Annotated in this window: 43 protein-coding genes; 29 read left to right on the top strand and 14 right to left on the bottom strand. The window is 40.5% G+C overall.

Annotated features, from left to right (window positions below; all coding sequences use genetic code 11):
* Window positions 1-90: 90 nt before the first annotated feature.
* Window positions 91-1,035, bottom strand: a complete 945-nt coding sequence (locus ACYVIL_RS05370; protein ID WP_460311829.1) for a CHASE domain-containing protein — start codon at window positions 1,033-1,035, stop codon at window positions 91-93.
* Between the two features lie 242 nt (window positions 1,036-1,277).
* Window positions 1,278-1,691 (bottom strand): hypothetical protein, encoded by a 414-nt coding sequence (locus ACYVIL_RS05365; protein ID WP_303472093.1) that lies wholly within the window; start codon window positions 1,689-1,691, stop codon window positions 1,278-1,280.
* Window positions 1,692-1,983: 292 nt separating this feature from the next.
* Here ACYVIL_RS05365 and ACYVIL_RS05360 point away from each other — a divergent pair, with 292 nt between their 5' ends.
* From ACYVIL_RS05360 to bfr (ACYVIL_RS05350), 3 genes are all read left to right on the top strand, one after another.
* Complete coding sequence (locus tag ACYVIL_RS05360; protein ID WP_303472095.1) at window positions 1,984-3,558, top strand: cation:proton antiporter family protein; 1,575 nt, start codon at window positions 1,984-1,986, stop codon at window positions 3,556-3,558.
* Window positions 3,559-3,695: 137 nt separating this feature from the next.
* A complete protein-coding gene (gene bfr / locus ACYVIL_RS05355) occupies window positions 3,696-4,172 on the top strand; it encodes a bacterioferritin (protein ID WP_303472097.1) in 477 nt (158 codons plus the stop codon).
* 3 nt (window positions 4,173-4,175) lie between these two features.
* On the top strand, window positions 4,176-4,643 hold the full coding sequence (gene bfr / locus ACYVIL_RS05350; RefSeq protein WP_460311828.1) for a bacterioferritin: 468 nt from the start codon (window positions 4,176-4,178) through the stop codon (window positions 4,641-4,643).
* Window positions 4,644-4,654: 11 nt separating this feature from the next.
* Here bfr (ACYVIL_RS05350) and ACYVIL_RS05345 read toward each other — a convergent pair whose 3' ends face one another.
* Window positions 4,655-4,921, bottom strand: coding sequence for a hypothetical protein (locus ACYVIL_RS05345; protein ID WP_303472101.1), 267 nt, complete (start codon window positions 4,919-4,921; stop codon window positions 4,655-4,657).
* 491 nt (window positions 4,922-5,412) lie between these two features.
* Here ACYVIL_RS05345 and ccoN point away from each other — a divergent pair, with 491 nt between their 5' ends.
* From ccoN to ACYVIL_RS05285, 12 genes are all read left to right on the top strand, one after another.
* Window positions 5,413-6,858, top strand: a complete 1,446-nt coding sequence (ccoN, locus tag ACYVIL_RS05340; protein WP_303472103.1) for a cytochrome-c oxidase, cbb3-type subunit I — start codon at window positions 5,413-5,415, stop codon at window positions 6,856-6,858.
* An 11-nt stretch (window positions 6,859-6,869) separates the two neighbouring features.
* On the top strand, window positions 6,870-7,475 hold the full coding sequence (ccoO, locus tag ACYVIL_RS05335) for a cytochrome-c oxidase, cbb3-type subunit II (protein WP_303472105.1): 606 nt from the start codon (window positions 6,870-6,872) through the stop codon (window positions 7,473-7,475).
* Between the two features lies 1 nt (window position 7,476).
* Window positions 7,477-7,662, top strand: a complete 186-nt coding sequence (locus tag ACYVIL_RS05330) for a cbb3-type cytochrome oxidase subunit 3 (RefSeq protein WP_303472107.1) — start codon at window positions 7,477-7,479, stop codon at window positions 7,660-7,662.
* Window positions 7,655-8,635 (top strand): cytochrome-c oxidase, cbb3-type subunit III, encoded by a 981-nt coding sequence (ccoP, locus tag ACYVIL_RS05325; RefSeq protein ID WP_303472109.1) that lies wholly within the window; start codon window positions 7,655-7,657, stop codon window positions 8,633-8,635. The genes ACYVIL_RS05330 and ccoP overlap by 8 nt, the downstream gene beginning before the upstream one ends.
* A gap of 70 nt (window positions 8,636-8,705) precedes the next feature.
* The gene (locus ACYVIL_RS05320; protein WP_303472111.1) at window positions 8,706-9,197 is read left to right on the top strand and encodes a FixH family protein; all 492 of its coding nucleotides are present in this window, start codon (window positions 8,706-8,708) and stop codon (window positions 9,195-9,197) included.
* Window positions 9,197-11,584, top strand: coding sequence for a heavy metal translocating P-type ATPase (locus ACYVIL_RS05315; protein ID WP_460311827.1), 2,388 nt, complete (start codon window positions 9,197-9,199; stop codon window positions 11,582-11,584). The genes ACYVIL_RS05320 and ACYVIL_RS05315 overlap by 1 nt, the downstream gene beginning before the upstream one ends.
* Window positions 11,585-11,596: 12 nt before the next feature.
* A complete protein-coding gene (gene ccoS, locus ACYVIL_RS05310) occupies window positions 11,597-11,782 on the top strand; it encodes a cbb3-type cytochrome oxidase assembly protein CcoS (RefSeq protein WP_303472114.1) in 186 nt (61 codons plus the stop codon).
* A complete protein-coding gene (locus ACYVIL_RS05305; RefSeq protein ID WP_303472116.1) occupies window positions 11,779-12,444 on the top strand; it encodes a sulfite exporter TauE/SafE family protein in 666 nt (221 codons plus the stop codon). Before ccoS ends, ACYVIL_RS05305 begins: the two co-directional genes overlap by 4 nt.
* A 25-nt stretch (window positions 12,445-12,469) precedes the next feature.
* Window positions 12,470-13,207, top strand: a complete 738-nt coding sequence (fnr, locus tag ACYVIL_RS05300; RefSeq protein WP_303472117.1) for a fumarate/nitrate reduction transcriptional regulator Fnr — start codon at window positions 12,470-12,472, stop codon at window positions 13,205-13,207.
* 113 nt (window positions 13,208-13,320) lie between these two features.
* Window positions 13,321-14,253 (top strand): universal stress protein UspE, encoded by a 933-nt coding sequence (gene uspE / locus ACYVIL_RS05295; protein WP_303472118.1) that lies wholly within the window; start codon window positions 13,321-13,323, stop codon window positions 14,251-14,253.
* A 117-nt stretch (window positions 14,254-14,370) separates the two neighbouring features.
* Window positions 14,371-15,276: a tRNA 2-thiocytidine(32) synthetase TtcA gene (ttcA, locus tag ACYVIL_RS05290; RefSeq protein ID WP_303472120.1), complete on the top strand. Its 906-nt coding sequence runs from the start codon at window positions 14,371-14,373 to the stop codon at window positions 15,274-15,276.
* 15 nt (window positions 15,277-15,291) lie between these two features.
* Window positions 15,292-16,356, top strand: a complete 1,065-nt coding sequence (locus ACYVIL_RS05285) for a patatin-like phospholipase family protein (protein WP_460311826.1) — start codon at window positions 15,292-15,294, stop codon at window positions 16,354-16,356.
* Between the two features lie 16 nt (window positions 16,357-16,372).
* On the opposite strand, the gene ACYVIL_RS05280 is transcribed toward ACYVIL_RS05285, so the two are convergent.
* From ACYVIL_RS05280 to cobB, 5 genes are read right to left on the bottom strand one after another with little or no spacing between them, the layout of a single operon-like run.
* Complete coding sequence (locus ACYVIL_RS05280) at window positions 16,373-17,002, bottom strand: DUF2987 domain-containing protein (protein WP_460311825.1); 630 nt, start codon at window positions 17,000-17,002, stop codon at window positions 16,373-16,375.
* On the bottom strand, window positions 16,999-17,805 hold the full coding sequence (locus tag ACYVIL_RS05275; RefSeq protein WP_460311824.1) for a glucosaminidase domain-containing protein: 807 nt from the start codon (window positions 17,803-17,805) through the stop codon (window positions 16,999-17,001). Before ACYVIL_RS05275 ends, ACYVIL_RS05280 begins: the two co-directional genes overlap by 4 nt.
* Complete coding sequence (locus ACYVIL_RS05270; protein WP_460311823.1) at window positions 17,798-18,556, bottom strand: hypothetical protein; 759 nt, start codon at window positions 18,554-18,556, stop codon at window positions 17,798-17,800. The genes ACYVIL_RS05275 and ACYVIL_RS05270 overlap by 8 nt, the downstream gene beginning before the upstream one ends.
* A 17-nt stretch (window positions 18,557-18,573) precedes the next feature.
* Window positions 18,574-19,230 carry a LysE family translocator gene (locus ACYVIL_RS05265; protein WP_303472130.1) on the bottom strand — a complete coding sequence of 219 codons (657 nt, stop codon included), beginning with the start codon at window positions 19,228-19,230 and terminating at the stop codon, window positions 18,574-18,576.
* A complete protein-coding gene (gene cobB, locus ACYVIL_RS05260; protein ID WP_460311822.1) occupies window positions 19,230-19,949 on the bottom strand; it encodes a Sir2 family NAD+-dependent deacetylase in 720 nt (239 codons plus the stop codon). Before cobB ends, ACYVIL_RS05265 begins: the two co-directional genes overlap by 1 nt.
* Before the next feature lie 101 nt (window positions 19,950-20,050).
* On the opposite strand from cobB, the gene ACYVIL_RS05255 reads away from it, so the two are divergent.
* The 6 genes from ACYVIL_RS05255 to ACYVIL_RS05230 all read left to right on the top strand — a co-directional run bounded on the left by ACYVIL_RS05255 (window position 20,051) and on the right by ACYVIL_RS05230 (window position 27,056).
* The gene (locus ACYVIL_RS05255) at window positions 20,051-20,863 is read left to right on the top strand and encodes a MurR/RpiR family transcriptional regulator (protein ID WP_460311821.1); all 813 of its coding nucleotides are present in this window, start codon (window positions 20,051-20,053) and stop codon (window positions 20,861-20,863) included.
* 84 nt (window positions 20,864-20,947) lie between these two features.
* Window positions 20,948-22,135 carry an amidase gene (locus tag ACYVIL_RS05250; RefSeq protein ID WP_460311820.1) on the top strand — a complete coding sequence of 396 codons (1,188 nt, stop codon included), beginning with the start codon at window positions 20,948-20,950 and terminating at the stop codon, window positions 22,133-22,135.
* Window positions 22,132-23,727 carry a gamma-glutamyltransferase family protein gene (locus ACYVIL_RS05245; RefSeq protein WP_460311819.1) on the top strand — a complete coding sequence of 532 codons (1,596 nt, stop codon included), beginning with the start codon at window positions 22,132-22,134 and terminating at the stop codon, window positions 23,725-23,727. The genes ACYVIL_RS05250 and ACYVIL_RS05245 overlap by 4 nt, the downstream gene beginning before the upstream one ends.
* Window positions 23,728-23,746: 19 nt before the next feature.
* The gene (locus ACYVIL_RS05240) at window positions 23,747-24,568 is read left to right on the top strand and encodes a sulfite exporter TauE/SafE family protein (RefSeq protein ID WP_460311818.1); all 822 of its coding nucleotides are present in this window, start codon (window positions 23,747-23,749) and stop codon (window positions 24,566-24,568) included.
* A gap of 8 nt (window positions 24,569-24,576) precedes the next feature.
* Window positions 24,577-25,800 (top strand): pyridoxal-phosphate-dependent aminotransferase family protein, encoded by a 1,224-nt coding sequence (locus tag ACYVIL_RS05235; protein ID WP_460311817.1) that lies wholly within the window; start codon window positions 24,577-24,579, stop codon window positions 25,798-25,800.
* Window positions 25,801-25,802: 2 nt separating this feature from the next.
* On the top strand, window positions 25,803-27,056 hold the full coding sequence (locus ACYVIL_RS05230) for an allantoate amidohydrolase (protein ID WP_460311816.1): 1,254 nt from the start codon (window positions 25,803-25,805) through the stop codon (window positions 27,054-27,056).
* 32 nt (window positions 27,057-27,088) lie between these two features.
* Here the strand turns inward: ACYVIL_RS05230 and ACYVIL_RS05225 are convergent, their stop codons facing one another.
* Window positions 27,089-27,940, bottom strand: coding sequence for a sulfurtransferase (locus ACYVIL_RS05225; RefSeq protein ID WP_460311815.1), 852 nt, complete (start codon window positions 27,938-27,940; stop codon window positions 27,089-27,091).
* Window positions 27,930-28,247, bottom strand: coding sequence for an antibiotic biosynthesis monooxygenase family protein (locus tag ACYVIL_RS05220; protein ID WP_303472148.1), 318 nt, complete (start codon window positions 28,245-28,247; stop codon window positions 27,930-27,932). The genes ACYVIL_RS05225 and ACYVIL_RS05220 overlap by 11 nt, the downstream gene beginning before the upstream one ends.
* 55 nt (window positions 28,248-28,302) lie before the next feature.
* Here ACYVIL_RS05220 and ACYVIL_RS05215 point away from each other — a divergent pair, with 55 nt between their 5' ends.
* Entirely contained in the window at window positions 28,303-28,899 is a 597-nt protein-coding gene (locus ACYVIL_RS05215; RefSeq protein ID WP_303472150.1) for a cupin domain-containing protein, read from the top strand.
* A gap of 58 nt (window positions 28,900-28,957) precedes the next feature.
* On the opposite strand, the gene ACYVIL_RS05210 is transcribed toward ACYVIL_RS05215, so the two are convergent.
* From ACYVIL_RS05210 to ACYVIL_RS05200, 3 genes are read right to left on the bottom strand one after another with little or no spacing between them, the layout of a single operon-like run.
* Window positions 28,958-29,953: an adenosine deaminase gene (locus tag ACYVIL_RS05210; protein WP_460311814.1), complete on the bottom strand. Its 996-nt coding sequence runs from the start codon at window positions 29,951-29,953 to the stop codon at window positions 28,958-28,960.
* A gap of 19 nt (window positions 29,954-29,972) precedes the next feature.
* Window positions 29,973-30,878 (bottom strand): allantoinase PuuE, encoded by a 906-nt coding sequence (gene puuE / locus ACYVIL_RS05205; RefSeq protein ID WP_303472154.1) that lies wholly within the window; start codon window positions 30,876-30,878, stop codon window positions 29,973-29,975.
* 15 nt (window positions 30,879-30,893) lie between these two features.
* The gene (locus ACYVIL_RS05200; RefSeq protein WP_303472155.1) at window positions 30,894-31,538 is read right to left on the bottom strand and encodes a TetR family transcriptional regulator C-terminal domain-containing protein; all 645 of its coding nucleotides are present in this window, start codon (window positions 31,536-31,538) and stop codon (window positions 30,894-30,896) included.
* Window positions 31,539-31,821: 283 nt separating this feature from the next.
* Here ACYVIL_RS05200 and xdhA point away from each other — a divergent pair, with 283 nt between their 5' ends.
* Genes xdhA through ACYVIL_RS05165 form a run of 7 tightly spaced genes read left to right on the top strand, consistent with a single transcriptional unit; the run spans window position 31,822 to window position 39,872 of the window.
* On the top strand, window positions 31,822-33,261 hold the full coding sequence (gene xdhA / locus ACYVIL_RS05195) for a xanthine dehydrogenase small subunit (RefSeq protein WP_460311813.1): 1,440 nt from the start codon (window positions 31,822-31,824) through the stop codon (window positions 33,259-33,261).
* The gene (xdhB, locus tag ACYVIL_RS05190; protein ID WP_460311812.1) at window positions 33,254-35,632 is read left to right on the top strand and encodes a xanthine dehydrogenase molybdopterin binding subunit; all 2,379 of its coding nucleotides are present in this window, start codon (window positions 33,254-33,256) and stop codon (window positions 35,630-35,632) included. The genes xdhA and xdhB overlap by 8 nt, the downstream gene beginning before the upstream one ends.
* Complete coding sequence (gene xdhC, locus ACYVIL_RS05185) at window positions 35,632-36,486, top strand: xanthine dehydrogenase accessory protein XdhC (protein ID WP_303472322.1); 855 nt, start codon at window positions 35,632-35,634, stop codon at window positions 36,484-36,486. The genes xdhB and xdhC overlap by 1 nt, the downstream gene beginning before the upstream one ends.
* On the top strand, window positions 36,483-36,989 hold the full coding sequence (uraD, locus tag ACYVIL_RS05180) for a 2-oxo-4-hydroxy-4-carboxy-5-ureidoimidazoline decarboxylase (protein WP_303472160.1): 507 nt from the start codon (window positions 36,483-36,485) through the stop codon (window positions 36,987-36,989). The genes xdhC and uraD overlap by 4 nt, the downstream gene beginning before the upstream one ends.
* A gap of 15 nt (window positions 36,990-37,004) precedes the next feature.
* Entirely contained in the window at window positions 37,005-37,328 is a 324-nt protein-coding gene (uraH, locus tag ACYVIL_RS05175; RefSeq protein WP_303472162.1) for a hydroxyisourate hydrolase, read from the top strand.
* Window positions 37,329-37,334: 6 nt separating this feature from the next.
* Window positions 37,335-38,663, top strand: coding sequence for a guanine deaminase (gene guaD, locus ACYVIL_RS05170; RefSeq protein ID WP_460311811.1), 1,329 nt, complete (start codon window positions 37,335-37,337; stop codon window positions 38,661-38,663).
* On the top strand, window positions 38,664-39,872 hold the full coding sequence (locus ACYVIL_RS05165) for a urate hydroxylase PuuD (protein WP_303472166.1): 1,209 nt from the start codon (window positions 38,664-38,666) through the stop codon (window positions 39,870-39,872).
* A 12-nt stretch (window positions 39,873-39,884) separates the two neighbouring features.
* Here ACYVIL_RS05165 and ACYVIL_RS05160 read toward each other — a convergent pair whose 3' ends face one another.
* Window positions 39,885-40,625: a formimidoylglutamase gene (locus tag ACYVIL_RS05160; protein ID WP_460311830.1), complete on the bottom strand. Its 741-nt coding sequence runs from the start codon at window positions 40,623-40,625 to the stop codon at window positions 39,885-39,887.
* Window positions 40,626-40,791 lie beyond the last annotated feature (166 nt).

The following is a 40,791-nucleotide window of genomic DNA, read 5'->3' as shown; positions in this document are numbered from 1 at the left end:
AGGAAATAACTAGGCCTATTGTTGAAAATGAAGTCTAAAATGAAAGGTAACCCAGCTCCACAAGCCATTAACTGCGAGGGTTGTGGCGATTTATGTTACTTTAGAGGGGAAAATCCCTAGAACCCCCTTTTCTTTTTTTCTTGAAAGTAAAACAGCATAAAATGCGATTGCAACAAACAAGCTCAACAACACGCCCAACACCGTTAATACTTTAATCATACGATAATGTTTCGTCGCTAAAAAACTGTTACTGGGAGCAATATAAACCTGCCAATCTTGGTTTTGTAATTTGAAGGTTGCCGTTTTACTCCAAGGGTTATCCTTCAAATTTGCTTCATATTTTTCAGGAAAAATATACTCTCCGTTCACGGATATCAAAATTTGATGCTCAAATAGCAAATAAGATGGCAAAACTTCTTCAAAATAATGTTTAAAAAGAATCACACTACCAATAAACCCCTCTAACTCTTTAGTCTCAGAGTCTGTGGCCTCATTTTTTTTATATACGGGAACGTATATGCCAAAGCCTGTTTTTCCATCTTCTGAGGTGATGGGGATAGTGATCATTGCAGTGCCATTATTCTTCGCCTCCATAGCGGCATGAAAGGAGTCTGGAATAGAATTTAAGTCAATATTTAATGCAGTTTCATTGCCTCTTAAAGGAATGATTTTTCTCACGTGAAATGAACTATCAATCCACCCAATACCGTGATAACCCCTTTGTGTGTCGTATAAGGTTTTACCAAGCAAGTTCCAATCCTGAACAGTGAGCTTGCTGGAAATGTTGGATAGCTGTGCAAACTCAGTCAAAGTTAACATTCGTTTGTGTAAATCGTCTTCGAGTAAAAGTTGTATTTTGTTTGAGGTATTTTGCGTGACGGTGTCGATATAATGTCGTTCTTCAGATTCAATATATAAAACTAATAACGCCATTAAAATTGATGTGATAACTCCAGCTACGACAGAATAGACTAAAATAGCGATTTGAGGAGGAAAGTTGAATCGCCACTTGTTGATGTCCAGTTTCTTTACCATTTAATTTCTAGCCTATAAATAGATAAGTAAAAAAGTGAATTTATCCATACAACACTATTCACACGTAGAACACTTTAAAGCAAGTTTGTAGATGGGCATTAAGGTTAAATTAACCACCAATAAAATGGAATTATTTTACCGACACTAGAAAACGGTATAAAGACTCAATTAAAATTTTTTAAGCAACCATCATTTTATTGTGTGGCTGACTGCTGTATACAATCGTAAGAATACGATTTTTTTTAAGAAATGTTTTTTATCGCGTTACTACTAGGTACTTTTAAACCTAATTCGTGTAAATAACTTAATGCATCATCCATGTTATCGAATCGTTGGGGTTTAAATGAAAAATCGGAGAAAAACGACATCAACTCTTCACCTTGAGTTGACGATTCTGTGATCCAACTTTCGCCAATTTGATTTCTGCGTTTTAACATTATTTTACTTTTGAACGGAGAGTCAAACACTTCCATTGGCATTATCCACTGTGTCATATCAACACAGACGCCCCAATGACGACTCCTCCTCTTTCCTATTAAAACCGACAATTCACTTATATAGGCGAGATCTGCTTGAATCGTCCAGACACCTTTCAAAACGATATATAAAATATCATCAATTGGAGTGATTTTAAAAAAGGCCGGAGTATCACTCATTCATTATCCCAAAATAGCAATCCATTATTTTCAGTTCTTTTCCAAAGTAGAAACATAGTTTAACTGAATATTAACCAAAATAAATGTAAGTAATTGAAGTTTTACTAAAACTCCTCCATAAACATAGGATTTCCCCCCTAACAAATTTGTGCTCTAATAATACAAATTGGACGTGTTGATAGCACTCCTCGGTACAATTCTAAATTAGAATAATAAATCTATTTATCCAGACACAATCTCTAAGTATATTACTGAATCAAATCAATTTTTATCAAAATGACATTGGAGTATTATGGAATTCGCTTTTATCCTAGTAGCATTTTTATGCGGTTTAACCATGAAAATCATAGGGTTACCTCCACTAATTGGTTTTTTGATTGCCGGGTTTAGTTTAAATTTCATGGGTTATGAGCCCAATGCATCTTTAGATACTCTTGCCAGTCTTGGCATTACGTTAATGCTGTTTACCATTGGCCTTAAACTCAACATTAGAGATTTAATTAAATCTGAAGTGTGGGCTGGGAGCAGCTTACATATGTTACTTTGGGTACTTATTGTTGCCTCTTGCTTTGTTTTTCTAACGGCTCTTGGTGTTGGTTATTTTGCAGATATTAATATTGTTACCGGGGCTTTAATTGCTTTTTCCTTAAGCTTTAGCAGTACGGTATGTATAGTGAAAATACTTGAGGAAAGCGGTGAAATTCGCACTAGACATGGAAAAGTTGCCATTGGTATCTTAGTCATGCAAGATATTTTCGCAGTAGTATTTTTAGTCATTGCTACCGGCAAAATTCCTTCTATATGGGCAGTATTGCTATTATTGCTGTTGCTGGCGAAACCAATTTGGTCGTTGTTGTTAGACAAAGCTGGCCATGGCGAGTTGCTTCCATTAATGGGATTTCTCATCGCTATTGGGGGCTATGAGTTATTTGAATTGGTCGGCCTTAAAGGAGACTTAGGCGCGCTTATCCTCGGTATGTTACTCGCTAATCAAAGCAAAGCCTCAGAATTATCTAAATCACTGATGAGTTTCAAAGATCTATTTCTTATTGGATTTTTTCTATCCATCGGATTCACCGCTCTTCCCACCTTTGAAATGCTAGCTACCGCATTATTGCTCTGTTGTCTTATCCCCCTTAAATTCGGTTTATTTTTCAGCATATTTACCCGACTGCGCTTGCGTGCCAGAACCTCATATTTAGCCAGTTTAGTGCTGGGGAATTATAGTGAATTTGGACTCATTGTGGTGGCTTTGTTAGTTAATGAAAACTTAGTAGAAAAACATTGGTTGGTGGTCCTGGCATTAGCGGTGTCCATATCATTTTTGTTTACCGGTTTTGGGTACCGTTCTTCCCATCAACAATATAATCGAATAAAACACAAACTAAAAAACTACGAACATCCCCAACGTCTAAAAGAGGATATCTATAATTTACCCAATAATGCGCGTGTGCTAATTATTGGTATGGGCCGAGTAGGTAAAGGCGCGTATAAAGCCCTCGAAAGTGTTATGAAAGAACAGGTTTGGGGTATGGATGCCGATCCGAACCGCATTCGCAAAATGCAAAAGCTAGATATGCAGGTGTTCGTTGGTGACGGTGAAGACGTCGACTTTTGGGAAAATTTCGATTTGCGACAAACAGATATCGTGATGCTCGCAGTCCCTTCTGTTGAAGATATTAGTAATATCACTCAACAATTAAGAAACGCGAATTACCAAGGTACCGTTGCCTCAATTGCCCGTTATGAAGATGAAATAGAACTACTGCAAAAAGCAGGGGCTGACAAAGTATTCAACTTTTTCACTGAGGCAGGAAGTGGCTTTGCTGAGGAAAGCCTGCAAATGTTATCCCTTTCAAATAAATAATGAGTATCGGCAAGTAATAACAGAATCAAAAATGATAACTATTACCATTGACTATCCGTTTGTTTTTAAAGGAAAAACTTACAAACCATCATTCAATAGTCTATACTTGCCCTATTGTGTTCTGGGAGAATTTTAAGATGAAAGGTCAAGCAAATATAATAGCTGCTTTAAATGAGGTATTAACCACAGAATTAACCTCTATAAATCAGTACTTTTTACACGCAAGAATGTATAAAAATTGGGGCTTAGAAAAACTCAATTCAGTTTGTTACAAAAAATCCATCAAAGATATGAAACAAGCAGATGAACTAATTGAGCGTATTTTGTTCCTTGAAGGTCTACCTAATCTTCAAATGCTTGGAAAATTGTACATTGGCGAAGAAACCGTTGAGATGTTGCAGTGTGATAGTAAATTCCAATTAGAGCAAATTCCAAAACTTAAAAGTGTCATTGCCCTTTGCGAGTCTGAACAAGATTACGTATCGCGTGATTTATTGGAAGAAATATTGGAATACGAAGAAGAACATTTGGATTGGTTAGAAACTCAAGAGTATCAAGTTTCAGCATTGGGATTAGAAAATTACTTGCAAACGCAAGTCGGTTCGGGAGACTAAAAAATGAAAGGTAGTCAAGTAATAATAGACGCCTTAAACGGCTTATTGGCGTATGAATTAGCGGCAATGGATCAGTATTTCATTCACTCTCAAATGTATGATGATTGGGGTTTGAGCAAGCTTCACGAACGAATCGCCCATGAATTCGATGATGAAAAAGGTCACGCGACTAAGTTAATCGAACGTATGCTTTTTTTAGAAGGCACGCCAGATATGACAGTTCGTTCTGGCTTCAAAGTCGGTGCTGATGTACTCGAAATGTTGGAAAGTGATCTACGGGTTGAATATACCGTAACGGAAGAGTTGAAAAAAACCATCGCTCTTTGTGAAACGGAAAAAGACTACGTCACTAGAGATATGTTAATGATCCTTCTCGAAGACACAGAAATGGATCACGCCCATTGGTTAGAGCAACAAATAGGGTTAATTAAACGTCTTGGCCTACCTAATTACTTACAATCTCAGATGTAGGTTGCATTAAACTAAACTTGAGTCTGGAAGAATACAAAAACAGAATGCAGTTTACCGCTTTGTATATCTTCCAACTCAATAGTTAATTTCCATCTCATATTAGGTTCACTGCAAGCACCAATAAATAATTCGGCATCAACTAATACTTGATTGTTTTGTTTATCTATTCTGCTCGCTCCTATGTACAAAGGTGTTTTGCCCATATACATATTCGTGCCTTCTAACCATCCGCTCCTAAGCACATATTGCGTATCGTAACTCAATTCAATATTGAGCATGGTTTCAATCTCTATTGGATATTCAGAAAAGTTTATCCGTATAACAGAATCATCTATTCCAATTACGCAGGATTCTGATTCTAAATAACAAAGATTTTTAGTTAAAATTGACTCATTTTCATTATTTAGGGAATAAACAACGGAAAGAATCAGAATTACAACTATAATAGGAAAGACACGTTTAATCAGAGTTTTATACCTATGAAATATATAATAGTAGTGAATATTTGAAAGTTAGTTTGAATGATCACCACTATAAAAACAAGAAATGCCGAAAATCTGTTGATTGAGATCAACCTTATTGCGTTTATGCTATCTTTTTGAATACAAAAACTTTATGATCCTGTCTTCAAAATCTAAGTTTTGAAAATGAATTCATACACTTAGGTTAATGAAATGTAAAAACCGTGACAATAGCGTCACATACACATAACAAATCAAAAATAATCCGTTATTTTTGTCATAAATAATGATGTGGAAGATCCATTGATATGAGCGTAGCCAGCCAAGTACATCCGGAATACAACTATAAGGTCGTTAGGCAGTTTGCCATAATGACTGTCGTATGGGGAATTATTGGAATGGCGGTAGGTGTGTTTATAGCAGCACAACTTTACTGGCCAGCCTTAAATTTTGACATTCCTTACCTTACCTTTTCACGATTGCGTCCTTTACATACCAATGCAGTTATTTTTGCATTCGGTGGATGTGCTCTGTTTGCAACCTCTTATTACGTTGTGCAGAGAACTTCTCAAGTTAGGATTTTTAGTGATAAGTTGGCCTCATTTACGTTTTGGGGATGGCAAGCGGTTATCGTTTCAGCTGCAATCACCCTACCTTTAGGCTTAACATCGACTAAAGAATACGCGGAATTAGAGTGGCCCATAGATATTTTGATCACTTTGGTATGGGTGGCATACATTATCAACTTCTTCGGCACTATTGTTGTGAGAAAAGTTTCTCACATATATGTTGCTAACTGGTTCTTCGGTGCATTCATGCTGACTGTTGCTGTATTGCATATTGGTAATAGTATGGCAATCCCTGTTTCTCTGTTTAAATCCTATTCGATTTATGCCGGTGCAGTAGATGCAATGATGCAGTGGTGGTATGGCCATAACGCTGTAGGATTCTTCTTAACCGCAGGCTTCTTAGGTATGATGTATTACTTCGTACCAAAACAAGCAGGCAGACCGGTTTATTCTTACCGTTTGTCAGTTGTTCACTTCTGGGCACTAACTTCTCTTTATATTTGGGCAGGTCCTCACCACTTGCATTACACAGCGTTGCCTGATTGGACCCAATCTCTCGGTATGGTCATGTCAATCATCTTATTCGTTCCTTCTTGGGGAGGCATGATTAACGGTATAATGACCTTGTCTGGCGCATGGCATAAATTGCGTACTGACCCTATTTTACGATTCCTAATTGTTTCCCTTTCGTTTTATGGCATGTCGACCTTCGAAGGCCCGATGATGGCAATTAAAACCGTTAATGCCCTATCTCACTATACAGATTGGACAATCGGACATGTTCACTCTGGTGCTTTAGGTTGGGTAGCCATGGTGTCTATTGGTTCTATTTATCACCTTATACCAGTGCTGTTCAATAAACCTGCTATGTATAGCATTAAATGGATTAATGTACATTTTTGGTTAGCCACAATTGGTGTGGTGTTGTACATAGTCGCAATGTGGATGTCAGGTGTATTACAAGGTTTAATGTGGCGTGCAGTTAACCCAGACGGCACTCTTACCTATAGTTTTGTAGAGTCTTTGCAAGCGTCTAAGCCTTTCTATTTTGTTCGCTTTATTGGTGGCGCATTCGTTGTTGCTGGTATGTTATTGATGGCATACAACGTTTATAAAACCGTTCGTACACCTAATGAAGAGTTTTCCAAAGATCCTGAAAACTCACCTCAACCTCAAGCAGCATAAGGAGATTTGAGATGAAAAACGTTCACGAGCTGGTTGAGAAGAATATTGGTTTGATGGCGATATTTATACTAATCGCCATTAGTTTCGGTGCCATGGTAGAAATCACACCGCTAATGTTCCAACAACAAACAATGGAAAAAGTAGAAGGTCTTAAACCTTACACCGCTTTACAGATGGAAGGCCGAGATATTTACATTCGCGAAGGTTGTGTTGGTTGTCATAGCCAAATGATCCGTCCTTTTAGAGCAGAAACTGAGCGCTATGGTCACTACTCTGTGGCAGGTGAATCCGTTTGGGAACATCCATTTTTATGGGGTTCAAAACGAACAGGGCCTGACCTGGCACGTGTAGGTGGTCGTTACAGCGATGATTGGCACCGCGTTCATTTGCTAAACCCGAGAAACGTAGTACCTGAGTCAAATATGCCAGGTTTCCCTTGGTTAGCTGAAAACACCCTTGACGGTGAGTTGATTGAGAAAAAGCTACGCGTTTTTAAAGACTTTGGCGTACCTTACACTGAAGAAGAGATTGCTGGTGCGAAAGAAGCAGTACAAGGTAAAACTGAGATGGAGGCATTAATCGCCTATTTACAATCTCTAGGAACGGCACTGAAATAGTATGGATTACGGTGCAGCGGGTAGCATATTTACAGTTGTGGTCTTTATTTGCTTTATCGGCATAGTGATTTGGGCTTTCAGTAGCCGCGCTAAAAAAAGGTTCGATGAAGCAGAAAATTTGGTTTTTGATGATGAACCAACACAACAAACAGAAAAAAAAGAGCGGGAGTCTTCGATAAATGAGTAGCTTTTGGAGTATTTGGGTCTCAGTAATCTCATTGGGAACAATTCTAGGGTGTTACCTGATTTTACGTTGGTGTCTGTTAAACAAAACAGGCGTTGCTGAAGGTGACGATATGCATCATTCGTTTGATGGCATTATCGAAATCAATAACCCTCTACCTAAATGGTGGACAATCATGTTCTATATGACCATGATTTGGGGTATTTTATATTTATTACTTTATCCTGGATTAGGTAATTGGAAAGGTTTGTTAGGTTGGAAAAGTTCTAACCAAGATATTCAGACCCTGCAGGAATCTAAAGATGCCGTATTAGCTTCTCGAGAAGAAGCTAAAACTGCCCTCTTTGGCTTAGGTGGCGTGGGTGTTGAATATGACCGGGAACTTGAAAAAGCAGAAGAAAAATTTGCGCCTATTTTCAACCAATATGCTGAACAGCCAATTGAAGTTTTGGTGAATAACGAAGAAGCATTAAAAATTGGTCAGCGCTTGTTTATGCAAAACTGTTCTCAGTGCCATGGTTCTGATGCTAGAGGTCAAAGAGGCTTCCCTAACCTAACCGACCATGATTGGTTATACGGTGGAACCCCTGAAAAGATAGTGGAAACCTTAACCAACGGTCGTCAAGCCAATATGGCTGCATGGTTGCCTTCGTTCGGAGAGAAAGGTGTTGAAGAAGTTGTAGCTTATGCTCTTAGCTTAAGTGGCAGACAAGTAGACCCTGACTTAAAAGAAGCCGGTAAAGCCCGCTTTGCAGTTTGTTCAGCGTGTCATGGTCCTGACGGCAAAGGTAATCAAGCACTGGGTGCACCTAACTTAACCGATAATATATGGCTATATGGTGGAAGCAAAGACGTAGTTACTGAAACAGTAAATTATGGACGTGCAGGTGTAATGCCTTCTTTCAAAAATACTTTGGGAGAAAAGAAAATACACCTAGTCGCTACCTATGTTTATAGTTTATCTAAAAACAAATAAACAATAAGCTACTACTAAACAAAGCCTCGTTTATCGAGGCTTTGTTTTCTTAAATAAGAAGTAAATATTCATGAATCGCTCAGATAAAACACCTTGGTATAAACAATTTTGGCCTTGGTTTTTAATCACCATACCCGTTGTATCTATTTGCTTAAGTGTCACTATGTTAAATCTCGCATTGAACACTGATGATAGTCTAGTGATAGACGATTATTACAAAGAAGGCAAAGGAATTAACTTAGAGTTAACCAAGATACAAGAAGCGAAAGCAAAAGGAATCACCACGGTTTTAAGCATTAATGGAAGTCGTGTTCAACTAGAGTTTTTGTCGGGCAAACCTGATTCTGGAGAAGCCCTAAAACTGCACTTTTACCATGCAACTCTGCAAGATAAAGACTTTTCACTATTGCTCACACAAGATGCCAGTGGCAATTATAAAGCCACGGCAGAAAGTCCAATTACGGGTAAATGGAAACTCACTCTTTCACCTTTAGATGAGCAATGGAAAATAATGCAGGATAAAGGCTTACCTCAGAAAGAACCCTTCAATTTTAACCCTTAATGGAAAATAGTAATCCAAATAGCTGTTATCATTGTGGCCTTCCAATGCAAAAAGGTGAGGTTTTCTGGGCGGAGATATTAGGCGAACCCCGAAAGATGTGCTGTCCCGGTTGCCAAGCCGTAGCTGAAGCAATTGTTGACAATGGATTAGAAGATTATTATCGATTTAGAACGGAGTTTGCTGATAAAGGTGATGCACAGCTAACCGAAACCCTTGATAGGTTAAAAGCATATGATCACGAAGAAATTCAACAAGAGTTTGTAGTCGATGACGGTAGTCAGAAACAAATACAATTGACTATTGAAGGCATAAGCTGTGCAGCCTGTGGATGGCTTATCGAAAAACAACTGTTAAAAACCCCAGGAATTAAGCGCATCGCCGTGAATGTTTCCGCCCGCAGAGCAACGATTAACTGGATAGATTCCCAATTAAAACTTAGTGAAATCATCGCACAACTTGAATCTGTAGGTTACCACGCCCTTCCCTTTCAAGCCGACGAACATGAAGCTTCTTACCAAAAAGAATCCAAAAACTATTTAAAACGCATTGGCTTAGCTGGCCTGATGAGCATGCAAGTTATGATGTTAGCCATAGGTCTGTATTTTGGGATCTTTGGTTCCATTGAAGATTCCACTAAAACCTTTTTGCATTGGGTAAGCTTTTTACTAACTACACCTGTTGTGCTTTATTCAGGGTTCACGTTTTATAAAAGTGCATTTAGTTCATTGCGAATGAAATCTGTGAACATGGACTTTTCTGTTTCAATTGCAATTATTGGTACTTTTGTAGCGAGTGCTTGGGCAACCGTAACCAATACGGGAGAAATCTATTTCGAATCTGTCTGTATGTTCATATTTTTATTATTAATAAGCCGATATTTAGAACATCGTTCACGTCACCAAGCCAGTCTAATATCAGCCAATATGTTTAAATACATTCCTTTGACCGCGATCCGAATAGATAGTGAGAATAAACAGAGCTCAGTATTAGCGAAACATCTTAAAAAAGGGCAACAAATTTTAGTTCGCCCTGGAGAAACCTTTCCTGTTGATGGCGTGATCACATCGGGTGAGGGTAGCGTTGATGAATCCATGCTCACTGGTGAGTCAGAAAAAATCAAAAAGAGCGCAGGTGATCATGTTTATGGCGGTACCATAAATCTATCAGGTGCCTTTGAAATAATCGTCGAAAATGAACTTAAATTATCTCTGGTGAATAAAATTCTACGTCTTCAGGAGTTAGCCCTGGCAGACAAGCCCAAAGCAGCCGTGTATGCAGATGTAGCCTCAAAGTATTTTATTATTATAGTCTTAGGTATCACCCTTATCAGCTATTTAGGCTGGTTAGCCTATCAACCAGAGCGTGCGTTTTGGGTCGCCATATCGATTTTAGTTGCCACTTGCCCTTGTGCTCTTAGCCTTGCCACACCAACAGCTTTAACCAGTGCGATTGCAAAGTTAAATCAATATGGATTGTTAGTGAAAAGAGCCAATATTATTGATGTAATGCCTGATGTTGATACGGTTATTTTTGATAAAACAGGTACCCTCACCAATGGTCATTTTAGTGTCAGCGAAGTTGAATTGTTTAACCAAAGTGAAGAAAGTTTTGTTCTCAATTTAGCCGCAGGAATCGAACAATTTTCTAGACATCCTATATCTCGAGCCTTCCAGTCTGAGACGCCTTTAGAAGTCAGCCAAGTCGTTTCTATTGCTGGTAAAGGATTGCAGGGTATCTATCAGTCTCAGAACGTCAAGATAGGCAACCTAAGCATTTTAGATAGCGCTTCAGATTTGCCCTTGGATGCGGATGACACCAAAGTATATTTACAACTCGGTGAACAGTTACTGGCTGCTTTTAAAATCAAAGATGTAGTCAAAAAAGACGCGAAGCAACTAGTGCATGATTTAAACAGCAAGCAACTGGTTATGTTAAGCGGTGACGCACAAGAAAATGCATTATCCGTTGCCGAGTCATTAGGCATATCCACTGTATATTTTAGACAAACGCCTCAACAAAAGCTCACCTATATCCAAAGTTTGCAGGCCAAAGGGCATAAAGTATTGATGATCGGTGATGGTATCAATGACGCGCCAGTATTAGCTGCAGCAGATGTGTCTATTGCTGTTGGAGACGCCAGTGATATGGCAAAACGTTCAGCTGATATCATTTTATTGAATACTAAATTAAGCAATGTGAAATTTGCTGTTAGTATGGCAATTAAAGTGCGCCATAAGATTAAGCAAAATATGCTTTGGGCTATCGGTTATAATACACTTATTCTGCCCCTGGCAGTGGCTGGGTATTTAAGCCCTTGGATGGCGGTAATTGGTATGTCTTTAAGTTCAATCATTGTGGTAGCAAACTCCATTCGCTTGTTACGTTAATAGGAAACTAAATTGAGTATTATTTATGTGCTGATACCCATTGCTATTTTATTAGTTTTGTTAGCCATTGGGATCTTTTTTTGGGCGGTAAAGTCAAATCAATTTGAAGACCTTGAGCGTCAAGGTTATAACATTTTATTTGATGACGACGTCGATAAGAACGCACAAAGTAAAGTCTCTAAAACTGAAAAGAAATGAACGAAATCAGCTGGTTTTCTGCCATTTTAATCGGCCTTGCAGGGAGTGTACATTGTGCAGGAATGTGCGGTGGAATTGTTACCTCATTTACTTTTGCCTTACCAAAAAACCAATCTCAATGGCCTTTCTTAATCGCCTATAATACGGGGCGTATTTTATCTTATAGTCTTGCAGGAGCCATCGCAGGCCTATTAGGCCAAATTGTCACCACTAAGTCTTTTATCAATCCACAAGCGTTGACTCTTTTTGGCGGCGTATTTATGGTATTACTGGGTTTGTATGTTGGTCAATGGTCGAAATTACTGACTAAGGTAGAACGCGTTGGCGCAATTTTTTGGCGTAAAATCAGCCCGTTATCAAAACGATTTATCCCATTTAAACATCCAATGTATGCTGTCCCTTATGGGTTGATTTGGGGTTGGCTGCCCTGTGGACTCGTTTATTCAACATTAACCTGGAGTGTTTCAACTGGCGGTGTCGTACAAGGTGCACTAACTATGTTGTGCTTCGGTTTAGGCACCCTACCTATCATGTTAGCAATGGGTGCGAGCGCAACTCAAATAAGACATTGGTTAACTCATGCTATGGTGAAACGCAGCGTAGCAGTTTTATTATGTTTATTTGGCTTGATTTTATGTTATCAAGGGATTCATAATTGGTAACTGATGAATTACATGGAACTAACTAATGTCTGATTCGAACAAGTTTAGTATTCGCTGCCAAAATTGCAGTTTTAACCATCTGTGTATTCCCGTAGCGTTAAATCAAACAGAAATGGAAAGTTTGGACGAAATAATTGAACGCAAACGTCCTTTACATAAAAATGATCAACTCACTATACCAGGGCAGAAATTCACCTCTTTGTTTGCCGTAAGAACAGGTTCGTTTAAGTCCTACATTACCTCGCCAGATGGTGAACAACAAATCACTGGATTCCATTTCCCCGGTGATATAGTTGGATTTGACGGACTTTTTTCAGAAAAATACCAAAGTTATAATCAGGCCATGGAAACCTCGATGGTCTGTGAATTACCCTACGATAAACTTGATACCATGAGTGAGCAGCTACCTTCTTTACGCAAAGAAATGCTTAAAATCATGAGCACCGAAATAAATCAAGATCATAGTTTAATGATGCTGTTAAATAAACGCACAGCGGAAGAGCGTCTTGCACACTTTTTAGTTAATTTGTCTGATCGCTTTCACTCCCGTGGTTTTTCAGAAACAGAATTTAATTTAACCATGACGCGCAATGAAATAGGTAATCACCTCGGACTCACGGTTGAAACAGTAAGTCGTTTATTAACGCGCTTTCAAAAAGAAAATATCATAAAAGTAGATGGTAAGTTTATTCAGATATTGAATTTACCTGGCCTCAGAGAAAAACTAGGTGAGCATGTTGTGCAAAACAAAGCGTGCGGATAAGTCTTTCCAGTTACGTTGATATAGGTCAAAACAATTACTCTGTTAGTTGGCAAAATAGCTAAAGTACCCATACACTTAAGTTGTGAGTGTAAATCTATGAAGGGAGTTAACTTATGTCTGTTTTTAACAAAATTTTAGCTGTTGTCGATCCATCCAAAGAAGATCAGAAAGCTTTTAAGCGCGCCCTTTTGTTGGCTCAAAAGACCGGCGCGAGCATCACCGCATTTCTATCTATATACGATTTTTCATATGAAATGACGACTATGCTGACGGTAGATGAACGCGAAACAATGCGGCAGGCTGTGGTAGATGACAAGACCGAATGGCTTGCTAATATTGTCGAACCCTTAGCGACCAATTCATCGACTTCAGTAGATATCAAAGTCGTTTGGCATAATCGTCCTTATGAAAGTATTTTATTCGAGGTGATTGATCACAGTTATGATTTAATCGTCAAAGGAACTCATGAGCACGACACCTTAAAGTCAGTCATATTCACCCCAACTGATTGGCATATTCTCCGTAAATCTCCGGTTCCAGTTTTACTTGTCAAAGAGCATGACTGGCCTGTCAATGGTAATATTTTAGCGGCTGTTGATGTGGGAAGCGAAGATGAAGAACACCGCAGTTTAAATAACCTCATCACCAAAAAAGCTGCGATAATGGCGGATTTATTAGAAGGTAAGATTAACTTAGTCAATTCTTATCCCGGAACGCCTGTAAACATCGCCATCGAAATTCCAGAGTTCGACCCTGTTGGTTATACTGAATCAGTGAAACAATTTCATGCAAAAGCGATGCTTGAACATGCAGAAAAATTCAATATCCCCCAAGAAAACCAGCATTTAAGCGAAGGGCTTCCAGAAGATGTGATACCTTCAGTGGCGAAAACCATTGACGCTGAACTCGTTGTTATTGGCACCGTAGGTCGCACAGGTATAACCGCAGCACTTATCGGTAATACCGCTGAGCACACCATTGACTCACTCAATTGCGATGTATTAGCAATTAAACCCGAAGGATTTGAGTGTCCACTTAAGCACTAGCAAGACAAAAACGCTATCAGACTCAGTGTTGATTAAAAACATTTGAAATTAGAGTATTTATGTCCGTTAGGAGGACAGGTATAATCTGGGCTGATAGCAATGTTTTCTAGGAATAAGATGAGTAAGCTCGAGTCTCTGTCTGAGAGTAAAAAATACAGTTTCAATAAACTCCAAAAACGCTTAAGACGCAATGTAGGTAAAGCGATTGCCGATTTCAATATGATTGAAGATGGCGATAAAGTAATGGTCTGCTTGTCTGGTGGAAAAGACAGTTACACCATGCTCGATATATTAATGTTTCTTAAAAAAATTGCCCCCATTAACTTTGAGATTATCGCGGTAAATTTAGATCAGAAACAACCTGGCTTTCCAGCTGAGATACTGCCTAATTACTTAGACAATTTGCAGGTCCCCTTTGAAATAGTAACCGAAGATACCTACTCCATTGTCAAAGATAAAATTCCTGAAGGAAAAACCACTTGTTCTCTTTGTTCTAGGTTAAGAAGAGGAATATTGTATAAAACAGCGACCCGTTTAGGCGCAACCAAAATTGCCTTGGGGCACCACAGAGATGACATGTTGGAAACGTTATTTTTAAACATGTTCTATGGTGGACGCTTAAAATCCATGCCGCCAAAATTAGTCAGCGATGATGGTAAACAAATGGTAATACGGCCGTTAGCCTATTGCTCAGAAAAAGAAATCAGCCAGTATTCAGATCTCGTCGAATTTCCTATTATTCCCTGTAATTTGTGTGGTTCACAAGAAAACCTGCAACGCAAAGTGATAAAAAATATGCTGAATGATTGGAACCAGCGTTTTCCTGGTAGAATAGAAAGTATGTTCAAGGCAATGCAAAATGTGGTTCCATCTCACCTTGCCGATAAAGAACTCTTCGACTTTAAAACCCTAGAGACACAACAAACGCCGTTCGCTAACGGTGACATTGGATTTGATCAAGATGACTTCTCCCCTTCATCTATAAATACAGATGAAACAGTCAATATTATTAATATAAGTTAAGGATCATTTCAATAAATGAAAATTGGATTAGCATTAGGAAGCGGTGCCGCTAGGGGCTGGGCGCATATCGGCATTATTCAAGCTTTAGAAGAACTTGGCATCGAGGTAGATGTGGTAGCAGGTTGTTCAATAGGCGCATACGTGGGTGCGGCTTATGCGAGTAATAAGTTAGAGCCCCTAGCAGACTGGGCCAGCTCTTTATCAGAATGGCAAGTATTAGGGCTTATGGGAGTTGGTTTTCGCAAAGGCGGGCTTGCCAGCGGAATAAAAGTGTTTAAAGCGCTAGAGGAAAACTTCTGTGAACGAGAATTTGAGCAATTATCCAAACCACTAGGTGTAGTGGCAACCGACCTTTATAGCGGTAAAGAGGTTTCATTTACCCAAGGGCCCATAGGCGAAGCTGTCAGAGCTTCTTGTGCGATACCAGCACTATTTCCGCCTATTGCGTATAAAGGGCGATGGTTAGTAGACGGTGCGGTGGTGAACCCTGTGCCGGTAAATTTGTGTCGCCAGCTCGGTGCAGATTTTGTTTTTGCGGTAAATTTGAGTGCTGACTTTCGACCTGAAATACAGGCGCAGTATCAGATGGAACATGAAAACAACCAGAAGCGAACCAACGATTTTTTCAATAAAAGTCACTCATTTATGCAACGCATTTTCAGCGGTAGATTTAAAAAAGATATTGATGACGAGGAGCTCGAATCTTTAGAAGAGATCGAAGATATAGACGATTTGGCGTTGGAATCAAGCATAAAATCAGAAAATGAGGCACCAGCAGAATCCACAGAATCAACCTTGGATAACCTAGATAAAACAGCCACACCGCATACGACTAGTAAGATGAAATTAACAGACAATACACCGAGTATGCTGGGGGTAATGTCAAACTCCTTAGACATTCTTCAAGCTAGAGTGACACGTTCACGCTTAGCTGGCGATCCTCCTGACATTCTGATTGAGCCTCAACTTAGAGATTTTGGCATCATGGAGTTCCACCGCGCTGCTGAGTTAATTGAAGAGGGGCGTCAAAGTGTGAATCGTGTTGCAGCACAAATTAAGTATCAATTGCGTCTCGATTAGCCCCTCACAATTTCATTTACTTGGTTATTGCTGTAATTCTGTATGGGGCATCAGAAAAATGAACTTGCATGCCATGCTCTAGCCAATCTTTACTCACGACTGCGTGATGCTCGTCCACGTAAAGGGCTTCGGGAACCGAGTCTTTATCAACACTATCGAAATAAAACTGCAATCCACTAACCGAGGGCATTAAGAACGAAAGAAAACTGCCCATATCGTCAAAAAATGTCACATATTGCTGATATAAATCTTGTAATTCTTGATGGCTATATTGGGCTTTGAGATAACTTGGCTTAGTTTCAAGTTGCACCGACATATCACACTGATTACTATTTTCTAGCAGTTCTAATTCAACTATGGCTTTTGCTTGCTTTAACGCTTTTTCAGTTGGCAGTAAAAAACGATATTCTGGTGTAATAGTAACGGGAAGGGTTACTTTCTGGGTCACAATATTCGCCGACTGAATTTGGCACAAATCACCGTTCCTAACATTCTTGAACCCAAAGGCAAACTGCAAAGCAGGAGTTTCTTCATTATCAATTTTTCTAAGGTGGCTATAAAAACTTGCGTATTCAACAGACAGGGAATCAGCTAAAGCAGAGCAACTTAAACTCAACAACAAAAATGTAAAACTCAAAAATTTCATGTGGGTAAAAACTTCCTATTAAAACGTATCATTTGTATTAGCTCATGAATATACTCATCACCTCGTTCAGAGTAATTTTTTAAGCCTTTAGCTAACTTCTCAGCGGTTATTTGTTGATCATTATTACGTAAATTTGCCCGAATCTCCCTTAACTGAGCATAGGCCTGGTGACGATTAATGTTTCTAAAATAAGTGCGAACTGCATGCTCTAAGCTGTTAAATTTAGCGACTTCGTGGGCGGCATCTTGATTACGGCGTTTAGGCACAAAACCACAGCCTTTTCGAAAACACCAAAGTCCAAAGAAATTGAAACCTTTGCGGGCAAATCTAGAAGTGCCCCAAGCCGACTCATTAGCAGCTTGCATCAGAACCAATTCAGCGGGGATAACATCAATTTTACCCAATAAACGACTCACAATGACTTCTTGGTCATCTTCAGGATTAACTCGATACTCTGCAATCAGGGAATCTAGCCTAGTTTGTTGTAAATCACTTAAAGGTTGCTTTCCTATTACATCTTTTAATTCTTTAAGAAACGACCGCTTTTCAAGAATGACTTTATTATGGTGACGAATTGCAGGAAGTAAATAGTCAAAAAATGCTTTTTTCCGCAACAATACGGGCGTGATCTCAGCAAAGTTAGGCATTTCTTGCTCAGTATAAGGTGCAATATTTTGTTCATTAAAAGGATCTAACTTCTTCGGTGGGAACAAAAAAGGGTAACTTAACACTACGGCACCAAACACCCAGATGACGCTTAAATAAAGGATACGTCGTGGAGTTGGAAAATCGAGGTCACGCATCAAATGTACAATCTCCGTCAGCCCCTTTTTGTTGGGCCTCATCACTAAAGTTATTGCTACTGCTACCGTATCCAAAAAGTTCACAATACAACAAACCATTTATATTATAATAGAAGGGTAAGAACAGTAGCAAACCAATCCCAAATGAAAGGATTGATAGCACCAACAATATTAAGAATACGCCGTATAAAATAGTAAATGGGAATAAATAACGATTTACCATTTTAATTGACAGAATGAGTGCAGCAATGGGTGTCATTCTTTTGTCTGCCACTAATAAAACCGCAAAGCTCGTGGCAATCATTAAATATAAACCAGGCAAGATAAATAGCGTCATGCCTGCTTTAGTAATCACTAAAATAAAAGCCGTGACTAAACAAATAGGCAGAGCTTGGGGCAACTTTGAAAATAAAAATTTTATAGAAGCCAATTTTTTTAAGTGAGATCTGGCTCCTTGCAACATTAACGCTGCTGTCACTGGGGCTAAAACCAACTGAATGATCAAATCCAATGTCATCAAATGTCCTTGGCTAAATTGCTCCATGGTCTGAATTCCATTGAACTTGATGTAAAAAAGCGCAATAACCATGCTTAAACCAAAAACGACAAGCAGCATTTGTAGAAACACTAAGATACTACTCATCGTATTGTCGAAGCCTTTGGCCAATATGTCTTTTAAATTAAAGTTATATTCGCCATTAAGATTCTGCTGAATCAGATCTGAATGACTTTTATCTGTACGTTTAAACATCAATATTTCTTTTTAAATTAAGTGGAAAAAACCAGATTTACCGCCAGTACAATTAATATCACCCCCATAAAACGATCAAATATATAACCATTTTTTTGTAAGGATGATCGAATTTTCGTGCCACTCATCAGGTAAGACAAAAAACAAAACCAAACTCCTGTGGCAAAGGCCAAATAAAGACCATAGCTTAATTTTATGAGTACTGGTGTGTGTGGAGAGACGGCCACAGCAAATACTGTCAAAAAAAACAACGTTGCTTTGGGATTCAAGCCGTTTGTCATTAAACCAATTAAAAATGACTTTTTATCAGAGGTAAGCCGCTTTTCTGTGGATTCTGTTGTGAATGATACACTATTTTCTAGTGGCGTGGCTTTACTCCGAATAGCCCCCCACCCTAAATACAATAAATATGCCGCCGCTATATACGCAAATGCTTGAAATAACCAAGGGGTCGTTTTAATTAAGATCCCTATTCCCAGTAATGAATAGGCGACATGGATCAAGATACCCACGCCCACTCCCACACTTGTAAACATTGCCGAACGCCGTCCACTGCTAATACTTTGTTTCAAAACCACGGCAAAGTCAGGGCCGGGGCTAGCCACAGCAAAAAAATGTAAGGTTGCTATAGCCGCAAATTCGATCCAATAAGGGGAAAAATCAGGAAAACTCATTACTTTATTAACGACGCTATGTAATTTGGAATGACATTTGTAGCTGGCCCATAATAGCTTTCACTAAATGCAGTAAAACCGTTGCTCGGTTCTAAGTTTAGCTCAACACAATGGGCCCCATGAAAACTCGCTTGCTCGACAAACCCCGCTGCTGGGTAAACGTTTCCTGAGGTTCCTACTGATATAAATATATCTGCTTTGCTTAGGGCGTCAGATATTTCATCCATATACAGAGGCATTTCCCCAAACCAAACAATATTAGGACGGATCATACTTGGTTGTTGACAACATTCGCACTGACTATTTTGATCGTACTGCTCTTTGGTTTGACTCACTTTTTGACTTCCCATACAGCGGTAGCTGAGCAACTCACCATGCATGTGTAACACTCGTTTTGAACCCGCTCTTTCATGTAAGTCATCCACATTTTGAGTGATCAAAAGAAAGTTGTCGGCCAAATATTTTTCCAGTTCAACTAAGGCTAAATGCCCCTTGTTAGGTGCGATGTCTGGGGATTGCAGTTGCGCTCTGCGCTGATTATAAAAACGATAAACTAAATCAGGGTTACGCACAAAGGCTTCAGGTGTCGCCACATCTTCAACGCGATGTTTTTCCCATAAGCCATCATTATCCCTAAAGGTTTTTAAACCTGACTCAGCAGAGATGCCGGCACCGGTTAACACAACTACTTTGCTCGATTTTGAGAAGCCTTCAAACATGATTTGTATTTTATTCCTTAATAATGAATTGTTTAAACTTTGTAGATGGCGCGCTTTTAGTTACACTAGCTCTGGATTTACTCATTGACGTGGAAAATGGTTTGCCAAAATCTAAATTTGTAAAGCTAATCTCACAATCTTACCAGCAGCTGTCTCCTAATGGGCGGAAAATTGCCAATTACTTGCAACAAAATCCCACTGATGTGCTAACCCTATCGGTAGCAGAGATAGCACAAATCACATTGACTTCAAAAGCTACTGTTAGTCGATTTTTCCGGCAACTCGGTTACGACAACCTACAACAAGTCAAAGAGCAAATGCGCAACGCGCGCAATGCAGGTGTCCCTCTGGGCACTGCCCATAAAAATAATGATTATATTACTCAGGAATTAGATCGAATAAAACAAACTTGGGATAACGTTAAGTCTGAAGATATCAATCAGTTAGTTGAGTCAATCACCTTGGCTTCTCGAATTACATTAATTGGCTTTAGAAATAGTTACCCCGTCGCCATGCATTTTCGCCAACAACTCCTCCAAATACGCGGTAAAGTGAGACTTTTACCCTTGCCAGGTCAAACACTCGGGGAAGAAATAGAAGACATCTCTAAGGATGAATTAGTCATCATAATTGCCTTTCGTCGTCGCCCTAAAATCGTTGAAAAACTCATCAACCTAATTCCCCAAGAGCAACTTGTATTAATGGCAGATCCCTCTGCGCAAATATACAAAGAACAGGTCAACCAATTATTTATATGCCAATTAGGACAAGAATTGCCCCTCGACAGCTATTCCGCTCCCATGAGTGTTATTTCAGTAATCTGTAATCAAATCCTAAACTCGGAAATTTACGCTAAACAAAATCGTATTGATGCGATTTCAAATTTGTTTAAACAATTAGACGAATTAGAATAAAAACTGGCATTTACTGATTTGTTTCTCTTGACTAATTGGTGAAACAGTTGTTTCATAGGGGTATGTTTAATTAAGATTGGTTTCATGAACTTCTCATTTCACTCGCCATTCGTACTACCCGTTAAATTAGATATAAACAAAACACGTTACCGCGCAAAAATACAGCCCTTAAAAGGTTGGACTCTGGCTGTAAAAGATTTGTTTGATATTGACGGTATGGTCACAACTGCTGGAAACCCAGATTGGGCAGCAACACATCCGATTCCAACTCAGACATCGGAGACTGTCACTCGCCTGCTTAATGCCGGTGCCGAATTTGTAGGTAAAACCATTACCGATGAATTGGCCTACAGTCTAAATGGTCAGAATATACACTATCCTTCACTAGTAAACTGTTTGGATGAGGAGCGTATTAGTGGTGGCTCATCAAGCGGCACCGTTGTCGCTGTTGGACGTAATTTAGCGCGAATAGGGTTAGGTACGGATACAGGTGGCTCCATTCGTGTACCAGCAAGTTATAATAATTTGGTTGGATTTAGACCCACACAGGGTCTTATTTCGTTAAAAAATGTTGTCCCCCTAGCCCCTTCATTTGATACGCCTGGATGGATCACAAACACAATTGCAGATGCTATCGAAGTCGCTAAATGTCTCATCCCCAATCAACACCTAGATGATCATAGCTTTAGCACCCCAGTTGTACTTACCGATTTGATTGAATTAACGCAATATAAATCTGAGATTGAAGATTGGCTAAAAGCAACCTTTTCTCATCAAGATGTAACAAGCCAAGCAATCACCGCCGTTGATGTTGAAATGGCATCTAACGCATTTAGAGTGTTACAAGGAAGAGAAATCTGGCAAACTCATGGTGATTGGATTACAAACTCACAACCTAAGTTTGCAGACGATATACAACAACGATTTGATTGGTGTAAAACACTCACTATAGAAGACGAGCTATTCGCCATCGAACAACAACAAAAAATAAAAAATAAGGTTGCTACACTTTTAACCCAAGACCAGTATTTACTATTACCCACTACCCCTGGTCCTGCGCCAAGAATTGATACTTCGGCATTAGAAATTGCAGACTATCGAAAAAAGCTTATGCAATTTACCTGTATTTCCGGTTTAACAGGTTGTCCACAATTACATATGCCGCTATTTAAACAACATAAAACAGCCTATGGTTTGTCGATTTTAGGACCTAGAAATAGCGATTTATCGTTATTAAGCTTAGGCCAAAAACTTATGGGAACGGCTAAATGAAACATAAAACACAAAATATAGAACATACATCTACCACAACAGGCTTTACCGCTCCCCATTATGCAGCAGCGCAAGCCGGACAACATATTCTGGATACGGGAGGCACAGCCATTGAAGCTATGGTTGCAGCAGCTGCCTCAATTGCGGTGGTGTATCCCCATATGAATGGTTTAGGGGGAGATGGTTTTTGGATAATTAGTGAACCCGGAAAAGCCCCTATTGGTATTGATGCTAGCGGTTGTGCAGCGAATCTTGCCACTTCAGAATTCTATCAAGATCTTGAAGCCATCCCATCAAGAGGCGGAAAAGCGGCGTTAACGATGGCCGGTGCAGTTTCAGGTTGGCAAAAGGCATTAGAAGTCAGCCAACAATGGCAGCAAAATAAACCGTTAAATGAACTGTTATCAACCGCAATCGGACAAGCCCAATGGGGACTGGAAGTGACGCAAAGTTTAACAGACGCCAGTTTTAAGACATTTGACGAATTACACCAAAGTCCTCCGTTCGATCAGTTTTTAATCAAAGGTAAAGCCCTCAAAAAAGGCAAAATTGTTAAATTGCCAAAATTAGCAAACACCTTATCCCAATTAGCTGAAAAGGGACTGGATGATTTCTATCGAGGTGACATTGGTAGGCAATTAGCTGCTGATTTAACTGCAGCAGGTTCACCTTTGCGGGAAAAAGACTTCATTGAGTATCAGGCTAAGTTAGTCGACCCTTTGAGTGTGGATATTTCCGTTGGTAAATTATACAACCTTGGTGCGCCAACCCAGGGAGTTGCTTCGCTGCTTATACTGGCATTGTTCGACAAAGTTAAACATTTGGCGTCTGGCGAACATGAATATCCCCATTTATTAATCGAATGTACTAAACAAGCCTTCTTAATTCGTAACCAATTTGTTACTGATGGAAGTCGATTAGAGCGTCCTTTAGAAGAGATGCTGGATGATTCAATTATTGATGCTTTGGCAACGAAAATTAGTGCAAGCAAAGCACTAGATTGGCCAAATGAAGCGAAATTGGGTGATACCGTGTGGATGGGAGCCTGTGATAACTCAGGCAGAATGGTAAGTTATATCCAAAGTCTATATTGGGAATTCGGCAGCGGTGTAGTGTCAGACTCAACAGGGATTGTATGGAACAACCGCGGCACCTCTTTTAGCTTAGATGAAAATTCAAACCAATACTTAACGCCAGGTTTAAAACCATTTCACACCTTGAATCCAGCATTCGCAGAACTTAAAGACGGAAGACGAATAAGTTACGGCACTATGGGTGGTGAAGGTCAACCACAAACCCAAGGGGCGATTTTTAGTCGCCATGTTTTCCAAAACTTATCCTTGGACGAAGCAATTGAATCTCCCAGATGGTTGTTAGGACGTACATGGGGAGATCAATCCCATAATCTAAAAATCGAAGCCGACATTGATCCACTCATTCTTGAATCATTGCAAGCTAAGGGGCACGACATTGCGATTGTTCCCCCCAATAACGAAATGATGGGTCATGCTGGCATGATAATACGCAATCCAGATGGCCAAGTCAGTGCGGCTACCGATCCCCGTAGTGACGGCAAAGCCTTTCCTTACTAAAAAAGAGAAGTAATAGTATATGGATTTAATAATCGAAAATTACCCAACAATACTCGCACTCATGGCAACAGGAGTGTTTGCAGGTATTTTAGCGGGTTTACTGGGTGTCGGTGGCGGAATTGTTATTGTTCCCGTATTGTATTTTTTGTTCCAACACTTTGGCGTTGAGCCAAGTTCTGCCATGTTAATTGCCACAGCCACATCACTGGCAACCATAGTTCCTACATCGGTAAGTTCAATTCGTTCCCATCGCAAAAAAGGCAATGTCGATTTCGAATTACTTAAATTTTGGTGGATATTCGTGTTACTTGGTGTCCTCATTGGCAGTTTCTTAGTCACCATCGTAAATGGTTACTGGTTAACCTTAATGTTTGCCATTATCGCCACATTGGCGGCGTTGAATATGCTGTTTAGAGCCTCTAAACCACCTATTTTCAATCAGCTTCCCAAGGGCCCAGGCCAAAGCGTTATTGCTAGTATTATTGGTATGTTGAGTTCCATGGTCGGCATCGGTGGTGGCACCCTGTCAGTGCCTATTTTAACCGCCTTTAACTACCCTGCCCATAAAGCGGTGGGAACGGCTGCCGCCATTGGATTAATTATTTCCCTGCCGGGAGCCCTAACCATGTTGGTTCTAGGCCAAACACCTGTAGATGCACCTATTTTTACCTATGGATTGGTTAACCTAGTGGGCTTTATTTGTATCGTCCCACTGACTGTTCTTTTTGCCCCAGTAGGTGCTTCTCTTGGCGCTAAACTAGATGGTAATTTATTAAAAAGAGTGTTTGCCGTTGCCTTGTTAATTACCGGCGGTCGAATGCTTATTCAAGTGCTACTTTAAGGAGAATCATGTCGTTACTTAGCCCCCCACCTCGCCTTTTAATGGGTCCTGGTCCAATAAATTGTTATCCGCGGGTCCTGAATGCCATGTCTACTCAGCTGGTTGGACAATATGATCCTGTTATGACAGGTTACATGAATGAAGTCATGTCGTTATATCGAGGTGTATTCAATACCCAAAATGATGCAACATTATTGATAGATGGTACTTCCAGAGCCGGCATTGAAGCGGTCTTGGTATCTTGTATTGAACCTGGCGATGACGTATTGGTGCCTGTGTTTGGGCGCTTTGGACATTTATTGGCAGAAATAAGTGAGCGTGCTGGAGCGAAAGTTCACACCATTGAAGTTCCTTGGGGTGAGATTTTCCAGCCAGAACAAATAGAACAAGCCATTCAAAAAATACGTCCAAAAGTGTTGGCATTAGTACAAGGTGATACGTCTACCACAATGCTACAACCTCTAGAAAATATTGGCGAAATTTGTGAAAAATACGATGTTTTATTTTACAGCGATGCCACCGCTTCAATAGGGGGTAACCCGTTTAAAGCCGATGAGTGGAAATTAGATGCAGTTTCTGTTGGCTTACAAAAGTGTCTTGGCGGCCCCTCAGGCAGTGCACCTATTACGTTGAGTGAAAAATACGTGCAACGAGTGAGGCAAAGACAACATGTTGAAGCTGGCATTCGAAATGAGCAACACGCAGATGGCTTAGGTTTGCGAATACGTTCAAATTATTTCGATATTCCAATGATCCTTGATTATTGGGGAGAAGAACGACTCAACCACCATACTGAAGCTACCTCGATGTTATATGCGGCTCGAGAATGCGCCCTGCAACTATTAGAAGAAGGGGTCGAAAACAGCATTCAACGCCACAAATTACATGGTGATGCAATGCTCGCAGGTGTTAAGGGTCTGAACCTATCGCCATTTGGGGATTTAAAACACAAAATGAATAATGTGGTTGGTGTTTATATTCCAGAAAATGTCAATGGCGAGCAAATTCGTGAACAACTTCTGCACCAATATAACATTGAAATTGGTACTTCTTTTGGTCCTCTTCACGGCAAAATATGGCGTATTGGGACCATGGGCTATAACGCCAGAAAAGATACGGTTTTACATACATTACAAGCACTTGAAAATACATTGAGGCGCGCTGGTCACCAATTACAACCTGGTTTGGCTACCGATATGGCCTTTGATGTTTATGCAAACGAGGAGAACTAAAGATGTTTACTTCCTATGTTCAAACTGTCCTCCAACGATGTGACGAATTGGCGTTAATCAGTCAAAATCCAGACTACATAGATCGTCGCTATTTAACCAAAGAACATAAGCTCGCAAATCAGTTAGTCGCAAGTTGGATGGAACAAGCTAAAATGCGCACTTGGCAAGATGAGGCGGGTAATCAGTGGGGAAGTTATCAAAGTCCTTATGAAAATGCCGAAACCTTAATTATCGGTAGTCATTTAGATACCGTTCCCAATAGTGGCAAATATGATGGCATCTTGGGTGTACTGTTACCGTTGAGTTTAGTTCAATGGTTTGCAGATAACGCCATTGACTTACCATTTAACCTTGAGATTGTTGGCTTCGCTGATGAAGAAGGCACGCGTTTCGGAACCACTTTATTGGGCAGCAGAGCCGTAGCAGGAACCTGGCAAGATCGATGGGCAGGCCTGTTGGATAAAAATAATGTCACTGTTGCTGCAGCACTGCGAGAATTTGGGCTTAATATCAACAATATTCATAATGCCAGCAGAGCACAAAGCGGACTATTGGGGTTTGTTGAAGTACACATTGAGCAAGGCCCTGTTTTAGAGAGTCAACATTTACCCGTAGGAATTGTAAGCGGTATTGCCGGTGCTAAACGCTATAAAATAGATATTGAAGGTCACGCTGGTCATGCTGGAACCGTGCCTATGGCATTACGTCAAGATGCCATAGCGGGGGCTGCGGAAATGATTTTAGCCATAGAGCAGGCTGCAATTGAACATGAGGTTGTAGCCACTGTGGGGCAGATTCAATCACAAACTAATGCCGTGAACGTGATCAGCGGTAACGCAACGATTAGCTTAGATGTTCGCAGCTTAGACAATAGCAAACGTGATCAATGTATTGAACAGATCAAAAGTAAAGTGGCACATATCGCACAACTGCGCGGGCTAAAAGTAGCGGAACATCTAACCCACGAAGCCGATGCAACCCTCTGCCACCCAGAGATCATGTCACAACTCGAAGCGGCTTGTGCAATGAATAATATTAACCCCTTCGTGTTAAGTTCGGGTGCCGGACATGATGCCATGGCAATGGCTGATTTGTGCCCAACAGGCATGTTGTTTGTAAGATGCGCTAAGGGGATCAGTCACCACCCTGCTGAGTCAGTGACTTTTGAAGACGTTAAAGATACGATGTTAGTGTTAAAATCTTACGTGGAACAATTAGCAAAGCAATACGGTGAAAGTAGCGAGCTGGTAGCCTAAAGCGCACTATTTTCACCTTCAATAATTCGACGTTATTCAATAGGACACAAGGGATCAGACCCCCACTCGCTCCAAGAACCGTCGTACACAGCCCAGTTTTCATTACCTATTTGGTAAGCTGCTAGGGCCAATATACAAGCGGTAACACCTGAACCACATGAAAATATTAGCTGGGTTTGAGTACCGTCTATCATCGGCTCAAATAGCTGTTTGATGGCGGAGGAATTGATAAACTTTCCGTCATTTAATAATTGAGCATAATGCAAATTACGCGAACGGGGAATATGGCCGCTTCTCACCCCTTTGCGTGGTTCGGCCTCGGTGCCATTGAACCTAGCCGCGCTTCGCGCATCAATTACAAGGCAATCCTGATTATTCAAATTATCCAGAATATTCTTCTTATCCACCAATAATTGTTCATTAAAGGTAACCTTGTATTGGGTTTTTTCACGGTTTTTAACTAACTCATCTGCAACGTCTAATCCTGCATCGATCCAAGCTTGCAGGCCGCCGTCTAATACAAAAACCTTGTCATGACCCATAACTTTCAACATCCACCACACCCGCGGTGCGCTAAAACTGCCTTGATCATCATAAATCACTAGCGTGGAATCATTATTGATCCCCAAATTCGACATTTCTTTAGCAAAATGTTCAGGAGAAGGCAATGAATGAGGTAGACCACTGTTCTTGTCGACAAAGACATTGTCGAAGTCAAATAAAATTGAATTGGGTAAATAGCACTTTTCACTCTGTTTACTGATGTAATTAACCGGAAAATCCACATCAGTAAATAATATGTTGACCCTTTCGCGTTGCAATAAGTCTTGTAATTGGGCTGGCTGAATTAGGGCTCGATTGGTTTCTATCTGATTAGAATTCATAGTCTCTCTCTACTTTGGCTATCCTTACAGCGTAAGATGAATACCATTTCTGTTTTCCAATTTGCTGGGCGGCTAAGTGTTCTTTATGGTTTTTCCACTGCTTAATTGACTCGAGATCACGCCAATACGAAACCGTAATCCCTAAATCTTGCCTTGCTGACTCAACCCCTAAATAACCTGACATTTGCTGTGCTAATGCCAGCATCTGGTTTGAAGTCTCAACATAGCTATCATCGATTTCACTGGCCAATGATGTAAAGATAACGGCATAGTATGGTGGTTTAGGCGTATTCGCCATTTGCGTCATTCTTCAACTCCTTGATATAGTGACTTACCTAAATAGTTTAATAAACCCCATATTTATGAAGTTATCAATATATTATCTCACTGCAAGCTTTTTAGCGTTAAGTGCTTGTTCTAACCAAAGTCAACGAGAACTAAACATGGCAGAGCCAAAACCAAGCATTCAGCAATTGGTGGAAACCTTAGATTTAGAGCCTCACGTGGAAGGTGGGTATTTCAAACAAACATTCAAAGCTGACGCCCAACCCCTTATAAATACCCCTAAAGGTACTAGGGTAACAATGACATCCATTTATTATCTGCTAAGCGCTGATAGTCCCATAGGTCATTTCCATCGCAATACATCAGATATCATGCATTATTTTCATGCTGGGGATCCTATTACCTATTACCTCATTCATCCCGATGGTACTTTGCAAACAAAAGTATTAGGTCCAGACGTACTTGCCGGGCATGAGTATCAATTTGTCGTAAAAGGTGGCGTGTGGAAAGCTTCAAGCATTTCCCCACAAGGTCAAAATGGCTATGGATTAATTGGAGAAGCGGTGGCGCCAGGTTTTGAATACACCGACATGGAGTTAGCGAATAGACAAGTATTAAGGGAAAAGTTTCCCCAACATGCATCACTAATTACACGCTTAACCCGAGAACATTAGTAATTGAGTAATATAGGAAGCTGAGGTTAGATAGCTTAGTTTCTTTAAACTCAGTTTTCTAAACTAGGTTATCTATTTGTGCTATCCAATGGGCTTTTTGTTGTTCACTTAGAAAGCTTCCAGTAAAACCGTTTTTGACCAGCTTTACCAATTGTTGTTGATTCAAATTGAGCCCTTTGTGCAGGGCTTCAAAGTTTTCATTTAGGTAACCGCCGAAATAGCTAGGATCATCAGAATTAACGGTGACTAAAATATCCTTAGCCAGAAGATCGAGAATATTATGCTCTGCCATATCATCAAATACGCACAATTTAGTGTTTGATAGCGGACAAACGGTTAACGGCATTTGAGTTTCTACCAGAGTCTGCAATAGTTTAGGATCATCTACACTTCTGACGCCGTGATCAATTCGATCTACCTTTAAAAGTGTAAGGGCTTGCCATATGTAATCTGCCGGCCCTTCTTCTCCTGCATGGGCGACACAGGCTAAACCAAGTGATTTAGCTTGTTCAAATACCCTAACAAATTTTTCAGGAGGGTTACCCAATTCAGAGCTATCTAAGCCTACAGCCTCAATATGCTGCAAAAAGGGTTTAGATGCTTGTAAGGTATCGATGGCATCTTGCTCACTTAAATGACGTAGAAAGGACATAATTAACATACTAGATTGTCCCCATTGCTGGGAAGCATCGTCCATCGCCCGCACAAAACCGCCCATAAAGGTTTCAAAGGGAACTCCCCTTTCAGTATGGGTTTGAGGATCAAACATCATTTCCGTATGCACTATATTTTGCGCTTTGCACTTGCACAAATAACGCCACATCAATTGATAAAAATCTTCTTCATCAACCAATACCGAAGCCCCCAAATAATAAAGATCTAAAAAGCTCTGAAGATCTTCAAAATTATAAGCAGCATGAATCTCATCGATACTTTTATAGGGTAAATCAACATGATGTTTATGACTTAACTCAAGTAATAAATCGGGCTCTAGCGTCCCTTCTATATGCAGGTGCAATTCCGTTTTCGGTAATTGTTGAATTAAATTGTTCATATTGACTCTTTTATAATTTTTATTTTTTGAGCGGAAAATGGGTTAACCAGTGCTGAGCAATTTGCTCTCGAGTACAAAGCCAAACATGCTCAAAACTTTGAATGTACTCAATAAATCGACGCAGGGCTGCCAAACGCGCGGGACGACCTATAATTCGACAATGTAGACCGATAGACAACATTTTAGGCGCCTCTTCCCCTTCAAGATATAAGGTATCAAATGCATCTTTCAAATACTGAAAAAACATCTCACCATTGTTGAATCCCTGAGGAGTGGCGAAACGCATATCATTGGTGTCGAGTGTATAAGGCACCATCAAAAGTGGTTTACTGTAATGCTGATCATAATAAGGTAAATCATCAGCATAGGTGTCTGCACAATACATAATGTCATCACGTTCTGCGATGAGTTTAAGTGTGTTAGGGCTGGTTCTACCGGTATACCACCCACTAGGCGCAGAGCCCGTGATTTTTTGATGTAGATGGATAGATGCATCGATTAACTTGCGTTCTTTTTCCAATGGCATATCTTGGTAATCAATCCAACGCATGGCGTGGCTGGCAATTTCCCAATTGGACGCTAGCATAGCTTCAACCGCTTCTGGATTCCGCTGTAGCGCCATGGTCACTCCAAAAACGGTTACCGGAACCTGAAGTTCGTTAAGCAATCGGTAAATGCGCCAGAAACCCGCACGGCTACCATATTCATATAAGGTTTCCATACTTTGATGTCTATCCGCATAGGCTTTCGCACCAATTATTTCAGACAGGAAAATTTCCGAAAATTCGTCGCCATGCAACACACAGTTTTCACCACCTTCTTCATAATTTAGAACGAATTGAATGGCAATTTTGGCTTTATTAGGCCATTTAGGATGAGGCGGAAATTGCCCGTAACCTTTCAGATCACGAGGATAAGATTGCATAGTTATTTTCCTTCTTTATCGATATTTCTCTGGTATCTCTAAGCTACAACCTTTCAATATTAAATTGATAATTGATTTGGTCGCTTCCTCAAATTCCGCCCTGTCCATCTCTTTACCTTGTAAATGAGTAATTTGCGCAGAAAAATCAGCATAATGTTGGCAACAGGCCCAGATGTTATAGAGCAAGTAATGGGCATTTGCAGTTTGAATTTTACCTTCGTCTATCCAATGTTGGATAACCTCTACTCTGCCTTCCATCCAAGCAGCATGTTGTTCTTTGTAAAAACCATATAAATTAGGGGCCCCATTGATGATCTCTAATGCGAATATACGGGACGCTTCTGGTCTAACTAAAGAAAACTCCATTTTATCTGTTATATAACGGGCTAAAACTTCCGCAGGGTCATCATCTTTTGTGGCTTCATCAAATACCGAGTTCCATAATTCTAGAATTTGTTGTAAAACTGCTAGATAAAGATTTTCTTTACTTTTAAAGTAATATAGTACATTCGTTTTAGGCAATTGGGCTCTGTCAGCGACTTGCTGAATACGAGTGCCTTTAAAACCATGTTTTGCGAATTCATGTTCGGCTGCATTTAAAATTAATTGTTTATTTGCTGCGCCTATTCGGCCTTCTTTATTGATTTTATTATCTGTCATGGTCCATTATTTCTATTATTGAAGGGAGGAGCCTTTACAGGCGTACGTCTATCATCCTTTTAACAATGTATCATTAGTTATTGGCTTTTCTAAGTCGCCATGCAAACTATTTTAAATAAAACTATCAATTACTTTCAATATAAGTTGACCAATTGGTCAGGTTTTATATTATAGGGATAGTAACAGACAATCAAAACAAAAATTCGCAATATTAGTTTGTTCAAATATTCAAGAACATTGATATTTAAAATAATGATCAACCAATGGGTAGCCGGGAAAAACTATGGTTCAATTTTTACTTAACAATGTGAAGACTGATATTGATTCAGTGGAAACGGATCTAACCGTTCTGGACTATCTTCGTGAACATCAGGGGTTGTGTGGCACGAAAGAAGGATGTGCTTCCGGTGATTGTGGTGCTTGCACCGTGGTTTTAGCGCAATTAAATGCCCAACAAGATGCCATTGAATACAAGTCAATCAATAGTTGCGTGACCTTCACTAGCGCACTGCAAGGTAAGCAACTTATTACTGTTGAGCATATATCCGACGGGAAACAATTACATCCAGTGCAATCTGCCATGGAAACCCAGCATGCCTCACAGTGTGGTTTTTGTACTCCTGGCTTCGTCATGTCGCTTTTTGCCATGTATCATCAAAACACACAACCTACTCGACACAACGTTGAATTGGCATTGTCAGGAAACTTATGCCGTTGCACCGGTTATCGCCCTATTATCGATGCTGCCCTTTCCAGTTGTGATGGGAAAGTAGCCGATAAATTCGATGAATCAGAACGACAAACCATTGAGCTACTAAAGTCTATTGAAGCCCACAACCCAGGTTTAGACGGGCTATTTGTCCCAACTTCCCGGCAAGCTCTCGGCAAACTAGTTGAAACCTATCCTAATGCGCGTTTTGTAGCGGGCAGTACGGATCTCGCATTAGAAGTCACTCAACAACTAAAAAATCTTGATTGTTTGATCGATCTTAAATTCGTTCCTGAACTAAACCAAATGACGCTCACTGATACCCATTTAGTCATTGGTGCGGCATTGCCATTTAACCAAATTGACCCCTTACTTTTGCAACATTTTCCTAGCTTAAACGAACTTTTATGGCGATTTGCTTCGGTTCCCATCCGCAATCAAGCAACTCTAGGTGGAAATGTAGCCAACGCCTCTCCTATTGGTGATATGCCACCGGTTTTATTGGCATTAAATGCTGAAATTTCAGTGGATGATGGTAGTTCCCAAAGGAAAATTCCAGCCAGATCATTTTTCCTTGATTATCGTAAAACCGCATTGCAAAAAGGAGAATGGATAGACTCTATTCACCTCCCTTTGTTGCAATCAAACGCAATACTGAAAGCCTACAAAGTATCGAAACGCATGGAAGATGATATATCTGCAGTCTGTGCCGTCTTCCAAGTCATAATTAAGGATGACAAAATTGAAAGCCTGTTTACTGGCTTTGGCGGTGTTGCCGCAACACCTGTAAGTGCCAGTGAATTTGAACAAGCTATGCTAGGCGCTACTTGGAGCTCATCAGAAACCTTGGCATTGGGTAAACAATTATTACTCAAAGCCTTCCAACCTATGGATGATGTTCGTGCTTCAGCCCAATACCGTACAGATTTAGTGGTTAATTTATGGCATCGCTTTTGGTTGGAAAACACCCAGCAAAACAATCTAATTGAAACACGGGTGGTAAATCATGCGTAAACTCATTGATCTGGAACTAGACAATACCCCTTCTGGAAAGATTGGCACATCAAGCAAACATGAAAGTGGCAAGCGTCACGTGACAGGCAGCGCCATTTACGTTGATGATAAAAATTTACCAGCAAATACTTTATTTGCCGCCATAGGTACCAGTAAGGTTGCTTGTGGGAGCATTCAACAAATGGATCTGTCAAAAGTATGGTCTAGTCCAGGTGTAGTAGATGTCATTACGGTAGACGATATCCCCGGACATACAGACATTGGCCCAGTTTTTAAAGGGGATCCCATACTCACTAGCGATAAAGTTAGCTTTAATGGGCAAGCCATTTTTGCTGTTTTAGCGACCTCTGTCCGTTTAGCCAGACAAGCCGTACTCAATGCCGATATCACCTACAGTCAATTACCGGCCGCTTTAAATACCGACGATTCTCATCAAAAACAAGATTTTGTTCGTCCAGCTCACAAGATGCAACAAACCTATTCTTCATTAGATGAACAACAAGGGCTGCATCAAATAAAGTCCTGTTTAGATGTGGGAGGCCAAGAACATTTGTACCTTGAAGGACAAGTCTCTGTGGCAGTTCCCCAAGAAGAAGATCGCATGATGATCTATACCTCTAGTCAACATCCTAGCGAAGTCCAGAAATTAGTCGCCGAAGTGTTAGACGTCTCAATTAACAAAGTGACCGTTGATATGCGTCGTATGGGCGGCGGGTTTGGCGGTAAAGAGACACAAGCGGCACAATGGGCCTGTATTGCAGCAGTTTTAGCCGCGCGTCAATCCGTACCAGTAAAAATTCGATTACCGCGAATGCTCGATATGCAAGTCACAGGCAAACGCCACCCATTCACTAATAAATACAGGGTGAACTTTAATCAAGATGGAATCATTCAATCCAGTGAGTTTGAAATAAATGGCGATTGTGGCCATTCTCCGGATTTGTCCGACGCAATAGTTGACCGTGCCATGTTTCATGTGGACAACGGATATCATCTTGGCCAAACAGACGTTATCGGACATAGGTGCAGAACCAATAAAGTCTCACACACTGCATTTAGAGGTTTTGGCGGCCCCCAAGGCATGATTGTCGCAGAAGATATGCTGGATAAAATTGCCCGGCATAGAAAACTCGACCCACTAACCGCCAGGAAACGCAACTTTTATCAAAACGTAGGGGTCAACGAAACCCATTATGGAATGCCAATCGGCCAAAACGTATTGCCTGATTTAATCGAAAAGTTGGAACACAGCAGTGATTATTGGCAACGTAGAAAACACATTCAGGAATTTAACCAGTCCAGTCCAATCATTAAGAAAGGACTGGCCTTAACACCAGTAAAATTCGGCATTTCATTTACTGCTAAACATCTCAATCAGGCTGGAGCACTGCTGCACGTATACACTGACGGTAGTATTCAAGTAAACCATGGCGGCACCGAAATGGGCCAAGGGTTACATACCAAAGTCGCGCAAGTGGTGGCCAACGAGTTTGGTTTACCCATTGATAAAATAGAGGTTACCGCTACCCGTACGGATAAAGTGCCCAACACCTCCCCAACTGCGGCATCCAGCGGAACCGATATGAATGGTAAAGCGGCACAAAATGCCTGTATTGAAATTAAACAACGTTTAGCGCCGTTAATGGTGAAGTTGTTTAAGCAACAATCAACAGAACAAAGCAGCAATGATAATGAGCAAACTGTAGGTATTGATGATGTGAAATTTATCCATCAGCATGTCTGTTTGCATGACTTTAAACTTCCTTTTGCGGAGCTCATTCAAACCGCCTATTTTGAGCGCATATCACTTTCAACTACAGGGTTCTACCAAACCCCTAAAATTCACTATGATCGCGAAACGGGGAAAGGACGTCCGTTCTTCTATTTCGCCTATGGCGCATCATGCAGTGAGGTGCTCATTGATACTTTAACCGGTGAAATGCGAGTTGAACGTGTGGATATTCTCCATGATGTGGGAAACAGCCTTAATCCGGCCATCGATATTGGTCAAATCGAAGGAGGATTTATTCAAGGAATGGGATGGTTAACCACCGAAGAATTATTGTGGGATAAAAGCGGTAAATTAATCAGTAATAATCCAGCGACCTATAAAATACCAGCTATCGGAGACACCCCAAGAACCTTTAATGTAGATCTTTACCCCCATGCCAATACTGAAAATACAATCTACAACTCTAAAGCCGTGGGCGAACCACCTTTAATGTTGGCTATCTCTGTTTGGTGTGCAATTAAAGACGCAATATCCAGCTTATCAGACTATACATTGGATCCGGAATTAGATACCCCAGCCACGCCTGAAAAAATTCTAAAAGCTTGTCAGAATATAGCGGCTTCAAGGGATGCTGATTGATGATAAAGAATCAGTGGTTTGATGGCGTTATGCATTGCGAAAATACCGCAAAAGCCTATGTGGTATTAACCGTAATGGGCTCAGTAGGTTCAACTCCTCGCCCTCAAGGCACCAAAATGGTGGTCACTGAAGATCGGATTTTTGATACCATCGGCGGCGGGCAACTTGAACATTTGTCGATTCAAAAAGCACGGGAATTACTCGCCAGTAAAAATCAAATCCAACATGTTGAGTACTTTCCGTTAGGGGCTAAATTAGCCCAATGTTGTGGCGGTGCAACCCATGTATTATTTGAAGTTTTCTGCCAACATGTAAATCAACTGATGATTTTTGGCGCCGGTCACGTGGCACAAGCTCTTGTGCCCATTATATCGCAACTGCCTTTAAATATTATTTGGGTAGATTCTCGACAAGAGATGTTTGATCAAGTCGATAAATCACAGCTTCAACTACCCGCGAATGTCAGTACCTTCATTGCTGATGATTGCGTCGATGCACTTGATGAATACCCAGCCGATTTTGTCTTGGTCATGACCCATGATCATCAGCTAGATTATGAACTAGTACACAAAGCAATCCACATTGATCATGTGCAGTATTTAGGCTTAATCGGCTCTCAAACCAAAGCCAAACGCTTCCAAACTCGCCTTACTAATCATGGCGTTAATGAACAATTGCTGGAAAAGCTAGTTTGCCCCATTGGCATTGCCGATATCCCGGGTAAACGCCCTATAGAAGTTGCCGTGTCTGTAGCCGGTCAACTGATTAAATTACTCCATAAACAAGAATCAAAGGTAACCCAAAATAGCCAAGAGGCTTGGTTACAAACCAAGGAAATTGCGAAATTACTATGACCTTAGATGAACTCAATCGATTACCTGAACCCGAAGCTTATCAATGGTTTAAGAGTTGCTGTGAATCCACTACTTGGTCAAGATTCATGGCTCAGACTCGTCCTTACACATCCGTTGAGCAGATCAAAATAGTTGCCACCGAAAAATGGCCTAGTTTAACTGATGATGACTACTTAGAAGCCTTTAAAGCGCATCCGATGATTGGCGACATTAAAACCTTAGAAGCCAAATATGCCAATACTTCAGGCTTAGCTGAACAAGAACAAGCCAGTGCCATAGGCGCAGATCCTATGGTCTTAGAGGAGCTTCATCGTCTTAACCACTTATACCTTGAAAAGAACCATTTTATTTTCATCATATGTGCTACCGGACAAAGTGCCGAGAACATGTTGGCGGCAATTAAAGAGCGCATACACAACGATACTAAAACTGAAATTGCGTTAGCAGCCCAACAACAATTAAAAATCGCTTTATTAAGAATCGAAAAAGGCCTAAACGCCTAAACAGAGAATCAATTTATGAATAGTTTATCCAGTCATGTACTTGATACCGCAGCAGGGAAACCTGTGGCTAACTTAGCGTTACATTTAACGACCCCAGATGGTAGCGTGGTGCAGGCCAAAACAGATAGTGATGGCCGTTGCAATCAATGGAATAACATCCAATTTGTCGCCGGTCACTATCAACTACGATTTTCCGTCGAAGCCTATTTAATTGAAAAACACGGCGAAAGTTTCTACCCCTTTGTTGATGTTAACTTTACCTTACCTGAAGATGGTGGACACTATCATGTGCCTTTGTTGATCTCACCATACGGTTTTAGTAGTTACCGAGGCAGCTAAATAAATATGAGTTCAGATTTGCAAGTATTTCGCAGTAGCATTCTACACTTTCCAGAAGCCACGGACTCTCCAGAGCAGAGTTACGCGTACTTTAAAGATGGATATTTGGTTACGCGTAACGATAAAATAGCTTCAGTGGGTGATTATTCATCCCTACCCGAGGAGTTTTCTTCGTTACCGGTTAATGACTATCAAGGTAAGCTATTGTTACCGGGCTTTATTGATAGCCATTTACATTTTCCGCAAACAGAAATGATAGCCAGCTATGGCGAGCAATTACTCCAATGGTTACAAAACTTTACGTTTCCCACAGAAACAAAATTTCAAAACCATGATTACGCACACGCCATGGCAGAATTGTTTTTAAGCCAATTGTTTTGTAATGGCACCACCACGGCCATGGTCTATTCCAGTGTCCATAAACAAGCCACAGATGCACTTTTTAGCGCAGCAACAGCCCATCAAATGGCATTAATTGCTGGTAAAGTGTGTATGGATAGAAATTGTCCAGAAGACTTACAAGACTGCCCAACTTCTGCTCAGCTAGATAGTGCTGAGTTAATTGAAAAGTGGCATAACAAAAATCGTACTAAATACGCTTTAACCCCAAGGTTTGCTCCTACCAGTACAGAAGGTCAGTTAGCTGCGTTAGGTGAATTAGCGCAACAATACGACGATGTCTATATTCAAACACACTTATCTGAGAATACCCATGAAATTGCTTGGGTCAAAGAGCTTTATCCACAACATCAACACTATTTAGATGTATACGATCACCATCATCTCGTTAGAAAAGGTAGCGTGTTTGGACATTGTATTCATTTACACCATGCTGAGTGGGATTTACTTGCACAAACAGACGCCACTATCGCCTTTTGCCCTTCTTCAAACTTGTTTTTAGGCAGTGGATTGTTCAATCTTGACAAAGCCAGGCAACCATCGGTAAACGTTGCATTAGCCACAGATGTGGGTGCAGGTACCTCATTTAATATGCTTAGAACGATGGGAGATGCCTATAAAGTTTGCCAGCTCAACCATAGTCAACTTTCAGCATTAAATGGCCTGTATATGATGACACAAGGAACGGCTGCAGCGCTGAATTTAGACCACAGTATTGGTAATTTAAATCCCGGAAGCCACGCAGATTTTGTCATTCTGGATCCTAAATTTAGCCAACTAAGTGAAATTAGAACAAATTCATTAATCTCAGAAGGGTCAATTGACCTACCTTCTGATGTTTTGTTTGCTTTGAGTATGTTAGCAGATGAACGCACAACTGAAGCCACATACATCGCTGGTAAAGCGGTGTTTAAACAACCCACTAGGAGCAATTAAATGGTTTGGATGGACTGGGTATCACTGTTTATTCGTTGGTTTCACGTCATCGCCGGGGTGGCCTGGATTGGTGCATCTTTTTATTTTATTTGGTTGGATAATAACTTACAGGCTCCGCCAGATTGGAAAAAAGACAAAGGTATAAAAGGCGATCTTTGGGCCGTCCATGGGGGAGGTTTTTATGAAGTGGCCAAATATCAATATGGTCCTGAAAAAATGCCTGAAACCTTACATTGGTTTAAATGGGAAGCTTATACCACCTGGATAAGTGGGTTTTGTTTACTCATCCTAGTGTACTACTTTGGCGCCTCAGCATTTCTAATCGATCCCAATGTGATGGAGCTCACCCAAACCCAAGCCATACTAATGGGACTAGGTTTAATATTTGGTGGAATGCTGATTTATGAAGTCGCTTGTCGAAGTCCATTAGGGAAAAATCCACTGGCATTTGCGTTTTTCCTACTACTATTATTAACCCTTGCTGCTTGGTTGGCCACGCAATGGTTTAGCGGTCGGGGCGCGTATATCCATATTGGTGCGCTTATTGGAACCATAATGGTGGCTAATGTGTTTCTACAGATAATGCCATCTCAACGTGCCATGGTGGATGCAGTGAAGAACAAACAAGCGGTTGATCCAAGCTGGGGAGAAAAGGCCAAGTTACGTTCAGTTCACAACAACTACCTCACCCTGCCGATCTTGTTTATTATGATCAGTAATCATTACCCCATGACCTATTTGCACGAGCAAAACTGGTTAGTGTTGATTGCGCTGTGTGTAGTTTCGGCGTGGATAAGACATTTTTTCAATTTAAAACATCTGGGTGTGGTAAAACCATCGATCTTGATTAGCGGCGCTGTCGCCATGCTGGCAATTGCTATTTGGGTCTCAGCCCCAAATATGTTTGCAACAGAACACAGCAATAATCAGAAAACACAGCAAAATACAGAGCAAGTTAGTCTAAGCCAAGTTAAACAAATTTTAGATAAGCACTGCCTATCTTGTCACTCAACCAGCCCAACTGACGATATGTTCCCTTCGCCGCCGTTAGGGCTGGTTATGGATGATTGGAAAGATGTTGAAAACAAATTGAGTGTTATCTATCAACGAGTATTTGTGACGCGTGACATGCCATTTTTAAATAAAACAAAAATGACTGACGAGGAACGTCAAATAGTCGCAGACTGGTATCTACAAAACTTAAATTAACATTTGGGGTTGTTAGTTGTGATCAAAACCGCTTTCAGCCTTAGCATGAACTGATTCAAATAAGATCCGAGCCGCTAATTTAGCGGTTCGTGCATCGATATCGTATTTTGGATTCAGTTCTGCAATATCCATTAACCGCCAATTAAAATTTAGACTAGCTTGTTGTTCACATAACCAACGTATAATCGCAATAACAAAAGGTACGGAAATTCCCAAACTACTGGGCGCACTCACGCCAGGAGCCAATGCCGCTGGAAATGCATCTAAACAAACCGTCACATAGACCTCATCAACTCCCTGCAACATGGGAGTTAACAACCCTTTAGCTTTTACCAAATCCGTATTCCATTGACAATCTTCATCCAATAAATAGCCCACTTTAAGGCTATTCGCACAATCAAATAACACCTGGGTATTCGCCCCTTTGGCCACTCCTAAACAAATATAATGAAAGGATTCACCGTCTAACTCGCAGGTTTGGGCTATTTGGTAAAAAGGTGTGCCAGAACTTGCGTGAGGTAACGGTTTTCGGAGGTCAAAATGGGCATCGAAGTTGATAATACCGATTTTTGCTTTGGGTTTTGCACGCAGATAATTGCGCAAGCCAGCATAACTCGCCAGCGCTATCTCATGGCCGCCCCCCAAGCCAATAACAAATTTAGAAGAGTTCAACGCTCCGTTAATTTGCTGTGCAAAGTGATCTTGTGTTGCTTCTAAATTGTTTTGTTGTTGCACATTTCCCAAGTCTTTAATTGAGTGATTTAGATGCCATGCAAAACTACAGATGTTAGAACGAATTATAGTCTTTCAACCTTAATTATCTACACTTAGATTGTTTAGGTTATGTGCTCATTACATACGAATATTGAGCGATATTCATTTGATGATTTCTGCTTTTCTTTCGATGCAATGAGTCACT

The organism is Aliiglaciecola aliphaticivorans, assembly GCF_054782055.1.
Note: the sequence above shows the minus strand (reverse complement) of the source record. Positions and strands in the feature narration are given on the sequence as shown.

Excerpts from the sequence above, each read along its gene's own strand:
- ACYVIL_RS05370 (WP_460311829.1), bottom strand. The coding sequence starts at position 1,035 with ATGGTAAAGAAACTGGACATCAACAAGTGGCGATTCAACTTTCCTCCT.
- ACYVIL_RS05365 (WP_303472093.1), bottom strand. The coding sequence starts at position 1,691 with ATGAGTGATACTCCGGCCTTTTTTAAAATCACTCCAATTGATGATATT.
- ACYVIL_RS05360 (WP_303472095.1), top strand. The coding sequence starts at position 1,984 with ATGGAATTCGCTTTTATCCTAGTAGCATTTTTATGCGGTTTAACCATG.
- bfr (WP_303472097.1), top strand. The coding sequence starts at position 3,696 with ATGAAAGGTCAAGCAAATATAATAGCTGCTTTAAATGAGGTATTAACC.
- bfr (WP_460311828.1), top strand. The coding sequence starts at position 4,176 with ATGAAAGGTAGTCAAGTAATAATAGACGCCTTAAACGGCTTATTGGCG.
- ACYVIL_RS05345 (WP_303472101.1), bottom strand. The coding sequence starts at position 4,921 with ATGCTCAATATTGAATTGAGTTACGATACGCAATATGTGCTTAGGAGC.
- ccoN (WP_303472103.1), top strand. The coding sequence starts at position 5,413 with ATGAGCGTAGCCAGCCAAGTACATCCGGAATACAACTATAAGGTCGTT.
- ccoO (WP_303472105.1), top strand. The coding sequence starts at position 6,870 with ATGAAAAACGTTCACGAGCTGGTTGAGAAGAATATTGGTTTGATGGCG.
- ACYVIL_RS05330 (WP_303472107.1), top strand. The coding sequence starts at position 7,477 with ATGGATTACGGTGCAGCGGGTAGCATATTTACAGTTGTGGTCTTTATT.
- ccoP (WP_303472109.1), top strand. The coding sequence starts at position 7,655 with ATGAGTAGCTTTTGGAGTATTTGGGTCTCAGTAATCTCATTGGGAACA.
- ACYVIL_RS05320 (WP_303472111.1), top strand. The coding sequence starts at position 8,706 with ATGAATCGCTCAGATAAAACACCTTGGTATAAACAATTTTGGCCTTGG.
- ACYVIL_RS05315 (WP_460311827.1), top strand. The coding sequence starts at position 9,197 with ATGGAAAATAGTAATCCAAATAGCTGTTATCATTGTGGCCTTCCAATG.
- ACYVIL_RS05305 (WP_303472116.1), top strand. The coding sequence starts at position 11,779 with ATGAACGAAATCAGCTGGTTTTCTGCCATTTTAATCGGCCTTGCAGGG.
- fnr (WP_303472117.1), top strand. The coding sequence starts at position 12,470 with ATGTCTGATTCGAACAAGTTTAGTATTCGCTGCCAAAATTGCAGTTTT.
- uspE (WP_303472118.1), top strand. The coding sequence starts at position 13,321 with ATGTCTGTTTTTAACAAAATTTTAGCTGTTGTCGATCCATCCAAAGAA.
- ttcA (WP_303472120.1), top strand. The coding sequence starts at position 14,371 with ATGAGTAAGCTCGAGTCTCTGTCTGAGAGTAAAAAATACAGTTTCAAT.
- ACYVIL_RS05285 (WP_460311826.1), top strand. The coding sequence starts at position 15,292 with ATGAAAATTGGATTAGCATTAGGAAGCGGTGCCGCTAGGGGCTGGGCG.
- ACYVIL_RS05280 (WP_460311825.1), bottom strand. The coding sequence starts at position 17,002 with ATGAAATTTTTGAGTTTTACATTTTTGTTGTTGAGTTTAAGTTGCTCT.
- ACYVIL_RS05275 (WP_460311824.1), bottom strand. The coding sequence starts at position 17,805 with ATGCGTGACCTCGATTTTCCAACTCCACGACGTATCCTTTATTTAAGC.
- ACYVIL_RS05270 (WP_460311823.1), bottom strand. The coding sequence starts at position 18,556 with ATGTTTAAACGTACAGATAAAAGTCATTCAGATCTGATTCAGCAGAAT.
- ACYVIL_RS05265 (WP_303472130.1), bottom strand. The coding sequence starts at position 19,230 with ATGAGTTTTCCTGATTTTTCCCCTTATTGGATCGAATTTGCGGCTATA.
- cobB (WP_460311822.1), bottom strand. The coding sequence starts at position 19,949 with ATGTTTGAAGGCTTCTCAAAATCGAGCAAAGTAGTTGTGTTAACCGGT.
- ACYVIL_RS05250 (WP_460311820.1), top strand. The coding sequence starts at position 20,948 with ATGAACTTCTCATTTCACTCGCCATTCGTACTACCCGTTAAATTAGAT.
- ACYVIL_RS05245 (WP_460311819.1), top strand. The coding sequence starts at position 22,132 with ATGAAACATAAAACACAAAATATAGAACATACATCTACCACAACAGGC.
- ACYVIL_RS05240 (WP_460311818.1), top strand. The coding sequence starts at position 23,747 with ATGGATTTAATAATCGAAAATTACCCAACAATACTCGCACTCATGGCA.
- ACYVIL_RS05235 (WP_460311817.1), top strand. The coding sequence starts at position 24,577 with ATGTCGTTACTTAGCCCCCCACCTCGCCTTTTAATGGGTCCTGGTCCA.
- ACYVIL_RS05230 (WP_460311816.1), top strand. The coding sequence starts at position 25,803 with ATGTTTACTTCCTATGTTCAAACTGTCCTCCAACGATGTGACGAATTG.
- ACYVIL_RS05225 (WP_460311815.1), bottom strand. The coding sequence starts at position 27,940 with ATGAATTCTAATCAGATAGAAACCAATCGAGCCCTAATTCAGCCAGCC.
- ACYVIL_RS05220 (WP_303472148.1), bottom strand. The coding sequence starts at position 28,247 with ATGACGCAAATGGCGAATACGCCTAAACCACCATACTATGCCGTTATC.
- ACYVIL_RS05215 (WP_303472150.1), top strand. The coding sequence starts at position 28,303 with ATGAAGTTATCAATATATTATCTCACTGCAAGCTTTTTAGCGTTAAGT.
- ACYVIL_RS05210 (WP_460311814.1), bottom strand. The coding sequence starts at position 29,953 with ATGAACAATTTAATTCAACAATTACCGAAAACGGAATTGCACCTGCAT.
- puuE (WP_303472154.1), bottom strand. The coding sequence starts at position 30,878 with ATGCAATCTTATCCTCGTGATCTGAAAGGTTACGGGCAATTTCCGCCT.
- ACYVIL_RS05200 (WP_303472155.1), bottom strand. The coding sequence starts at position 31,538 with ATGACAGATAATAAAATCAATAAAGAAGGCCGAATAGGCGCAGCAAAT.
- xdhA (WP_460311813.1), top strand. The coding sequence starts at position 31,822 with ATGGTTCAATTTTTACTTAACAATGTGAAGACTGATATTGATTCAGTG.
- xdhB (WP_460311812.1), top strand. The coding sequence starts at position 33,254 with ATGCGTAAACTCATTGATCTGGAACTAGACAATACCCCTTCTGGAAAG.
- xdhC (WP_303472322.1), top strand. The coding sequence starts at position 35,632 with ATGATAAAGAATCAGTGGTTTGATGGCGTTATGCATTGCGAAAATACC.
- uraD (WP_303472160.1), top strand. The coding sequence starts at position 36,483 with ATGACCTTAGATGAACTCAATCGATTACCTGAACCCGAAGCTTATCAA.
- uraH (WP_303472162.1), top strand. The coding sequence starts at position 37,005 with ATGAATAGTTTATCCAGTCATGTACTTGATACCGCAGCAGGGAAACCT.
- guaD (WP_460311811.1), top strand. The coding sequence starts at position 37,335 with ATGAGTTCAGATTTGCAAGTATTTCGCAGTAGCATTCTACACTTTCCA.
- ACYVIL_RS05165 (WP_303472166.1), top strand. The coding sequence starts at position 38,664 with ATGGTTTGGATGGACTGGGTATCACTGTTTATTCGTTGGTTTCACGTC.